The 57,671-nt window shown below is 60.0% G+C and carries 49 protein-coding genes, 4 pseudogenes and 1 other annotated feature (1 of these 54 only partly in view); of the genes and pseudogenes, 21 read left to right on the top strand and 32 right to left on the bottom strand.

Features of this window, described 5'->3' with window-relative positions:
• The 7 genes from HNW77_RS03620 to HNW77_RS03590 form a co-directional block, all read right to left on the bottom strand.
• Window positions 1-1,912, bottom strand: the 5' portion of a protein-coding gene (locus HNW77_RS03620; protein ID WP_172155472.1) for a DEAD/DEAH box helicase. It extends 1,349 nt beyond the left edge of the window; the window shows 1,912 of its 3,261 coding nt (coding positions 1-1,912); it begins with the start codon at window positions 1,910-1,912; its stop codon lies beyond the left edge, outside the window.
• Window positions 1,913-1,933: 21 nt separating this feature from the next.
• The gene (locus HNW77_RS03615) at window positions 1,934-2,413 is read right to left on the bottom strand and encodes a hypothetical protein (protein ID WP_172155470.1); all 480 of its coding nucleotides are present in this window, start codon (window positions 2,411-2,413) and stop codon (window positions 1,934-1,936) included.
• 2 nt (window positions 2,414-2,415) lie between these two features.
• A complete protein-coding gene (locus tag HNW77_RS03610) occupies window positions 2,416-2,634 on the bottom strand; it encodes a hypothetical protein (RefSeq protein WP_172155468.1) in 219 nt (72 codons plus the stop codon).
• Window positions 2,635-2,670: 36 nt separating this feature from the next.
• Window positions 2,671-2,925, bottom strand: a complete 255-nt coding sequence (locus HNW77_RS03605) for a hypothetical protein (RefSeq protein WP_172155466.1) — start codon at window positions 2,923-2,925, stop codon at window positions 2,671-2,673.
• Between the two features lie 5 nt (window positions 2,926-2,930).
• Window positions 2,931-4,025: a hypothetical protein gene (locus tag HNW77_RS03600; RefSeq protein WP_172155464.1), complete on the bottom strand. Its 1,095-nt coding sequence runs from the start codon at window positions 4,023-4,025 to the stop codon at window positions 2,931-2,933.
• A 655-nt stretch (window positions 4,026-4,680) separates the two neighbouring features.
• Window positions 4,681-6,762 (bottom strand): GmrSD restriction endonuclease domain-containing protein, encoded by a 2,082-nt coding sequence (locus HNW77_RS03595; protein ID WP_172155462.1) that lies wholly within the window; start codon window positions 6,760-6,762, stop codon window positions 4,681-4,683.
• On the bottom strand, window positions 6,755-7,522 hold the full coding sequence (locus HNW77_RS03590; protein WP_196781813.1) for a DUF7834 domain-containing protein: 768 nt from the start codon (window positions 7,520-7,522) through the stop codon (window positions 6,755-6,757). The genes HNW77_RS03595 and HNW77_RS03590 overlap by 8 nt, the downstream gene beginning before the upstream one ends.
• A gap of 51 nt (window positions 7,523-7,573) precedes the next feature.
• Between HNW77_RS03590 and HNW77_RS03585 the strand changes: the two genes are divergently transcribed.
• Window positions 7,574-8,760 (top strand): IS3-like element ISGxy1 family transposase gene (locus HNW77_RS03585; protein WP_139064263.1). Its coding sequence is split into 2 segments (ribosomal slippage): window positions 7,574-7,832 and window positions 7,832-8,760, totalling 1,188 coding nucleotides; the frame shifts between segments, so codons are not numbered across the junction.
• Between the two features lie 21 nt (window positions 8,761-8,781).
• Here HNW77_RS03585 and HNW77_RS03580 read toward each other — a convergent pair.
• Complete coding sequence (locus HNW77_RS03580) at window positions 8,782-9,150, bottom strand: restriction endonuclease (RefSeq protein ID WP_241694267.1); 369 nt, start codon at window positions 9,148-9,150, stop codon at window positions 8,782-8,784.
• A gap of 264 nt (window positions 9,151-9,414) precedes the next feature.
• On the opposite strand from HNW77_RS03580, the pseudogene HNW77_RS03575 reads away from it, so the two are divergent.
• A pseudogene (locus HNW77_RS03575) lies at window positions 9,415-9,598 on the top strand (IS5/IS1182 family transposase); the annotation flags it as partial.
• Between the two features lie 5 nt (window positions 9,599-9,603).
• Here the strand turns inward: HNW77_RS03575 and HNW77_RS03570 are convergent.
• On the bottom strand, window positions 9,604-10,899 hold the full coding sequence (locus tag HNW77_RS03570; protein ID WP_172155460.1) for an ImmA/IrrE family metallo-endopeptidase: 1,296 nt from the start codon (window positions 10,897-10,899) through the stop codon (window positions 9,604-9,606).
• Between the two features lie 147 nt (window positions 10,900-11,046).
• Here HNW77_RS03570 and HNW77_RS03565 point away from each other — a divergent pair.
• A pseudogene (locus tag HNW77_RS03565) lies at window positions 11,047-11,148 on the top strand (IS5/IS1182 family transposase); the annotation flags it as partial.
• Between the two features lie 30 nt (window positions 11,149-11,178).
• Here the strand turns inward: HNW77_RS03565 and HNW77_RS03560 are convergent.
• A pseudogene (locus HNW77_RS03560) lies at window positions 11,179-12,400 on the bottom strand (IS3 family transposase).
• Window positions 12,008-12,124, bottom strand: a sequence feature (AL1L pseudoknot). (Overlaps the previous pseudogene by 117 nt.)
• 51 nt (window positions 12,401-12,451) lie before the next feature.
• Between HNW77_RS03560 and HNW77_RS03555 the strand changes: the two are divergent.
• Window positions 12,452-13,151 (top strand): annotated as a pseudogene (locus HNW77_RS03555) (IS5 family transposase); the annotation flags it as partial.
• Between the two features lie 340 nt (window positions 13,152-13,491).
• Window positions 13,492-14,721 (top strand): pyridoxal-phosphate-dependent aminotransferase family protein, encoded by a 1,230-nt coding sequence (locus HNW77_RS03550; RefSeq protein ID WP_172155448.1) that lies wholly within the window; start codon window positions 13,492-13,494, stop codon window positions 14,719-14,721.
• 84 nt (window positions 14,722-14,805) lie between these two features.
• Here the strand turns inward: HNW77_RS03550 and HNW77_RS03545 are convergent, their stop codons facing one another.
• From HNW77_RS03545 to HNW77_RS03505, 9 genes are all read right to left on the bottom strand, one after another.
• The gene (locus tag HNW77_RS03545) at window positions 14,806-15,528 is read right to left on the bottom strand and encodes an amino acid ABC transporter ATP-binding protein (protein WP_172155446.1); all 723 of its coding nucleotides are present in this window, start codon (window positions 15,526-15,528) and stop codon (window positions 14,806-14,808) included.
• Complete coding sequence (locus HNW77_RS03540) at window positions 15,525-18,398, bottom strand: FAD-dependent oxidoreductase (RefSeq protein WP_172155444.1); 2,874 nt, start codon at window positions 18,396-18,398, stop codon at window positions 15,525-15,527. Before HNW77_RS03540 ends, HNW77_RS03545 begins: the two co-directional genes overlap by 4 nt.
• A complete protein-coding gene (locus HNW77_RS03535; protein WP_172155443.1) occupies window positions 18,395-19,117 on the bottom strand; it encodes an amino acid ABC transporter permease in 723 nt (240 codons plus the stop codon). Before HNW77_RS03535 ends, HNW77_RS03540 begins: the two co-directional genes overlap by 4 nt.
• A gap of 81 nt (window positions 19,118-19,198) precedes the next feature.
• The gene (locus tag HNW77_RS03530; protein WP_172155442.1) at window positions 19,199-20,050 is read right to left on the bottom strand and encodes a transporter substrate-binding domain-containing protein; all 852 of its coding nucleotides are present in this window, start codon (window positions 20,048-20,050) and stop codon (window positions 19,199-19,201) included.
• Window positions 20,047-20,934 (bottom strand): 4-hydroxy-tetrahydrodipicolinate synthase, encoded by an 888-nt coding sequence (gene dapA / locus HNW77_RS03525; RefSeq protein WP_196781812.1) that lies wholly within the window; start codon window positions 20,932-20,934, stop codon window positions 20,047-20,049. The genes HNW77_RS03530 and dapA overlap by 4 nt, the downstream gene beginning before the upstream one ends.
• 124 nt (window positions 20,935-21,058) lie before the next feature.
• On the bottom strand, window positions 21,059-21,793 hold the full coding sequence (locus tag HNW77_RS03520) for an amino acid ABC transporter ATP-binding protein (protein ID WP_187353158.1): 735 nt from the start codon (window positions 21,791-21,793) through the stop codon (window positions 21,059-21,061).
• Window positions 21,780-22,436: an amino acid ABC transporter permease gene (locus HNW77_RS03515; protein WP_172155441.1), complete on the bottom strand. Its 657-nt coding sequence runs from the start codon at window positions 22,434-22,436 to the stop codon at window positions 21,780-21,782. The genes HNW77_RS03520 and HNW77_RS03515 overlap by 14 nt, the downstream gene beginning before the upstream one ends.
• A gap of 3 nt (window positions 22,437-22,439) precedes the next feature.
• On the bottom strand, window positions 22,440-23,090 hold the full coding sequence (locus tag HNW77_RS03510) for an amino acid ABC transporter permease (RefSeq protein ID WP_172155440.1): 651 nt from the start codon (window positions 23,088-23,090) through the stop codon (window positions 22,440-22,442).
• Between the two features lie 3 nt (window positions 23,091-23,093).
• On the bottom strand, window positions 23,094-23,927 hold the full coding sequence (locus tag HNW77_RS03505; protein WP_172155439.1) for a transporter substrate-binding domain-containing protein: 834 nt from the start codon (window positions 23,925-23,927) through the stop codon (window positions 23,094-23,096).
• Between the two features lie 118 nt (window positions 23,928-24,045).
• Here HNW77_RS03505 and HNW77_RS03500 point away from each other — a divergent pair, with 118 nt between their 5' ends.
• The 9 genes from HNW77_RS03500 to HNW77_RS03460 all read left to right on the top strand — a co-directional run bounded on the left by HNW77_RS03500 (window position 24,046) and on the right by HNW77_RS03460 (window position 35,688).
• On the top strand, window positions 24,046-24,327 hold the full coding sequence (locus HNW77_RS03500) for a (2Fe-2S)-binding protein (RefSeq protein WP_196781811.1): 282 nt from the start codon (window positions 24,046-24,048) through the stop codon (window positions 24,325-24,327).
• Window positions 24,324-25,739 (top strand): FAD/NAD(P)-dependent oxidoreductase, encoded by a 1,416-nt coding sequence (locus HNW77_RS03495; protein WP_187353157.1) that lies wholly within the window; start codon window positions 24,324-24,326, stop codon window positions 25,737-25,739. Before HNW77_RS03500 ends, HNW77_RS03495 begins: the two co-directional genes overlap by 4 nt.
• Window positions 25,736-26,893 carry an NAD(P)/FAD-dependent oxidoreductase gene (locus HNW77_RS03490; protein WP_172155438.1) on the top strand — a complete coding sequence of 386 codons (1,158 nt, stop codon included), beginning with the start codon at window positions 25,736-25,738 and terminating at the stop codon, window positions 26,891-26,893. The genes HNW77_RS03495 and HNW77_RS03490 overlap by 4 nt, the downstream gene beginning before the upstream one ends.
• On the top strand, window positions 26,893-27,831 hold the full coding sequence (locus tag HNW77_RS03485) for a dihydrodipicolinate synthase family protein (RefSeq protein ID WP_172155437.1): 939 nt from the start codon (window positions 26,893-26,895) through the stop codon (window positions 27,829-27,831). Before HNW77_RS03490 ends, HNW77_RS03485 begins: the two co-directional genes overlap by 1 nt.
• Window positions 27,832-27,848: 17 nt before the next feature.
• Complete coding sequence (locus tag HNW77_RS03480) at window positions 27,849-28,487, top strand: GntR family transcriptional regulator (protein ID WP_167517989.1); 639 nt, start codon at window positions 27,849-27,851, stop codon at window positions 28,485-28,487.
• A gap of 133 nt (window positions 28,488-28,620) precedes the next feature.
• Window positions 28,621-30,012, top strand: coding sequence for a dihydropyrimidinase (hydA, locus tag HNW77_RS03475; protein ID WP_172155436.1), 1,392 nt, complete (start codon window positions 28,621-28,623; stop codon window positions 30,010-30,012).
• Between the two features lie 435 nt (window positions 30,013-30,447).
• Window positions 30,448-31,701 (top strand): M20/M25/M40 family metallo-hydrolase, encoded by a 1,254-nt coding sequence (locus HNW77_RS03470; protein ID WP_172155434.1) that lies wholly within the window; start codon window positions 30,448-30,450, stop codon window positions 31,699-31,701.
• A gap of 74 nt (window positions 31,702-31,775) precedes the next feature.
• Window positions 31,776-34,337, top strand: a complete 2,562-nt coding sequence (locus tag HNW77_RS03465; RefSeq protein WP_172155432.1) for a TonB-dependent receptor plug domain-containing protein — start codon at window positions 31,776-31,778, stop codon at window positions 34,335-34,337.
• 343 nt (window positions 34,338-34,680) lie between these two features.
• Window positions 34,681-35,688, top strand: coding sequence for a zinc-dependent alcohol dehydrogenase family protein (locus HNW77_RS03460; RefSeq protein WP_172155430.1), 1,008 nt, complete (start codon window positions 34,681-34,683; stop codon window positions 35,686-35,688).
• A 191-nt stretch (window positions 35,689-35,879) separates the two neighbouring features.
• Here HNW77_RS03460 and HNW77_RS03455 read toward each other — a convergent pair whose 3' ends face one another.
• Entirely contained in the window at window positions 35,880-37,625 is a 1,746-nt protein-coding gene (locus HNW77_RS03455) for an oleate hydratase (RefSeq protein WP_172155428.1), read from the bottom strand.
• A 438-nt stretch (window positions 37,626-38,063) separates the two neighbouring features.
• On the opposite strand from HNW77_RS03455, the gene HNW77_RS03450 reads away from it, so the two are divergent.
• On the top strand, window positions 38,064-38,567 hold the full coding sequence (locus HNW77_RS03450; RefSeq protein WP_172155426.1) for a phospholipase D family nuclease: 504 nt from the start codon (window positions 38,064-38,066) through the stop codon (window positions 38,565-38,567).
• Window positions 38,568-38,682: 115 nt separating this feature from the next.
• On the opposite strand, the gene HNW77_RS03445 is transcribed toward HNW77_RS03450, so the two are convergent.
• Window positions 38,683-39,561 (bottom strand): LysR family transcriptional regulator, encoded by an 879-nt coding sequence (locus HNW77_RS03445; protein WP_172155424.1) that lies wholly within the window; start codon window positions 39,559-39,561, stop codon window positions 38,683-38,685.
• 120 nt (window positions 39,562-39,681) lie between these two features.
• On the opposite strand from HNW77_RS03445, the gene HNW77_RS03440 reads away from it, so the two are divergent.
• The gene (locus HNW77_RS03440; protein ID WP_172155490.1) at window positions 39,682-40,734 is read left to right on the top strand and encodes a YeiH family protein; all 1,053 of its coding nucleotides are present in this window, start codon (window positions 39,682-39,684) and stop codon (window positions 40,732-40,734) included.
• Between the two features lie 39 nt (window positions 40,735-40,773).
• Here the strand turns inward: HNW77_RS03440 and HNW77_RS03435 are convergent, their stop codons facing one another.
• The 7 genes from HNW77_RS03435 to HNW77_RS03405 form a co-directional block, all read right to left on the bottom strand.
• Window positions 40,774-41,109, bottom strand: coding sequence for a DUF2934 domain-containing protein (locus HNW77_RS03435; RefSeq protein WP_172155489.1), 336 nt, complete (start codon window positions 41,107-41,109; stop codon window positions 40,774-40,776).
• A gap of 59 nt (window positions 41,110-41,168) precedes the next feature.
• Window positions 41,169-41,963: a family 1 encapsulin nanocompartment shell protein gene (locus HNW77_RS03430; RefSeq protein WP_172155422.1), complete on the bottom strand. Its 795-nt coding sequence runs from the start codon at window positions 41,961-41,963 to the stop codon at window positions 41,169-41,171.
• 12 nt (window positions 41,964-41,975) lie between these two features.
• Window positions 41,976-42,992 (bottom strand): Dyp-type peroxidase, encoded by a 1,017-nt coding sequence (locus HNW77_RS03425; protein ID WP_172155420.1) that lies wholly within the window; start codon window positions 42,990-42,992, stop codon window positions 41,976-41,978.
• 136 nt (window positions 42,993-43,128) lie between these two features.
• Window positions 43,129-43,728, bottom strand: coding sequence for a Crp/Fnr family transcriptional regulator (locus HNW77_RS03420; RefSeq protein ID WP_241694264.1), 600 nt, complete (start codon window positions 43,726-43,728; stop codon window positions 43,129-43,131).
• 401 nt (window positions 43,729-44,129) lie between these two features.
• Window positions 44,130-44,786 carry a TetR/AcrR family transcriptional regulator gene (locus HNW77_RS03415; protein WP_172155418.1) on the bottom strand — a complete coding sequence of 219 codons (657 nt, stop codon included), beginning with the start codon at window positions 44,784-44,786 and terminating at the stop codon, window positions 44,130-44,132.
• Window positions 44,787-44,960: 174 nt separating this feature from the next.
• Window positions 44,961-45,407 carry a hypothetical protein gene (locus HNW77_RS03410; RefSeq protein ID WP_172155416.1) on the bottom strand — a complete coding sequence of 149 codons (447 nt, stop codon included), beginning with the start codon at window positions 45,405-45,407 and terminating at the stop codon, window positions 44,961-44,963.
• Window positions 45,408-45,567: 160 nt separating this feature from the next.
• The gene (locus HNW77_RS03405) at window positions 45,568-46,491 is read right to left on the bottom strand and encodes a ketopantoate reductase family protein (protein WP_172155487.1); all 924 of its coding nucleotides are present in this window, start codon (window positions 46,489-46,491) and stop codon (window positions 45,568-45,570) included.
• Between the two features lie 242 nt (window positions 46,492-46,733).
• Between HNW77_RS03405 and HNW77_RS03400 the strand changes: the two genes are divergently transcribed.
• The 3 genes from HNW77_RS03400 (at window position 46,734) to HNW77_RS03390 (ending at window position 49,217) form a co-directional block, all read left to right on the top strand.
• Window positions 46,734-47,465, top strand: a complete 732-nt coding sequence (locus tag HNW77_RS03400; RefSeq protein ID WP_172155486.1) for an IclR family transcriptional regulator — start codon at window positions 46,734-46,736, stop codon at window positions 47,463-47,465.
• 87 nt (window positions 47,466-47,552) lie between these two features.
• A complete protein-coding gene (locus HNW77_RS03395; protein WP_172155414.1) occupies window positions 47,553-47,951 on the top strand; it encodes a GlcG/HbpS family heme-binding protein in 399 nt (132 codons plus the stop codon).
• 33 nt (window positions 47,952-47,984) lie between these two features.
• On the top strand, window positions 47,985-49,217 hold the full coding sequence (locus tag HNW77_RS03390) for an MFS transporter (RefSeq protein ID WP_172155412.1): 1,233 nt from the start codon (window positions 47,985-47,987) through the stop codon (window positions 49,215-49,217).
• A 10-nt stretch (window positions 49,218-49,227) separates the two neighbouring features.
• On the opposite strand, the gene HNW77_RS03385 is transcribed toward HNW77_RS03390, so the two are convergent.
• The 3 genes from HNW77_RS03385 to HNW77_RS03375 all read right to left on the bottom strand — a co-directional run bounded on the left by HNW77_RS03385 (window position 49,228) and on the right by HNW77_RS03375 (window position 53,747).
• Window positions 49,228-50,139, bottom strand: coding sequence for a helix-turn-helix domain-containing protein (locus tag HNW77_RS03385; protein WP_241694270.1), 912 nt, complete (start codon window positions 50,137-50,139; stop codon window positions 49,228-49,230).
• A 191-nt stretch (window positions 50,140-50,330) separates the two neighbouring features.
• The gene (locus HNW77_RS03380) at window positions 50,331-51,185 is read right to left on the bottom strand and encodes a transporter (RefSeq protein ID WP_408886760.1); all 855 of its coding nucleotides are present in this window, start codon (window positions 51,183-51,185) and stop codon (window positions 50,331-50,333) included.
• A gap of 102 nt (window positions 51,186-51,287) precedes the next feature.
• The gene (locus HNW77_RS03375) at window positions 51,288-53,747 is read right to left on the bottom strand and encodes a membrane-bound PQQ-dependent dehydrogenase, glucose/quinate/shikimate family (protein ID WP_172155406.1); all 2,460 of its coding nucleotides are present in this window, start codon (window positions 53,745-53,747) and stop codon (window positions 51,288-51,290) included.
• A 475-nt stretch (window positions 53,748-54,222) separates the two neighbouring features.
• On the opposite strand from HNW77_RS03375, the gene HNW77_RS03370 reads away from it, so the two are divergent.
• Window positions 54,223-55,419, top strand: coding sequence for an MFS transporter (locus HNW77_RS03370; protein ID WP_172155404.1), 1,197 nt, complete (start codon window positions 54,223-54,225; stop codon window positions 55,417-55,419).
• A gap of 11 nt (window positions 55,420-55,430) precedes the next feature.
• Window positions 55,431-56,054 carry a glutathione S-transferase gene (locus HNW77_RS03365; RefSeq protein WP_172155402.1) on the top strand — a complete coding sequence of 208 codons (624 nt, stop codon included), beginning with the start codon at window positions 55,431-55,433 and terminating at the stop codon, window positions 56,052-56,054.
• Window positions 56,055-56,104: 50 nt separating this feature from the next.
• Here the strand turns inward: HNW77_RS03365 and HNW77_RS03360 are convergent, their stop codons facing one another.
• Complete coding sequence (locus tag HNW77_RS03360) at window positions 56,105-57,580, bottom strand: aminotransferase class V-fold PLP-dependent enzyme (protein ID WP_408886756.1); 1,476 nt, start codon at window positions 57,578-57,580, stop codon at window positions 56,105-56,107.
• Window positions 57,581-57,671: the final 91 nt, after the last annotated feature.

Raw genomic sequence — 57,671 nt, 5'->3', positions numbered from 1 at the left:
TTCTCTCCTTGAGGGCAGCTTGCAAGAGTACCCTTGGCTGTCCCTCAGTGAACTCGGTCGATGGCGACAGCAGATCCCATCCGCAATCAGGATCAGGCTTGAGGAGTTCGGGCGCCATGACAGCATCCGGCACCACAGCATTTACAGATTCGCCCCTGCGCGCAAGATCAAGCGCCCTCATTTGCTGAACGTCTGTATACGGATAGGCCCGAGCGACGAAAAGCGCCTCAACAATTTCGTCGTCGGGCAGTGCCACATTTGCCTGTGCGGCCCACACGCTTATCCCCCCTGCAGAGGTTATTGTCGCCCGGAAACCGACGACTGAGTTTCCCACCATGAGCATGAACTCTGGGGCGCGTCGCCCGCAGCCGTCGGTCGCCGCCAGATGACGAGACACGTAGCGTTCAACCTGTTCCTGGGCGTCGATCACATATTCTGTTCTGCGACCGCGCAGCGAAGCGATCTCGAGGAGACGGATGGCGACCCCGTCGTCGGCCTTCGCCTTTATTTCCACCAAAGCTCTGGCGACGTCCAGCCATCGCCTGATGTAACTGCGACCGGCCGCCCCCTTGACGATCCGCTCCTGCCTAGAAAACTCGTCATGAACGAAAAGCGCAAACTCCTGGCACTGGGCTGTCGTTTCCTCCAGTTCAGATGGAGACGCCATCTCAAGCCAGCCCTCGTCAATCTGGAGCAATGATACTGGGAGGACACAGTAGATCTCGCGTTCAAGCATAGGCTGGTCATGGGGAACGAGGCCCTCAAGCCTGATGACATGGTTTCCACCGTAGACATCAATATGAGCACGGACAGCGATCGAACCGTTCCGGAGGACTAGCCTGCCGTCCAGAGGCTCCACCGGATCAGCTGGCTCGATGATCCAAGGATCTGAGGAATCCGCCACCGGCATGCAGTGTGTGGCAAAGTCTTCTGCCATCTCGTCAGCAACAAGCAGCGGAACACTGTCGAAGCAGCTTTCCCCCATCGCCGACTCACGGAATTCGGTGACGCGAACGACATGGGGCACAGGCTTCACGAAGGGGGGAGCGTCCGAGAGGTCAAACCTCCAGTCCAAGGGGTAGACCAGCAGCTCCGCACCGATCACAAGGGCGCTCCGCTGGCGTTCGCGCCGCGGAAGGAACAGGGGAACACCCGACACTTCAAGGAGCGCCTCGTTCTCTTCAACTTGGCGGATTGTAGCGAACACACCGGTGCCGGGGGCCGAAAGGATGTTCTCCTTCAACGATGCTTTTGCTGCTGAAACAATAAATGCCCTGCGCAGCTTGTCGTAAGGTCCAACAAAGACAGAGGCATTTTCTGGGAAATCCTCACCATCTTCGAAGAAAAGAGAGGGCGACCTTGGCCGGATTTGATTGCCTCCATCGCCTCCGCGTCCTGTCGAGATCACGCGGCCGGTCCACGGCCAATCCGATGGAAGGTCAAAGATAGTCTCATCCACATCCGGCAGCAGATCGACAAGGACGTCATTGTCCCAGTTCGAGATCGCCATCTCCAGCCTTTCGGCGAGGCGCCCGAGATATATGGCCTCTGCGTACGCCTGCTCTCGCTTTTCATCCATAGTCCGGGCAAGCAAGACCAATGCTCTGCGGCGGTTCGGCGTGAACTGCTCTTCACGGAGGCTCGCCCTCAATCTCTTAACATGTTCGAAGAGAGCGTTCTTGACTTCCCACCGCTCCTTCCGAAGCCGTTCCGCCTCAGCCGCTAGATTGCGGAAATAGGCTTTAATGCGAGCCCCTCTATCCATTTGCTGCGCACGGACGATCTCATCGTGTTTACGATTTAGGCTTTCGCGCCTCTCGATCTCTTCGTCGGACTTTTGGTCCAAAAGATATGCAAGCGCGCTTCCCCCGATCGAGACGAGTGCAAGGCCGGCCATAAGGAGAGGAACCATTGTCAGAAATCCGGTTGGAGGTCAGCGGCGGCACTGTTCCAACAGGTTACCTTGGAGCGTGGTGATCTTGTCGAGAAGCGCCATCAAGGTTTGAACTCGGTGGTGGTCAAGATTTGCCAGATCAGCTAAAAACGGACGAATACACTCGCGCAAATCGGTAAGTTGCGCGAGCACTGTTTCAACGACCTTGTCGTCCTGATCTAGGCGGCGCATGTTCCCTTGGTGTGTCATGCGCTCCTTTTCGAGATCGGCGCTGATACGTTCGAGTTCATGCTGACTCTGGATGACGGCCTGCCTGGTCTTTTCGCGCTCCGATAGGTATCCGGCCGCTTCACGCATGAATACAGTTGCTTCTCTGGCGATGACAATCATATCGTCAAAGGAAAGTCGCGGACTTGTTGATGGCGGCAGCTCCTCCCTTTCCTTGGGCGCAGAAACTGGAGGCTTTCCCTTTCCACTCGAAATCGCCTTAGCTCCCGCACGCCTATTAATCCCAACCATTGTTATCCCTCCACTTCAATTGTCGCCGCGAGCGACAACTGCTCTACGGTCCTCATATAACGGCTCATAAAAATCTCGTATTTACGGGTCAGACTCACCACCCGCGGGTCACCTTCCTGACCAGCTAACTTAGCCATTTCCTCGCCTAACGTCTTCGCTGCCAATTCCAAGAGGCGAAACGAGGACATCACTGCTTTGTCGACATCAGATCTCCCCGCCATCCTCCTTTGTGACACCGCGATAATATCCGCTTCATACTAGGTATCCGCAGCCAACCTAGCACGGACGGTCTTCAAATCGTTCTCTAGACGAAACGTCTTTTCACGCTCGGCGGAAAGCCTAAAGTATGCACGGCCGGCGTCCAGGACGGCCAACGCCGCATCGACTGCAAGGACTGCCGGGTTGACTGCAGCTGCAGCTTTCATGCCCTGCGAGTGCATGAGCTTGGCAACCCTGCCGGTGACGCGCAAAGCTCTATACACTCGCATCAGCCTTGCAGCATTCTGCTCCATTCCGCTCACTCACCCCTCGCGCTGTTTTCCGCGACCGTCGCGCTGGTCCAGAAGTGCCACCCGCCTTCATCCTTCGCTTGCCTGACCGCACATTCGGCTATCGCGATTTCGGTCGCGCCCCGTCTGAGTGTCACAGGTTCCTCGCTGATCGACCAACCGGCTTCCCTGCATCTCCTGCCTCGTTCCGGCAAGAAGTGTCCCAACAGCCCCGAAGCCAGTGCCTCGCAAAGCTCGACCCCGGTATACTTAGGTGGCAACACGAACACCGAGGCAGATTCTGGCCCTACGGGAGCATATTGCACATACTCCTCGATGTCCTTCTCCTTGTGGATCACACCTGTGACCTGATCAAAAAGGTAAATTACCGTATCTCTGCCCCGTTGGCCCTCGCGCCCCACCTTCACCTCAAATCGCAGAGCTGGCCCATCAATCGAGTACGCATGGTTTGGCTGTAGCGAGGTAAAGTCAGTCCTATCGCGCCAGACTTCTGGGTCAATCGCAGTATGAGGACGAGGAAGCATTACCATTTCAGCGGGAAGCGGCAGCGAGGAGGTGAGCGTGCCCGCTATCGGTCCGAGCGAAACGTCCACAGGCCAATCCTCTCGTTCTACGAAAATATTGGCTAACCTAGGGGAGACCTCCTCGATCAGGTCTGCCAGCACCTTGTCTGGGATCTTCGCCAATTCCACGCGATGCCGTTCTGGCAAGAGTTGAGCGGCTCCTTCATAAACCCGGATGATATCTGATGGGTTCAACCACCGCAGTGCACGAGCCACCGGGTCAAAGAGCATGTGGTGGCGACCTTTCCGGAACTCGCGCACGCAGGCGAAGTCATCCCAAAGCCGTCGCCCGCGACGTTCATTGAGGGCGAGACGTCCGGTCGCACCGCACAGATCGATCACGCCCATATTGGAAAGTCGCTCGGCTTCACACCGTATAATATTCTCGTCAATCATTGCCACGGTGCAGACATCATCGAGCGAACCACCACCATTGGCCGCGAAAAGCAACAGCCTAGTGAGCAGCGGAAGGTCATCCACTTCATGGGCCACAATAGACGTCTCAACGGAAATCAATTGCCTATGGCTTTCCACTAACAACTATTTACCTTCCATTTGAGAAATATATTGAAGCGTCGGGGGTTTTCCGGAGGCTATTTGGTATGAATCATGCAGCCATATCGCTGATCTAAAGAGCTGCATAGTAGTAGGCTTCAGCCTCGACGGGAGGAATAAGGTCTCGAATAAGGTCGGTCATCAATCCAGAAGCAAAAATTACATTCGCTTCTGAGCCTGATTGTAACAGCGGCTCACGTCAATGCGGATAATCGCAAGTGGTTGCGCGGTATGACACCCCCGCTTTGAACTTATTCCCTTTAAGTCTATGGAATTAAACAGTTCTCTAGAAGATGACCTCAATTTACGCATAGCAAAACCCCGCTAAGGCGTTGACTTAGCGGGGTTTCAGAAACTGCAAATGGTTGCGGGGGCAGGATTGGCTCTCAAATTGCAGCAATCGCAAGTTGAGAGCAAAGCGGGATTAATAAGCTGTTTTGATGCACTTTTTTCTGCCTGCGCTTAACTCCATCACTGGAGTCAATACCCCCTGCCCTCGTCAAACGAAGTGTTTATTTATTCAGAGCCATGTTCGCTTACACTTCACAACAGAAGTAAATATTCTTGCTCACGCCCCGAAGGATAGTCAGGTGGCTTTTCTGACATTCTGTCTCGCTCAAGGCACTGTTTTCTAATCGACTCAAAGCGACCCTGTCGTTTGGAATGATATCAAATGCCGGAGCGACTCAGCCAGTATGTCAATCATTTTGTCCTGATGTTCTGCAATTTCGACCTCTTGCCAGCGTCCTCTTGCTTTCATCAACTCGATCATCGAGAGCAGTTTCAGACTGTCGATCTGACCATTGCCAAGACTTGCCTCAAAATGCTCCAGCTTCTGTTGAGGCTGAAAATTACTCAGGCGCGAATTCTTGCTATGGCTAATCAAGCAAAGATTGCCAAAAGAATTAAGTGCAACACGCTCTACCGTTTTATAACCATCCATAGGATGCTGGGGTGAGAAGTGCTCCACCGAGCTTCGGAAAGTGAACTCAAAAAAATTAATCACTTGATCGGAATTTTTATCTTTGCCACGCTTTTTTACCCACAAAAGGTAGTCAAGGAAGTTAAAGACAAAATTGTTTTCAATATGACCATAACATAATTTGGATTGGACCATCTCCCGCCATTGCTCATCAACTACGATCTGAGGCAAAATAGAAAGATCGCCGTAAATCATTTGGTAATAGGAAGCTGATTCGCCTGGCACCAAAAAACGCTGGAAGACAAAGCGTTGCGCCTGACACTCCAGATAGCCAAGATAGGCATCTGCCCTTACTGTATTCTTCGGATTAAAGTTATCGAACAGATAGCGTAGGGCACCATTAAGCCAGTGCTTGTAAACCAAAGTAGGAGCCGATACATGAAATGCCGACAACAGCATCAATATACGTCTATTAATACCTATAAACTGACCATCTTTATCATCAAATGCATTGATATAGCTGACACTATCTTTTGAATACCAATGCAACCGTTTAAGGCTCCAAGCATCCTTACCATCCGCAAACTCGCGTTTGATAATGAACTGATCAAACAGGTATTTAGTTTTCAACAGGGCGTGGGTAAAACACTGGACAGCCGCTACCGGATCAGCCTGCTGCATTACGCGCAACTCAAACTGATCGATCAGTTGTTTATCATCAAGCGGCACCCCCTCCGTATTAGCGGGACGACGACTTACGATCCGTAATACATGAAGTAAAAAATTAGAAAAGTTAATAACGCTGTTAAATCGCTCTGAGCCAGCACTTTCCTGTTCTACATTTTTCACCACGTCGAGCGTGTCGTCGTGCAAAATAGCCAACAAGGTTCGTCCATGTTTGCCAGTGGAGACACTATCCTCCGTTTTGAACTCTGAGTTCGCACTACAAGAGGACGGCAGCAGATTACATAGATGATCAAAATCCTGGGGTATAAACTGCCCCCAGTCATTTTCGCCAAACAGGCTATGACGTTCAGCAGGCGTAAAACCGTATTGAATATAGCGTTCCATATTGGCGCAGGCATCCCATACCCGACCGAGCACATAGATGTTCTGGCGACGCGTTTCCACTTCAGGAATCTGGTTCAACACCGCCATCAGCTTCGCCTTAACCACCTCGTGCTTTTCCAACTGCTCACCGCGGTTGTTCATCGCTTCGAAAAAGTGATTGAGGTCAGTATCCTTGGGCACTTCGATACGAGATATCTGCACGTGCTTGAATAAATATTCACAAAAGGTCATCAATTTTGTGCCGATCAGCCCAAGCTCAGATAAAGCCTTACCAATCAGTTCAAAACCGTTCACCAACCCTTCATTGAAGGTGTTCCCACGCAAGCAGTAGGGCTCGGCACCCTGCCATAAACGCTCGAAAGTTTGCCTCGAGACCAAGCGACTTTCGAAGCCGAGGTTGATATCTCGATACCAACTCATATCTACCGCCCCATTCTTCTGGTTTTTGAGCCAAATCGCCAGAAGGGAAAGGGTCGTGAAGCGCTGCTGGCCGTCAATTACCTCAAAGGTGCCGTCGGCCCGAGCGAAAACTACCAAGGTGCCGATATAGTAAGTCTGATGTTTACCTTCGCTATTTTTCTTGCTCTGGTAATCGATCACATCCTGCAACAGTTGGGTAATTTCCCCCTCACCCCAGGCATAATTGCGCTGGTACATGGGGACCACATAACGGGCACTATCTTCCAACAATGCTTGGATGGAGAGCGGACGAACAATCGCTTCAGACATAGTAATTCATTTCCCGAAACAACTCGACCAACTCATCTTTAGAGCCGGTGCGATTATTCTTGTTTTCTTTGCTGCTCATGTTTGGCAAATAGAACGCGTGCAAATCAGCAGGCTGGTGAGCATCACGAATGGCACGGATCAAATTGTGCTCCAGCACATAATTATCCATGGTTGCCAGTTGGACCACTTGCTGACGAATACGACAGCGATAGGCCCAGATAAAGCACTTCTCAATAGCCAGCGACAGTTCTTGGCTGCCAAACTTGTCGATATAGAAGATTAGAGCACAGTCAAACATGGCACGCACGTAGCGATCACCTGTGCGATGACGATTTTTGTAAATGTTCAAGGTAGAAAGTATCTTGACCGCCCTCGTCGTCAGGGCCTTATCGTGCAGCATAGCCAGTTTAGAGGCAGATTCCTCAACTGCGATCGCAGCCACAAGCTTCTGGTAGTGCTCGGCCATCTCAAAGAAGCGCCGGCCATTAATAATCATCTGGTCGAGATGAAACGGGAAAACCATGCGCTGGCCATCTATCTTGCGCTGATATTGGTTATTGTAATCATCAACAAAATGGTGGGCGATACGAAGTGATTTTACATAAGGAAATTGACCCACGCGTTCGAGATTGACTCCTTTGAAAATATCCACATCCTCTTTCCCAAAGTAGCGCGCAGACTTACCCTCGGCCCACTGACGCACTCGATAAAGATAGAAGGCAAATAAATGGGCCAGTTCGTTGCTAGAGGTGGTCCCCATTTTTCGGACAGGGCAATAAGCTATAATCCGACCTGAGAGAGAACGGGTTTTATGGGCAAGGTTACGCGCAAGAGGTATGCGGCGGAGTTCAAATCACGGGTTGCCCTGGAAGCGATCCGTGGGGAACTGACGCTGGCGGAACTGGCTTCGAAACATGGGGTGCATCAGACGATGATCGCCCAGTGGAAACGGCAGGCGATCGAGGGGATGGCGGCCACCTTTTCCGGGAAAGCGACGTCTGAGCCCCCGGTCAGCCCTGCTGATGTGGAGAAACTGCACGCGAAGATAGGCGAGCTTCTCGTGGAACGGGATTTTTTACGCGATGCCTCTGCTCGGTTGGGCGTGATCAGAGGCGGCAGATGATTGACCCGAAGCGAGCGCGTCTGCCGATAATCCGGCAATGCACACTGCTGCGACTCAACCGGTCGGGCGTCTACTATCGGTCTGTGCCACAGAGTGAGGCCAATCTGGAGTTGATGCGGCTGATCGACGCCCAGTTCCTGGAAAGGCCGTATTATGGCTCGCGGCAGATGACATGGCATCTGCGCCGCCTGGGACATGAAGTGGGGCGCAAACGCGTCCGCCGGCTCATGGCGATCATGGGCCTGCGGGCGATCTACCAGAAGCCACGCACGAGTGTGCCCCATCCGGAGCATCGGAAATATCCATATCTGCTGCGGGATCTGGTCATTGATCGACCTAACCAGGTCTGGTGTTCCGATATCACATATATTCCCATGAAACGGGGATTTCTCTATCTCGTGGCGATCATGGACTGGTTCACGCGCAAGGTGCTGTCCTGGCGTCTGTCGAACACGATGGACGCGGAGTTCTGTATTGAGGCACTTCGGGATGCGCTGATGCGTTACGGCACCCCGGAGATTTTCAACACGGACCAGGGCTCACAATTCACGACGCCCCGTTTTACCGGTATCCTGGAAGAACGTCAGATCCGCATTAGCATGGACGGGCGTGGGCGCTGGCTGGACAACGTGTTCATCGAGCGTCTGTGGCGGTCGTTGAAATACGAATGTGTCTACCTGCACGCATTTGAGACCGGATCAGAACTTCGAGTGGGGCTCACGAAATGGATCACCCATTATAACGGGCAACGTCCCCATACGGCCCTGGCTGGACGAACGCCTGATGAGGCGTATCATGGCGCGCCGACGCCATCTGGTCCGGCGTTAACCCCGGACCAGATGGCCAACAGCAACGCCGTCAGAATGGCGGCATAACAACAACCGGGTATAGCTTATTCAAACCCAAAAACTGTCCGAACAGACGGGTCCACCTCTAAGAGACGTCACCTGTACGTTGGTTAAGCTTGCAGCCTCTACAGCACCGCTTTGAAACCCACTTTCGCATAGAATAATACCGCGATCGACACCGATATCTGCCGCTATCTCTCGTAAGCCCATGACGTGAAGCTTGTTAACGGCGCTTTTCCAATATTTGCATTCGACAATCCACCGGACTTTAAAGCCTGCTACATCGATCTGCACATAGACATCAACGTCATGGGTAGTCCTTACGCCCTGAAGAGTAACGTCGGTTTCCGCCTTGAGTCCGATCGACCGGAAGAACTCTGCCGCCTCTTCCTGATATTCTTTCCAGTCGTTCGCCATCGTTACTCTTCTCGCCATTTTGGGCATACGTAGTAATTCAATATTAGATCAGCAGTTAGGATTTTCAGGGCTGCGCTATTACACCTGCATATCAAGGTGGCATGATTGAAGGGGTGCGTCCAGCACTCGTGAACGGCAACTAAAAGTATGTCCGCTTCACAGCCATATCATATCTATAGAGGATATTCCGCTCTCCCCCCGTTGCCCGCAGGCGGTCATATACCGTGATCAAAAACCGGTCATTTAGCGTGGACATTCACACCCTGCATCCCAGGCCGAAAATCCCGGAACAAGGTTGTCAAATATTGCAAGCGCCGCTAAACGCCGCGATTGCATAGAGATCATGTTCGGACACCTCAAGGACTGGCGCCGCGTTGCGACCCGATACGGCAGGCGCTCCACAGCCTTCTTCTCCACCATCGCACTCGCCGTCACCGTCATCCTCTAACTTGATCAGCGAGTTCTGACGCTAGATGATATCAAGCCTTCCAACACTCCGGCAACGAGCGAAGGCTGGCTCCGCTTGCGTTGGTCGTTAAGCATGCCTAGGTGCTTGAACTTTATCTGGATCGCCTGCTTCGATACCTCGAAATGGCTTGATAGGTTTGCAAGCAATTGCTCGTATATCGTATAATTGCAAGGTTGGTCGTCGACGAATATATAGCCGTGCCCTCTATCCCTGATATCGAGAAAATTGCGGAATTGCGCGGTCTTAAACTTGAAGAAATCGTCGGGCAGGATGAGGTTGGATGAGAACGAGTTCGCCTGATATTCAAGCCGCTCCAAGTTAAAGTTCGCATCCATTTCCTTGTTTATCAAAAGATCGCGTTCGATGATATTTTCGGAACTGAGGTATTGCTGATGTTTCAAGGAAAAATGACCCAATTCATGACCGATCGTAAAGCGTTCACGGCTCCTGTTCCCGTGGGAGTTGATAGAAATCACTTTCCGATGGAAGTGAGCGGAGCCCAGAATTGGCGTTCCATCCGTGTCGTGGAACTCCTGATTTGAATATTGAAGATCTATAGAGAGCACGGAGCAGATATGTTCCAAATCTACCGGCCCACCCTGGTAATCGACGAGCTTCAGGACTTCTTGGACAGAACTCTTTATGGCCTCTGGAGGCATGAAGGGAATGGTCGTCGAGCTTTCATCAACGTCTCCTGCGAGTTTCGGGTGGAGGCTACCCAGGAACCGGCTGATGCTGCTGAAAAACTTTCCATCATTATAGGCAGAGAACTTCAGGGATTTTGTCGCCGACTCTCTCTGAAAAAGCTGGAATTCCACAAAACGGTTTTCGATGTACGGCTGCGCCTTCCGATCCGCGATGATGTCGAGGCCCTCTCCGTCGTATTTTATGATGCCAAGCCCTCTGTTCCGCGCGACCTGTTCGGCTCCGGATTGAAGTTGCGAAGACACAACCATCACCCCTTTTGCCGTATGGGGAAACATTCGCCCGAGTTTCGCTGAGAAGTCGTTTACGTACACCTCAGGAACACTGCCACTGTAATTTTTGCATTCGAAAATGACATAGAGATGAGGCGAAGGGCGTCCGTTGGCGTAGATTTCCAATACAACATCGAACTCGACACCCGCCTCGCGCTCTTTACAGTAGTATTCCTTCTTTTTAAAAATCCTGCAGCTGTCCGGAGAATAAACTCCATATACCAGGTCTCCCCGCTCCTTTTGGTCGAGGAGATACTGATGGAATGCATCTTCGAGCTTATCGCCTTTATCCGAGGAATTCATGACTTTGCCCTGAAAGGAGAAACAACCGCAGGATGGTGGTAATAGTTCTATAGCGGAATTTAGCCCGGTTAAAGCGACCATTCGGTATGTAGCCAAATCACTTAGAGCCTGATCGAAAATTCGGTGAGGGTGTGATTCAAGCTCTGGATGTGGACGCCAGAACGGAGAGGCCGGATGGCCAGTATCACCAGCAAGACGAAGCGCTATGCGTCTGAGATGACAGATGAGGAATGGGGACTGAACTGCCCCGGGTTTACCGGAGAGCGATTTGTTCAGTAATCAGGCAGCGATATCAAGCCTGCTCTGATCTGCATGGAAGGCGCGTTCGGTTTCGGCGGGCGGCCTGTAGCCGATTGGCGCCAGCAGGCGTCGGTTATTATACCAGTCCACCCATTTGAGGGTTTCCCATTCGACCTGCGCCATGGATTTCCATGGCCCCAGATGATGGATGACCTCGGCCTTGTATAAACCGTTGATGGTCTCTGCCAGTGCATTGTCGTAGCTGTCCCCAACCGTGCCGACCGAGGCGTCTATGTCAGCCAGCGCCAGCCGTTCGGTATACCGGATCGACAGGTATTGTGATCCACGGTCCGAATGATGGATCAGCGCCTTGTTTCCCGCGGGCTTTCGTTGCCAGATGGCCTATTCAAGGGCATCGAGCACGAACTGGGTGGTCATGGAAGTCGAGACCTTCCAGCCCACGATCCTGCGGACGAACACATCGACGACGAACGCCACATAAACCATGCCATTCCAGGTCTGGACATAGGTAAAGTCCGAGACCCAGAGTTGGTTGGGGCCTCAGCCCGGAACTGCCGGTTGACCCTGTCATCGGACAGGGGCGCGCCGTATCCGGACGGGTCGTGATGACCTTCCGGCCCCGGATCACACCCTTCAGACCCATCTTGCGCATCAGACGCTCAACAGTGCAGCGCGCAACCTGTCGTCCTTCACGCTGCAGGCTGTGCCAGACCTTGCGCGCACCATAAACAGCACGATTATCCTGCCAGATCCGGCGGATATGTTCCATCAACTCCCTATCGCGCCGTGCACGCGGGCTGGCCCTGACCGGATCTCTTGCCATGGCCGCCTGCTGGTAAAACGTGGACGGGGCAATCGGCAGAACGCGACAGATTGGCTCGACCCCGTAATCGGCACGGTAGGCTTCAATAAACGCGATCATTTGCGAAACGGGCGGTCGAACTCCGCCTGAGCAAAATAAGCCGAGGCCTTCTTGAGGATCTCATTGGCCTGACGCAGTTCACGGACCTCACGCTCCAACGCCTTGATCCGTGCCGTCTCGGCCGTGGTCGGTCCCGGTTGCGCCCCAGCGTCCTGTCGGGCCTGCTTCCACCAGTCGTGCAGGCTGTCGCCCGAGCAGCCCAGCTTGCCACCAATCTCGCGACAGGCTCGGGTAATCCGAGCGATGCTCATCCAGAAGGCGCACGGCGCGCTCACGGAACTCAGGCGAATAACGCGATGTCTTCTTCTTCTCTACCATAGGGCTCATCCTCCGAGAGTTTTACTCTCCGGTAAACCCAGGGCAGTTCACCCGGGTCGTGAAGGTCATGTCGGTGGAACGGCCGCCGATAACCGTCTGTTTGTGGAAGCCGTGCTGTATCGTTACCGCGCCGGTATTCCCTGGCATGACCTGCCAGTGCGGTTCGGGGATTGGAAGAATGTTCACAGACGACTGCGCCGCTGGTGCAAAAGCGGCGTCATCGAACAGATTTTCCGGCATCTGGCAGCCGATCGAGCCAATGAATACATGATGATCGACAGCACGATTGTCCGGGCTCACCAGCATAGTGCGGGGGCGCGTAAAAAAGGGCGCGGATCAGGCCATCGGGCAGTCCCGTGGCGGACTGACTTCGAAAATCCATGCCATTGTCGATGCGGCAGGAAAGGCGGTCGCCCTGTCCCTGACGCCCGGGCAGAAAGCGGACATCACGGAAGCGGAGTCCCTGCTGGATGAGGTCAATCCCAAAGCCTTTATCGCTGACAAGGCTTATGATGCTGATCCGCTTATCGAAAAGATCGAAGAACGGCAGATCACACCGGTTATCCCTTCAAGGAAAAACCGACGCAATCCACGGAAAATCAGCTTCCAGCTCTACAAAAACAGAAACATCATTGAACGCTTCTTCGCCAGGTTGAAGCAGTTCAGGGGCATTGCAACACGCTACGACAAACTGAAGTCAACATTCCTCGCAGCAGCACAACTCGTCTCCGCAATCATCGGAATTAACTGACGACACGCCCTAAATGCTCAAGGCGTCTGGAAAATCAGGGGCCATTTGGTAGTGTAGGCTTCGAACGGCTTGGAGTTCGTGTGCTTTCAGTATCATAACGCAAAAATTGCACGTTTTTTGCTCATATGATTGCAATCATCCCGTAAACGGTATCTGACTTCTCAAATTAGCATGTTCTGTATACGGAACATACGTTTTATGATGATTCATGCCTGATTCAAGATAAAAATTCGTCATTTTTTAAATAAATAAACAAATATATATCATTGATTGTTTTTATATCAGATTATATTTAACAAACTATACTTTCTTTCAGAGTAATTTGTGAGGTGTGTTTCAGATGACCCAGACCTTTTTCGGCCAGATCAACCCTCCCGCCCGGCTGCTGATGGGGCCGGGGCCGGTCAACGCGCACCCGCGCGTGCTGCGCGCCATGGCGGCCGACATGCTGGGCCAGTTCGACCCCGAGATGACCGACTACATGAACCAGACGATGGATCTCTACCGTCAGGTGTTCATGACCAACAACCGCTGGACCCTGCTGGTCGATGGCACGGCGCGCGCGGGTATCGAGGCGGCCCTCGTCTCGCTGGTCGAGCCGGGCATGAAGCTTTTGATCGTGCGCGCGGGGCGCTTTGGCCTGCTGCTCTCCGAGATCGCGCAGCGCATCGGCGCCGAGATCGTGACGCTGGACCTGCCCTGGGGCGAGGTGGCCAGCCTTGAGCAGATCGAGGACGCCATCATTACCCACCGCCCGCATGTGCTGGCGTGCATTCATGGCGATACCTCCACCACCATGGCCCAGCCGCTCGATGGCGTGGGCGCATTGTGCCGCAAATACGATGTGCTCTCCTATGTCGACACCACGGCAACCCTGGGCGGCATGGAAGTGGCGACCGACCGCTGGGGCGTGGATGTGGTGAGTTCGGGCCTGCAGAAATGCATGGGCGGCCCGCCGGGCTCGGCGCCCATCACCCTCTCCGACCGCGCGGCCGAGCACATCTTCGCCCGCCGCCATGTCGAGGCGGGCATTCGCGGCAGCGACACCACGGACGGCACACGCGCGCGCATTCCGTCGAACTATTTCGACCTGGCCATGGTCATGGATTACTGGTCCGAAAAGCGCCTGAACCACCACACCGAGGCCACCACCATGCTGTATGGCGCGCGTGAAGCCGCCCGCGTGGTGCTGGAGGAAGGGCTTCAGGCCCGCTTCGCCCGCCATGCTGCCGCCTCGCGCGCGGTCTGCGCCGGGCTGCGCGCCATGGGGCTGGAGCTGTTTGGCGGCGACGCACACCGCATGACCAACGTGACCGGCGTGTACATCCCCAAGGGCATTGACGGGGAGAAGGTGCGCAGGCGCATGCGCGAGGATTTCGAGATCGAGATCGGCTCCGCCTTCGGCCCGCTGCAGGGCAAAATCTGGCGCATCGGCGCCATGGGCTACAACGCTGAAAAGCACAAGGTGCTGCTGACCATGGGCGCGCTTGAAACCGTGCTGCGCCATGAGGGCCACGGCTTTGCCGCGGGCGCAGGCGTCGATGCCGCCCTTGCCGCCTATAACGACTGATACTCTTGTCCGTAAGGGTGCATCCACTGCTGGTTGCCGGGCAGGAATGCTGGCAACCAGCCTTTTTTGATGGAACGGGGCTGCCTACAGAATGCGTTCGAGAAAGTTGCGTGCCCGATCGCTGCATTGACCCGAGAAGAAATCGGCCGACGGCATATCGTCTATGATCTCTCCCTGATCCACGAACAGGATGCGCGTAGCCACCTGGCGGGCAAATGCCATTTCATGGGTCACGCACATCATGGTCATGCCCGCCTGTGCCAGTTCTGTCATGACTGCCAGCACTTCCGCCACCATTTCCGGGTCGAGGGCAGAGGTTGGCTCATCGAACAGCATGACAACCGGGTCCATGGACAGGGCGCGGGCAATCGCCACACGCTGCTGTTGGCCGCCTGAAAGGTTGACCGGGTATTTCATGGCATGATGTGCAAGGCCCACGCGTTTGAGCAGCTTCAGGCTCCGTGCGCGCGCATCTTCCGCGCTGCGATCAAGCACGACACGCTGCGCAAGCATGATGTTTTCCAGCACGGTCATGTGGTGGAACAACTCAAAACCCTGAAACACCATGCCCGCCCGCGCCCGCAGGCGCGGCAGGGACGTGGCAGGATCGCGCACGGGCGTGCCATCAACAAAGATCTGCCCGCTATCGAAGCCTTCCAGCGCATTGACGCATTTGATAAGCGTGGATTTGCCGGAACCGGAAGGGCCGCAGACGACCACAACCTCGCCACGACCTATATCGGCGCTGCAGTTCTTGAGCACCTGAAAGGAGCCGTAGGACTTGCATACGTTTTCAAATCTGATCATGGCGTCCTGTCCGCAAAGCGTGCGATCGTGAAGGGCGAAATATCGGTGGGCGTGGAACGGTTTACGATCAGGTCGGCCGTGATCCGTCCCATCATGGGGGCGAGGGTATAGCCGTTGGATGTAACGGCATTATAGAAATTGGGGCAGTCGGGATGTTCCCCCAATATGGGTGCGCCGTCGATATCAATATTCATCGCAGCCCATGACCTGATGATATGAAGCCGGTCAAGACCCGGCAGCAGGGAGCGCGCCACCCACAGGTTGCCTTCCAGGCTATCGCGTTGCGGGCGGGGATGGGCGTGGACCGGGTCCAGACCCGCCGTCCATCCGCCCCCGATCAGGATGGAACCATTCACGGCCTGTTTGACTGTCAGGTGACGGCTGGCATGGGCAATCAGGTTATGGAGCATGGGCGCAACCGGCTCGGTTACGATCATCTGCAGGGGCGCGCCGTGAACGGGCACATCGAGCCCCAGCAACTGCCCTATGCGTGCGGCAAAGGAGCCAGCGGCGTTGACGACCGTGCCCGCCGACCATGTTCCGGCCGTCGTTCCAACAGTATACCCATCGCCCGTGCGGGTGATGGCACGGACATCGGCCATCGGCACGATCTGCACGCCGTGCCGGCGTGCGGCTGACAGAACGGCCAGGGTGGCTGCAAGCGGGTTGATCTTGCCTTCATCGGGGCACCATGCGCCACCAAGACATTGCGGCGTCAGGGCTGGTTCCAGCCTGCGCAGTTCATCGGCACCGACAAGCGAGCAGTTGACGCCAATGGACTGCTCAACCGTGACCTTCTGTCGCATCCGCTCCAGGTCAGCCTCGCTCTGCGCGATCATGAGGCCGCCGGTACGTTTCATTTCTATGTCGCGGTCGAAGGTATCACGCAGGCTTTCCCATAGCGCGATCGAAGCCTTCTGTAGCGGCATGGTGCGTGCCGCGGGCGATAGCCCCTGCGTCGGTGCGCCATAGTCAAAGGAAAGCAGCTGGGCATGCAGGCTGCCTGCATTGCCGCCCGATGCCATGGCGCCAGGGGGCCCCCGGTCCAGCAGGGTGACGCGCAGGCCGGACTGCGCCAGGAACAGGGCCGTAAAGGCACCGACAACGCCTGCACCAACCACAACCGCATCTGCTGTCTGTGCGGGGGTGGCGCGTATGGCTGCGGGCCTGTCGGTTGGCAGGACGGTGCGGCGATGGCCTTTCCATTCCGGCTTTTCGCGCGCCAGGGCGGCCAGTGGCACCGGGCGCACGGGCATCTGGGGGGCAACGCACTCTTTTTCCGTTGTGATATGGCCGGTCAGGCTGGCAACGCTTGCGCCGCAGAACCGCCCCTGGCACCGGCCCATGCCACAGCGCGTGGCGCGTTTGAGGGTCGCGGGGTCGGTAATGCCATCCTGTTCGATACGGGCACGGAGCGTGCCCAGTGTAATGTTTTCGCACCGGCAGATGATCTGGTCATCAGGCAGGGTTGCGGGCGAGGGAGGCGGAGGGGCTGCGTAAAGTTGCCACAGGGCCTTCTGGAAGGCGCGCGCGCGGGTGGTTTTACGCGCCCACGGCGTGGCGGATGCGACCGGGCGCCCCATCAGATGCAATATGGCCTGCGCTGAAAGATGACCCTGGCCCCATGCAATATCCGCCCCGCCAAAGCCACCAGCTTCACCGATGACGAATGTATCGGCCTGTGATGTCGCACCATTACCGTCACGGCGCACCGTCAGGTGCGGCATGGGGGTGGCACGGAAATCATGTACGCAGCCAAGCAGGCGCGGCAGTTCGTTGGCGGGCACGAAGCCATCGCCAATGCACACCGTATCTGTTGCGATACGGGTTTCGTGGCCCCTGGCATCGACCACAATGGCGGCCTCGACCCGGTCCTGGCCTTCAATGCGGACAAGCCGGTTTGACCATAGAACCGGCACCCTGTTGCGCCGCAGGGTGGTAATCTGGCTTAGGCCGGTCAGGGCAAGACGTGGGTTGAGTGTTGCCAGGCGGGCTGCCTCGGCCGGACGGCGGAAAGGAGCCGCTGCCGCCTCGACCAGTGCGGCAACATGGCCGCCGCGCCGCAGGATTTCACGCGCGACCTGCAGGTTGAGGGGGCCATTGCCGGTAATCAGGATATTCTGGCCGGGCAGGGCGTCATTGGCGCGCATAAGGGTCTGGCAGGCACCGGTGGTGATGACGCCAGGCAGGGTCCAGCCTGGGATGGGGGCAGGGCGTTCCTGTGCACCCGTCGCGATAACCACGAATCGGGGGCGGATATACAGCGCCTCCCCATTACGCAGGGCACCAATGGTCAGTCCGTCCTTTTCACGAAAGGCGCCCCAGATGAGTGTGTCTGTCCAGCATTGCGCGCCTGCCTCCTGCATGGCGGCCAGGGCCTGCTGGCCGCGGCGCTGCTGTTCATCACAGGGTGCGCTGCCAAGCCCATCCTGCTTGAAGAACTGGCCTCCTGCCATATGGCGCTCATCCGTTACGATAACCCGGACATCACCCTGTGCCAGTGCGGTGGCTGCGGCGATGCCCGCAGGGCCGCCGCCGATCACCAGTACATCGCATGTCGTGGTGGGTATGGGCTCGTCAGGGCAGGCGGCCAGCGGGGCGGCCTGGGTCAGGTCCGGCCGGGCAGGCAGGCGGCGTACGTCCATGCCCTGCGTTACGGTGGTCATGCAACCGCGCTGCGCAATGCGCCCGTCAATCTGCAGCAGGCATTCATTGCAGGCGCCAATGCCGCACAGGGGGCCGCGCGGGGTGCCATCCGTCGTGATGCGATGGGCCATTTCGCCATGCTGCAGGAGGGCCGCGGTTACACTCTGCCCTGTCCGGGCCGTAACGGTCTGGCCTTCAAACAGGAAACGGATCTGCTTGCTCATGATGTCACTGCTATATTGGCTTCGGGTTCCAGCAGGACTGGCGTGGCCGTGCGCTGGTAGGGACGATTGACGTAGTTCTCAAGGCGGCGCTGGATCATGTCCCACGCGCTTGTCATGGCCAGGTAGTATATGGCGGTGACCGTAAACAGTTCCAGCACCATGAAATGTTCCTGCACCAGCAACTGGGCACGCCGCAGCAGTTCCTCCATGGAAATGACGGATGTGATGGAGGTTGTCTTGAGCAGTCCGTTGACCGAGTTGCCCAGGGGCGGCACGATAATGCGCAATGCCTGCGGGAAGGTTATGTACCGGGCAATCTGGCCTTCTTCCAGCCCCAGCGCGCGGGCTGCTGCAATCTGCCCCGGTGAGACGGCATCCAGCCCCGCACGGATGATTTCGGCCAGATAGGCGGCTTCGTTCAGGCTCAGTCCGATCAGGGCGGCCGTGGTGACATCGAGCCGGATGCCGAATTTTGGCAGGCCGGTATAGATGATGATCAACTGCACCAGAAGCGGCGTGCCCCGGAACAGCCAGATATAAAAGCGCGCGGGGAGCGACAAGCCTTTATGCCGTGACCGTTTCATGACCGCCACCACGGTGCCCAGCACGAAACCGGCACAGGTGGCGAAGACTGTCAGCATCAATGTAACGAGTGCACCACGGAATATGAAACCGCTGCCCAGATACATGAAAAAGCCGTGCCAGTTCCATATCTGCATTAAAATGTTCCCTATAGGTAAGGCGCCTGTAACAGGACAAAACGGAACGGCCATGCGCCCCGGTTCACCTGTATGATCCGGTTAGGGGTTGGTTGCATCCGTCTGTGGGCCATACAGCCTGATTTCACCAGGTGGGGGGTGAATTCCATAAGGCTGCATGATGCGTTCAAGCGTGCCGTCGATGCGCATGTCATTGAGAACGGTTGCAATGGCCGTGGCCAGCGCGTGGTCATGCACGGCCAGGACAACCGGGGTGGGGAACAGGCCGGACAGCACGGGATGCAGGCCGCCTTCCTGTGCCATGCGGGTGGCGACCGCATCGATTGACGTGACAGCCGCCACCTGGCCTGCGCGCAGCGCCATGAAGGCAACCGAGAAATCATCGAAGGTGTGGATCTCGAGCCCCTTGCGTCCGGCGGCCCGCAGCTGGCGGTCGATGTCGCGTGTGCGCTGTTCTTCAAAACCACCAAGTTCCACGCCCACGGCCATGCCCGCCATATCCATGATGTTGCTGACAGGGCGTGGATCGGTATCGGCCATGCTGATGCTTATGGACTGGATCTCGTAGGGGATCAGTTCGAGCATGCGGGCGCGCTCATGCTTGTAGAACATGCCGGTATCAACCACATCCCACCGGCGCTCGAGCAGGCCGAGGATCATGGTGGAAAAGGCCGTGGAAATGTAGGTGGGCCTGAGGCAGAGCCGCCGGGCGATTTCTGTACCCAGTTCGATACGCATGCCATGCAGGCGCCCGTCGATGCGCATGTACTGCAGCGGCGGCAGGGAGGGATTGGTGGCCATGACCAGTTGCCCCGGTGATGCCATGGCATGGGTGTCCAGCCCCGTCGGGCAGGCCGCAAGGGCCTGCCCGGCAGGTGCTGCCACAACAAGTGACAGCATGCCGAAAAAGGACAGAAAGCGCCGTGGCATCATGCTGGCGTGTAAGCCAGCTTGTACTGGCGCACCAGTTCAGCGGCCTGCTTGTCCAGTGCCGCAGGCAGGGGCAGGCGGGGCGCGCGCGGCTGGCCTACTTCAAGACCCATGTGGTGCAGCAGCGCCTTTGAACCCGCAACATAGGCCTGTCCGCCCACAAAGCGGATGAGCGGGGTGTATTCATAATACAGGTCACGTGCCGCGGCGATGGTCTCGGCCTTCTGGCACAGGTTGAAGATCTGGCTCATCTGTGTCGGTGCCGCATTGGAGGCCACGGCCACCCAGCCCACGGCGCCTTCAATAAAGCTTTCAAAGCCCATGATGCCGCCAAACACGTCCAGCCTGTCGCCACACAGGCGGATGATGTCACGCACGCGCGTCACATCCATGGTGGATTCCTTGATCATGGTGCAGTTGTCGATTTCCGACAGGCGGCTGACCAGTTCGGGCACCAGGTCCACATTGGCCGTGGCCGGGTTGTTGTACAGCATGATGGGAATGTTGATGGCGCGTGCAATGCGGTCGTAATGCACGAACAGTTCGTCATCGGTGGGCGTGGAATAGAAGGGCGGGATGATCATGACGCCATCAGCACCCATCTGTTCAGCGCTTTTGCTGTAGCGGATGACATCAAGCGTATTTTCCGCACCCGTGCCAATCAGCACCGGCACCCGGCCCGCGGCCTGGTCGATGACGGTCTGGGCCACCAGGGCGCGTTCATCATCGGTCAGTGACAGGAATTCCCCCGTGGAGCCAAGTGGCACGAGGCCGTGGATGCCATTTTCAATCTGCCAGTCAACAAAACGGCGCAGGGCCGGAATATCAACGGCTCCCTGTTCATCGAACGGGGTGATCATGACTGTGTAAGTGCCACGGAATTTCATTGTTTTCATATCCATATTTCATCATTTCGGGGCATCGGTTCTGCCAGGCCCCATCGCGCGCAGCCTGCGCGCATGTTTCAGATCGTATGCTTTAACCTGTCTTACATGGGCGGTTGCCTTCCTGTTACGCTTGATGGGCTTCGGCTGCCATGAAGCGGGCAATCGCAGCATTGTCGTCCTGGTCCCGTTTCGGGCTGGCAGTAGCGGCAATGCGACCGTCGTGCATCAGCACGATACGGTCGGAAAGGGAGCGGACTACATCCATGTTGTGCGAGACCTGTATGATCGTCACACCCTGGGCCGCAAGTTTCCCGAACAGGTCAGACATGGCGGCGATACGGATGGGGTCCAGCGCGGAAGTCGGTTCATCCATCAGCAGGATTTCCGGGTGAAGCATAAGGGCGCGGGCAATGGCAATGCGCTGTTTCTGGCCGCCTGAAAGCTGGGGCGGCCGCTTGCCGTCATGGCCCTGCATGTCGGTCAGGCGCAGGACTTCGTGCATTTCCTCCAGCAGGGGGGCGCGCTTCTTTTTACCCACCACCGTGGGGGCGAGCAGCAGGTTCTGTTCTACGGTCAGGTGGTCGAACAGGCCAAAGCTCTGGAACACCATGGCCATGCGACTGCGCACCGCGCGCAGGCCAGCCTTCGTGGCATAATCGATCGGCTTGCCCTCAAGCCGTATTTCCCCGCCCGAAAGCGGCGTCAGGCCGATCAGGACGCGCAGCATGGTGCTCTTGCCCGAGCCGGAGGGGCCGATCAGGCTGACGATTTCACCCTTTTCGATATCCAGGTCTACCCCGAGCAGGATGGGGTTGGTGCCGTAACTGGCCTGCACGTTCCTGAACTCAAGATATGACAAGTTTCTTCTCCATTTTCTGGATCATGACCGTCAACGGAAATGAAATCACGAAATACAGGATCAGGATGGTGAAAAAGACATGGAAGGTTGGCAGGCCCCGGTTGGTCAGGATGATGCCGGCCTGGTTCAGTTCAATGACCCCGATCTGCGATGCAAGTGCCGTGTCCTTGATGAACAGTACAAGGTAGCCCAGCACGGGCGGCACGATGAGCGGCAGGCTCTGTGGCAAAATGACATGCCGGAGGATGGCCGCGCTGCCCATGTTCATGGTCCGGGCGACTTCGATCTTGTCAGACCCCACGGCACGCAGGCCGCCCTGCACGATCTCGGTAATATACGTGCTGCCGATCAGGCCGATGGCCAGTATCGAGACCGTGACAGCGGAAATATCCAGCCCGCTCATGCCCGATACGTAAAACACCAGATACAGCACGATAATGAACGGGATGCGACGGACAACCGTGCACCCGCCGCCCACCACAAGCCGCAGCGGCGCGAACAGGCGCGCGCGTGAGAAGCAGATCAGTCCCATGCCCGTCCCCCCCGCAATAGCCAGCGCGCCACCACACAGCGAGAGGTAGAATGTTGTCAGGAAGGCATGCCACAGCAGCAGCACATCATAGGACGTGAAGGGCTGGGTCATGATCTAGACCAGCCGCCGCAGGGACATGAGCAAGCGCGAGGCCAGGAACGACATGGCCACGTACAGCACCGCCGTGATGGACAGGACCTCGAATGAGCGGAACGTGACGGAGGCCAGGTAATACGCCCGCCCGGTCAGTTCCTCCACACCAAAGATGGAGGCCATGGACGTGCCCAGCAGCATGATGACGAAATGGTTGTTAAGCGCCGGATACATGATGCGCAGCACATGGGGCACGATGATGCGCATGTATTTCTGGCGCAGGTTCAGTCCCAGCGTGTCGGCGGCTTCATGATAGATGCGCGGCGTCTGCCCGATGCCGGCCACAAGGATGTTGGACAGGTAAGCCGAGGCATTGAGGGTCATGCCCAGCAGCACGGACACGAAAGGCGACAGATTGATGCCCGCCATGGGGAGGCAGTAGAACATTGCAAAGATCTGTGAAAGTTGCGGCGTGTTGGTAAAGAAGATGACAAAGCCCGATGCCGCCGGGCGCAGGCCGCTGCTGGATTCCATGCGTGCAATGGCCAGCCCCAGCCCGAGCACCAGCGCCATGAGGAAGGCCATGAGCGCAAGCATGACACTCTCCCCCGCGCCACCGAGCAGGTAGGGGAGTGCCTGCAGCACGCGTTGATAATGCAGTCCATGCCCCATGGATCAGAAAGCCGGCGACATGCGGATCGGGTGTGGATCGTCCAGGCCAAACCATTTCCTGTAGGTGCCCTCGATCACGTGCGTGTCGTGCAGTGTGAAGATGGCCAGGTTCAGCCAGCGCCGCAGGCTGTCGTTGCCCCGTGCCAGACCGATGCAGTCATAGCCCAGCGCCACATCGGCGGGATTGGCGGTCTGCCATGCGACCGCGGGGTGCGTACGTGTATAGGGGGCCATGTATTCCATCACGTCAACCAGCGCATCGGCCCGGTTCTGGGCCAGGACCATGATGGCATCGGCATAGCTGTCAAGCAGCAGCAGCTGCGCCTTGGGCATGTTGGCCTGCACGAACGGCAGCGCGGATGAGCCGCGCACGCCAACAAGGCGCACGCTCTCGCTGTTGAGGTCCGCGAAGTCCTTATAGTCATGTCCCTTTACGCTCAGTATGCCAAAACCCTCGGCATAGAGCGGCGCAGTGAAATCGATGACAAGTGCCCGGTCAACCGTGCGGGTCATGCCGCCGAGCACGATATCGATCTTGTTGGCCAGCAGGTAGGGAATGCGGTTGCCTGATGTAATGGGAATGAAGTTCGCCTTCACGCCCATCAGGTGCGCAATCCGGTCCGCCATATCGATGTCGAAACCTTCAGGCGTGTTTGTGGGGCCATAAGCCCCGAGTGGGGGCAGGGCAAGGTTGACCCCCACGTTCAGAACGCCATCCGAAATGATTCGGTCAAGATCGCGCGCATGGAGCGTGGTTGGGGCAAAGAGAGGCCCCGCAAGGCAGAATGCGGCGATATACAGCATTTTTTTCAGCTTTTTCTGCACTTTTGGTGTCATGCCCGCCGTCTTTTATATTTTGGTTGCCATCATACTGCGTTCAGGTTAGGCATGATATGCGAGTTGTATACAAAGGCAACTTTTTTATGTCGCTATCGCATCTTTCCGGGATACTGAATTGAAAAAAACCTCTGGAAAATCAGGTGATCTGCCTATTTCGTTCTGGTTTGACGGGCAGGAAATCCGTGCGGCGGAAGGCGAATCGGTCGCTGTATCATTGCGGCGGAATAATATTCTCAATCTTGGTCGTTCCCCGGTTGATGATGCGGCGCGCGGTGTGTTCTGCATGATGGGCGTGTGTCAGGAATGTGTGGTTCGCATTGATGGAAAAACCGCGAATGCCTGCCGCCAGATCGTGCGGCAGGGCATGCGTGTCGAGACAGGCCTGAACGAACAATGAAACACGACTGCGACTGTATTATCGTAGGGGCCGGTGTTGCGGGCGCCATGACGGCGCTCGTTGCGCAGCGCCACGGGCTGCATGTCATCGTGGTGGATGACAATGCCACGCCGGGCGGGCAGGTCTACCGCCAGCCTTCACCTTATGCCCGTGCCCATGTTCCTGCCGATGCCGAAAGGCGCGAAGGCGACCACCTGCGTGACAAGCTGCGTACGTCAGGCATCGAAATCCGCAGCGGCCATAGCGTATGGTCGGTCACGGCGGGTTTCCGGGTGGAACTGTGCCATGACGAGGCGATGGCCTCACTGTCGGCACCCGTGCTTGTGGGGGCGACAGGGGCTACCGAGCGCTTCCATCCGTTTGAAGGCTGGACAGACCCGGCGGTCACGGGGCTGGCCGCTGCCAGCATCCTGCTGCGCGCGGGCGGCATCCTGCCCGGACAGCGCACGGTTGTGGCGGGCAGCGGGCCGCTGCTGTTTTCTGTCGCGCACCAGATCATGGAGCTTGGCGGCGAGGTTGCGGCCATTGTCGATACGGCAAGCACCGCGCAATGGGCCCGCATGGGCGCGACCCTTGTGCTTGATGCCGCGCGCATGGGGCAGGGTCTTGCGTGGATGCGCGAGATCCGGCGGCGTAAGATTCCCATCCATCATCGTGCCTGCGTGCGCTCTGTCACGCGGCGGGGCAGTGTGGTGGATGTCACCATCCGCTCGCTTGCGGGCAATGGCCGCGATGTAACCATCGCGGCGGATGCCGTGGCATGCGGGTATGGCCTGCGTCCTTCCACCGACCTGTCGCGCCTTTTGCATGCACGTCATGATTATGACGGGGCGGCCGGGTACTGGCAGTGCGCGGCAGACCCGTACGGGCGGTCGAGCATTGACGGGTTTTATGTCTCGGGTGATGGCGCGGGTATTCGTGGCGCATCGGTTGCCCGGCTGCGCGGCATCCTGAGCGGACATGCCATTGCCCATGACATGGGGCGGATCGACAGCACTACATTCGCCGATCTGTGCCGTCCTGTCCTGAGCCGCCTGCGCAGGCTGGATGTCGTGTCGCGGCAGATGGTGCGCCTGATGAATCCCGGCGGTATCGTTCTGGCCAATACGGAGGCGGATACGCCGGTCTGCCGGTGCGAGCGTGTCAGTCGCGCCACGATCGAGCAGGCCATTGATGATGGCGCGCACGAGATCAACCAGGTCAAGTCATGGACCCGCTGCGGCATGGGGCCGTGCCAGGGCAGGATGTGCGAGGATAGCGTGCGCCAGCTGCTCGCGCATCGCACGCACCAGGGCCCTGATGTCGTCGGGCACTACACGACCCGCATGCCCCTGCGGCCCCTGCCCGTGCAGGCCGTGACCGGGACCTACACCTACGCGGACATTCCGCTGCCCAAGGCTGCACCGCTATGAGCGTACGGACTTCTTCCACCCATCGTTATGATGCCGTGATCATCGGGTCCGGCGTGATGGGGGCCACCACGGCGCTCATGCTTGGCCGCGCCGGGCTGAAAACCGCGCTGGTGGACCGGCGCTCCATTTTTCGCGAGGCATCGGGTGTCAATGCCGGCACCCTGACCCTGCACATGATCCGTGCGGGGCTGATCCCTCATGCCATGCGCGGGCGTGAAATGTGGCTCAACGCGCGTGAGTGGCTGGGGCGTGACGTGGGGGCCACGGCAACGCCGGGCCTGTCGCTGGCCTTTACCCCGGCTGAATGCGAACTCGTGGAACAGCGCGCGACGGTCCGCCGGGAAATGGGCGCGCCGATCGAGGTGATATCGGGCGCGCGGGCGCGCGAAATCGAACCCGGTGCCAATCCTGACGTGCTCGCGGCGGCCTATTGCCCGCTGGATGGCTTCATCCCGACCTATGTGGTGGGGCAGGCCTATGCGCGTGCGCTCGCGCAGGCGGGTGTTGACGTGCTTGAAGACTGTCCCGTGAGCGATGTTACGCCCTGTGATGGGGGTGGTTATGATATCGTAACGGGTGGCCGCGCGGGCATGGTGCATGGCACGCGTGTCGTCTTTGCTGGCGGTGTGTGGCTGCAGCGCATGCTGGCATGGCTGGGCCTGAATGTAAGGATACGCTGCCTGATCAACCAGCTGGTGGTGACCGAGCGCATGCCACCGGTCATGAATAACGTGATCAGCATTGCCAATGGCCTGCTTTCCCTCAAGCAGTTCCAGAATGGTACCGTGCTGATTGGCGGCGGCTGGCAGGGGGAGGGCAACATCGACGAGGGCGGCACCCGCGTCATTCCCGAAAACCTGCAGGGCAACGTCCGTCTGGCGCGCCACACCATTCCCCGCCTGGATCAAAGCCGCATCGTGCGCGTGTGGCTTGGCCTTGAATCGGAAACCGATGACGCAATGCCGATCATTGGTTCCATTCCCACTTATGACAACGCGTTTGTCATTGGCTGTGTCCATTCCGGCTTTACCAGTGGTCCGTATATGGGCGCGCTCCTTGCGCGGCACATACTGGGCGAGGATGTGGACCTTGCTGCCTTTGATATCGGCCGCTTTACCGCAATGGCCAGTCCCGTTTCCCAAGAGGAAAAATAATGCTTCCCAGTAAGGCGTTTCCCTTTCGCGGTATTTATGCCGCCACGCTGCTGCCCTTTGATGTTTCTGGTGCCATTGAACCGGACCGGCTGGCGGAACACCTGCGCACCTGTACCGCGCCTGACGGGATTGTTGGCGTGTTGTGCAACGGCCATGCGGGCGAGGTGCATCTCCTGACCCGTGCCGAGCGTCGGCAGGTGGTGGAGATTGCATCAGCCACGATCGGGGCCAGCCGCATCATCGTTTCTGGCGTGCTGTCGGAATCGCTCGATGAAGCCGTGGTCCATGCCCGCGACGCACAGGATGCCGGCGCGGATGCCATTCTGGTGTTCCCGCCGTTTTCATGGAGTGTGGCGCAGGATGCGGCCGTGATCATCGCCCATCATGAGGCGCTGGCGCGTGCGGTTGATATTCCGGTCGTGCTGTACCAGTCTTCTGTCGGGAGCGGGGGCATGGCTTATAGCGCTGCCATTCTTGAGCGCCTGGTGCGCATTCCCGGTGTTGTTGCGGTCAAGGAAGGCAGTTGGGAAAGTGCGACCTACGACCGCAACCTGCGCCTTGTCCAGCGCGTGGCCCCGCAGGTCGAGGTCATGGCATCGGGTGATGAGCACCTGCTGCCCTGCTTTGCCATTGGCACTACGGGCAGCATGGTCAGCCTTGCCGCAGTCATTCCGCAGGCCATTGTCAGGCTCAAGGCAAGCATTGACAGCGGGGATATCGAACAGGCCCGCGTGATCAACGAGCACATTCAGCCCCTCGCCAACCTTATCTATGGCTGCGCACCCGGTAGTCGGGCTAGTCTCCGGCTCAAGGCATGTCTGGTTCATCTCGGGCTGTGGCCATCGGCGCGGACGCGACGGGAAGCCGAAGTTCTTTCGCCCGAAGAAAATCGCGTGCTGGGGGCGGCTCTGGAAAAAGCCGTTCGCTGGGAAGGTTGATAAGGGACAGGAAAACGGTGACAGAGCGCGAATTGAGCCTGGCTGAGCAGGCATACGACCAGATACGGCGTATGATCCTGGAACGCGAATTGCCTGGGGGGATGTCGGTGGTGGAAAACCGGATGGTTGACCATCTGGAGATTTCCCGCACGCCCATCCGTGAGGCACTGATGCGTCTTGCGGCAGAAGGATTGCTGGTCAAGCGGGGGTCGCGCTCTTTTGCCGTGCGGGGGGTATCGGCCGCCGAATTCTTCCAGAGCATCCGTATCCGTGAAATTCTGGAATGTGAGGCGATCACGCTTGCTCATAACAAGATTGACAAGGACCGGATACTGGCGTTGCGCCGTTCGGTTGTGGAACTGGGCAAATACCCAGAGCAGACCGCGGCACACTGGAAGCTGGATGATCAGTTGCACCAGATGTTTGCCAATGCATCGGGTAACATCGTGCTGTCACGCACCATAACCGACCTGCGTACATCGACGCGTTTATGTGAGGTAACGAATCCCCTGGGCCGGGTGCCTGCGTCGACCGCGGAACATCTGGCCCTGCTGGATGCCTTTCTGGATGAGGATGTGGAAAGCGCCAAGACCGCCATGCTCAACCACCTGCGCAATGTCGCATCGGATTGTGTCGCCACGCTGCGCGGCATGTAGCGCCAGCGTATGGCATTGCCGTCCTGCACGCCTGCGCCAGGTTGTTGATACAATTTTGTCGGGACCGGATTTTCCCTGCCGGGCGCAGGCAGGGCAGTCCATTCCGACTCCTTCCGTCTGACAGGATCATGACATGACATATGATATTGTAATCCGTAACGGCACCATCGTTACGGCAGATGCGACCTTTCGTGGCGATGTAGGCATCAATGGCGCGCAGATCGCAGCCGTGGGGCAGCATCTTGAAGGGCGTGAGACGATCGATGCGCAGGGATTGCTGGTCATGCCTGGTGGTGTGGATGGCCATTGCCATATCGAGCAGGACGAAGCCGATGGCAGCGTGCATGAGGATAGCTTCAGCACCGCCAGTGCGTCGGCGCTTGCTGGCGGCACGACAACGGTTGTCTGTTTCTCCGCCCATCTGCCCAACGGCCGGTCGCTTGTCGACCAGTTCGAAACATATGTGGAAAAGGGACGGCGCTCACGGATCGATTACGCCATCCACCAGATCATTACGAACGTGGACGAACAGACCATTGCCGAAGGTATCCCCGAAGTGGTGCGCCGGGGTGTCGCGGGCCTGAAGGTTTTCATGACCTATGATGATTTCCATCTCGGCGATGGCGATTTTCTGAAGGTGCTCGAGGCCGCGCGCAATGCTGGTACGATCGTGTCGGTGCATTGCGAGAATTATGAAGCGATCAGCTTCATGATCAGGGAATGCCTTGCCCGTAACGAGACATCTCCCCGTTATCATGCCCTGTCCCGTCCGCCATGCCTGGAGCGCGAGGCCACGTATCGCGCCATGGTCCTTGCCGGGCTGATCGAGCAGAAGATCCAGATCTTCCATGTATCCTGCCCCGAAGTGGTGGAAGAGATTGACCGTGCCCGCAAGCGCGGCGTGCCCGTGGTGGCTGAAACCTGCCCCCAGTATTTTGTCCTGACAGGCGCGGATATGGACCGCCCCGGCTTTGAGGGCGCACGTTACATGTGCAGCCCGCCGCCGCGCACCAAGGCGGATTCCGCTGGCCTGTGGTCCTATGTGCGGCGTGGGGTGATTGATGTGATTTCATCCGATCACTGCGGTTACAGCTATGATGGCCCGCTCGGTAAATCACGCTTCGGCCGTGATGCGCCTTTCTCCCTCGTGCCGAATGGCATACCGGGGCTGGCAACGCGCCTGCCGCTCATTTTTGATGAGGGCGTGAACAGGGGCAACATTACGCTCAACCAGTTTGTGGCCCTTGTTTCCACCAATCCGGCCCGCCGGTATGGGCTGCACCCGCGCAAGGGCACGATCGCGCCTGGCGCCGATGCGGATATCGTGCTGTGGGATCCCGAAAAGACGGTGACAATCACCAACAGCCTTCTGCACCATGCCATTGACTACACGCCGTATGAGGGGCGTCAGGTCAAGGGCTGGCCGGTCATGACCCTTTCTGGCGGCAGGATCGGCATGCGTGACAATGCCATCCTCGCTGCCGAAGGCGATGGCAGCTTTGTTGCCCCGCTCAAGGGGAACTGACGGCTGTTTGCAGGAGCGGGCGTCGAGCCTGCTCCTGCTGCCCGTATCTACGTATAATTTGTAGGATTACTGTACAAATATCCCTCTCCTGTGGCGTTTAGGTCACTCTTGGGGAGGGACTTTTTTGTACATTCCATGATGTAGCAGGCCACAATAGCCGTTTCCGGCCGAATCTCGCTTCAGATGCTCAGATTCGTTCCGACCTGTACATTGATTATAAATAAAAAGGCTATTTTAGGACGATATGACCTTTTCATTTCGCTTTACACGTTCAGATATGAAAGGTATACAATTCGCATACCCACCCTGTCGGCTGCATGTGTGTCACGGGCACCGGAGGGAGGTAGGGTCCGGGTTGGTGCAGACTGGATTTGTACCGTGAACGTAACAATTGACCGAATTCCTTAATTCTACTGAAGAATTGGGAGAGATTGCATGAGCCGCATGAATTATGTTCGCGACCTTGAACTCGAGATCGACCGGGAACACCGCGCGCGGCAGATACCGTTCCTGCAGGAACTGGTAAGGGTTCCGTCTGACAATCCGCCGGGTGACTGCGCACCCCATGCACTTGTGGCCGCCAGTCTGATCGAGGCGCTGGGGTTTGAGGTCGAACGTCATCCCGTTCCGCAGGAACGGGTTGCGCGTTATGGCATGAAAACTGTGACCAACCTGATTGTCCGCCAGCGTTTTGGCACGGGCGAGGGGCCTGTGATCGCCCTGAACGCCCATGGCGATGTCGTGCCGCCAGGAGAGGGGTGGCACCATGACCCGTATGGCGGTGAAATTGTGGATGGCGCGCTTTATGGGCGCGGCGCTGCCGTCTCCAAGGCGGATTTTGCCACCTATGTCTTTGCGCTGCGTGCCCTGGTCAAATGCTGTCCTGACCTGAATGGCACGGTTGAGCTGCACTTTACTTATGATGAGGAAACCGGTGGCCTGCTCGGTCCGGGCTGGCTGCTGGAGCAGGGGCTGACAAAGCCGGATTACGTAATCAGCGCCGGTTTTACCTACGCGGTCATGATCGCGCATAATGGCAGCCTGCAGCTTGATGTGCATCTGGCGGGCAAGGCTGCGCATTCCGCATGGCCTGAAACCGGTCATGACGCCCTTGAAGCCGCCAATGCCGTGCTGTCGGTGCTTTATGCATGGCGCAAGGAAATCGCTTCGCATGTCTCCGCCATCGACGGGATTGACGGGCCTACGCTGGTCATCGGCACGATTCAGGGCGGCGTTGCGGCCAATGTCGTGCCCGAGCAGGCCTCTTTCCGTCTTGAGCGGCGTATTCTGCCAGATGAAAGCCCTGAAAACGTTGAGCGGGAACTGCGCGATGTGATAGCGCATGCCCTGGCTCCGTATCCCCACATCCGCTTTCAGATCGACCGTTGCCTGCTGGCCCGCCCGCTGGTGCCGGTTGCCGGGCAGAAAGTTCTGACGGATGCAATCCGCCAGGCGGGGCAGGAAGTGCTGGGCGAGGAAATTCCGATAAAGGGAATGCCGCTTTTTACTGATGCGCGACTATATAGCGCAGCAGGATGCCCGACCGTGCTGTATGGCGCAGGGCCGCGGAAACTACAGGATGCCAATGGTCACCGTGCTGATGAACACGTCATGCTGGATGATCTGAAGCGGGCGACTTTAATAGTTGCAGAATCGTTACGAATTATATTGTCAAATAATTCAAAGTAACCACAAATCAAGATACGTAGTAACAAAGTAAAGGCGGGTCGATATATCCGTTAGTGCCGAAGGACAGAATTGACATGGTATTCCGACGACAGCTACTCGCAGCCACCATATGTGTGACCGGATGTTTCGATGCGGTGCACGCATTTGCCCAGACTGCTGCTGAACCTGCAGCCAAGCCCAAGCCTGTGCGGCATGCTGCCACCAAGGCCGTCACGCCCAGCCGTGCCCAGCATACACTCGCTTCGGGTGGCCGCGCCGCCAATGACGCGCCTGAAGTCATGATCGTGACGGGAACCCACTCCAGTAACAAGCGGGCGCGTAACAGCACCAGCCCTGTTACTGTCGTATCGGCTGCAACGCTGCGCCGTTCGGGCCAGATGAACCTCGCGGATGCGCTGACGCGTACCTACGCCTCGATCAATGTCAGCACCATGGGCACGGATGCGGGCGCACTGACATCGGCCATCCGCATGCGCGGCCTGACGCCCAACCAGGTGCTGGTGCTCGTTGATGGCAAGCGCCGCCACACGACCGGTAACATCAACGCTGACGCAGGCCCCGATTTCGGTTCAACCCCGGTTGACCTGAACATGATTCCCGCCAACTCGATTGACCATATCGAGGTGCTGGAAGATGGTGCTGCCGCCATGTATGGCTCTGACGCCATTGCAGGCGTGGTGAACATCATCACCAAGAAGCAGGACCATGGCTTTGATGCCAGCTACCAGACCGGCGCCAACGCCTATAACGGCGATGGCTGGCAGTATCAGGTCAATGCCGATGGCGGCATGAAGCTTGGCGAGAACGGCTTCCTGCACATCAGCGGGCAGGTTTACCATACGGATCACTTCGTCACGAAGGCGATGGACAACCGGCTGAATGGCTACACGCCCCCGGGTGCCGCCAACGAGCAGTATACCGGTAGCGTCAAGGTCTCGCCCTATTCCAACCAGATCATGAGCACGCCGGAAGAAACGCGCGAGAACCTGGGTATTGAATGGGGCAAGCAGTTTACGCCCGGCATCAACTTCTATGGCCTGATCACCTATGCCCACCGCCATGCGGAAGGGTATGAAAACTATCGTCTGCCTTCGGGGGCGTCCAACAGCGTGCCGGCATATTATCCGGAAGGGTATTCGCCGCTGGAAACCAACGAGGAAAACGATTACGCCGCAACCCTTGGCCTCAAGGGCGACAACTTCATGGGGTTCAACTGGGACCTGAGCACCACCTATGGTGCGGATGAAGACAAGATCGGCGTCAAGGATACCGTCAACCCCAACCTGTACGCCGATACCGGCTATTCACCCCAGAAGGTGCGTGCCGCGTCCTATCGCATGTCGCAGTGGACGAATAACGCCGATTTCCGCCGTCATTTCAATATCGGCCATGCCGTGCCGATGACGCTGGCCTTCGGCGCCGAGCACCGGCTGGAAGAATACCAGATCAAGGCAGGTGATCCCGCATCCTACATTGATGGTGGCAGCCAGGCACTTGCCGGCCTGACCCCGCAGGATGCCGGCAAGTGGGACCGTGACGTCTGGGCCGGTTACATTGATGGTGACTTCAAGCTGACCCGTAAGTGGGATCTTGATTTTGCCGGTCGCTTTGAACATTACACCGACGTTGGCAACACCGAGAACGGCAAGGTCTCGACCCGTTACGATTTCAACCGTCGTGTCGGTATCCGTGGCACCATCAGCAATGGCTTCCGCGCGCCCACCATGGCGGAGCAGCACTACAGTGCCGTGAACGTGGGCCCGACCACGGCACTCGGCCTGCTGCCGGTCAATTCGCCCGAAGCAATCGGGACCGGGGCTTCCAAGCTCAAGCCCGAGCGGTCGACCAGCGTGAGTGGCGGTATCGTTCTGGAGCCGGTTGATGGTTTCCATATCGAGGCCGATGTCTACCAGATCAATATCCGTGACCGTATCGTGCAGGGTGGCGTGACAACGGGTGAGGCCGCCGTCAATGCACTGCAGCAGATGGGTGTGAGCCTGCCTGCGTTTGATGCCCAGTCCGCCAACTCCGTGCAGACCTATTACTTCACCAATGGTGCAAGCACGCGCACGCAGGGCCTGGACATCAAGGCCGATTACATGTTCCGTATGCACAAATACGGCAACCTGATGCTGTCCATGTCGCTTGACCTGAACAGGACGCGCCTGCACCATAACGGCACGTCAAGCACGGGTGATGCCCTGCTGAATGCGGAAAATACCGCGTGGCTGACCACGTCCTATCCGCGTAGCAAGATCATCCTCAATGCCTTCTATACTTACAAGAACTGGGACTTCAACATCCGTCAGACGCGTTATGGCGAAACGACTGACATGATGCAGTATCAGGACTGGACGCCGACCAATGCAACCTGCGGTTCGCAGTCACTTGAAAACTCCAACCAGTGCTTCTACCAGTTCAAGAATACGCCGCGCTGGCTGACCGATATCGAAATCGGTTATCAGGTTACGCCGCGCTGGCATGTTGCGGTTGGCGCGAATAACGTGTTCAACATCCGGCCGCGCAAGGTGCCCGGTATTGTCAACCAGCTTGGCGCCAACGTGTATGACTCCATGTCGTCTCAGGTGCCGATGACCGGTGGCTATTATTACGGCCGCGTCAACTTCAAGCTCTGATTCAGTATTGTTGCACATGCTCTTGATGGGCATGTGCATTTCTGTTTCTGCTGTTACCTGATTTCCTGCCCCAGGCATGACAGGGCAGGGTCAATGGTTGCCCTGCATGGCTCATGGCCCCGGCAACCGTATCGGCTTCGCCTGCCTGCGTTTTCCTGATGGAAGCAAAAAGCGTCAACCAATAATCCGTTAAGCGCCGCATGTGCCGGTAAACATGCTGCTTCTGGTGCCCAGGGTCCGTATATGGGCAGCCCTGCGCAGTGGCGCGCTATCGCGGGCCATATTGGAGTTTGCAGCCTGTATCTGGTATTTTTCCTTTCACTGTAGTGAGGAGAAACCCGCGATGCCCAGAACGGTTATTGTGCAGCCGCCCGGCGGCTTCGATCATGTCATCATGTCCGATCAGCCTGCCCGCGCGCCGGAACCGGGTGAAATCAGGGTCAGGCTGCATGCTTCCTCCCTGAACTATCATGATTATGCGGTTGTCAGTGGCATGTGGGCGCCCACGGTGCCGCGCATCCCCATGGCGGATGGCGCGGGTGACGTGCTGGAAGTCGGTACGGGCGTAAGCGACTTCGCGCCCGGTGACCGTGTTGTCAGTACCTTCTTCCCCACATGGCTCGGTGGCGCGCCCGAGGTGATCGGCTTTGCCAGCGTGCCGGGCGATGGGGTGGATGGCTATGCGCGTGAGGACGTGACCGCGCCCGCCACCTCCTTCACCCATGCGCCGCGTGGCTGGTCGCATGCCGAGGCGGCGACGCTGACCACGGCGGGGCTGACGGCGTGGCGCGCGCTGTTTGTCGATGATGCCGTCAAGCCCGGTGATACGGTGCTGGTGCAGGGCACGGGCGGCGTGTCGATCTTCGCGCTGCAATTTGCCAAGATGGCAGGGGCCACGGTCATCGCCACTTCATCAAGCGATGCGAAGCTCGAACGCCTGCGCGCCCTTGGCGCGGACCATGTGATCAATTACCGCGAAAACCCGCACTGGGGGGCGCGTGCATGGGAACTGACCGGCGGGCGGGGCGTGGACCATATCATCGAGGTCGGTGGCCCCGCCACGCTGGCGCAGTCGATGGCGGCCATCCGGGTGGCAGGCCATATTTCCGTCATTGGCATCCTGACGGGCGTGGCCGGGCAACTGGAGGTGGTGCCGATGCTGCTCAAGCAGTTCCGGCTGCAGGGTGTGCTCGTGGGTTGCCGGGCCGACCAGCAGGCCATGGTGCGGGCCCTGGAGGGCAATGGCATCCGCCCGGTCATTGACCGCAGCTTTGCGCTTGAAGAAATCGTGCCAGCCTTCCGCCATCAGGAAAGCAACCGGCATTTTGGCAAGATCTGCCTGGAGTTCTGAAAAGCGGATCAAAATAACAAAAGTAACCTGGCGCCGCCTTTATCGTAAAAGGCGGCGCTTTTTCTATCATGCCCGTGCAGGGCGCGTTCTAGAGCCATTCCACTGAACCCTGGCTCAGTGGAATGGCTCCAACTCATTGTTTATCGGGCATCTTCACCAGTTCGAATGGGTCCATTCAAACTGGATCTGCTCTAGATCAGGCCGTAACGGGCCAGCAGGTCGCCAATTTCCGTGCCATCGGCCAGGTGGTGCACCACGCCCGATGCCGGGATCTTGCGGGCATCGCGCAGTTCGGCGGCTGCCTGCAACAGCATGCGCACGTCATAAACGCTGCCAAATACTTCCGGCACGGCACGGTCGATGTCGAGCAGCGTATAGACTGCCTCCATTGCGGTGCGCACCGAATATTCGGTCGTGAACACCGTATCACGCGGCGTTTCGGCAAACTGGCCAAGAAAGGCGAGGTTGACGCTGCCCTCGGGCACCACCTTGGGCCGGTCGCCTGTCGCGCGTGGCATGAACTGCGCGGTGATGAAGGGCATCATGCACGGATGGGTGGTGGCACCCGTGGCGGCCATGTCGTCAATCTGGTCTTCCGGCACGCCCATGTGGAACAGCCATTCGCGCGTGATTTCCTCACCCGTGCAGTCCTGCATGGGTTTCTTGACGTAATTGCCAGGCACGTCGCTGAACAGGCCGTACAGCCACGCCACCATCTGCCCTTCGGGCTGCCCCTTGAAATGCGGCTGCCTGCTGACCACCCAACTCATCAGCCACGCGGAATCACGGATGGTAATCGGCCCGCCCGTAACCGTACGGCCAGAGAAGGGATCGCGCCCCGTCACCCTGTGCACGATATCAGGAATACGTGCATCGCGCGTGGTGAGGGTAGCGGACTCCCAGCGTGATTTCGTTGTGTCGCCACAGAACACGTCAGGCCGGCCGAAGGCAGGGTCCTGTGCGGCGATGTTGCGCCATAACTGCCAGATATTGCCCTCGGCAATGCCGGTTTCGATCGGGGCGGGGGTGTGGTGGTCGCCCCAGCGGGAATTTTCCACCATGGAGCCATTGGTCACGAACACCAGGTCATCCGCCTTGATGTCGATGCCATCGGGCTGGCCGTTTTCAAGCAGGTCGATGCGGGTCGCAACCTTCCTGCCGCCAGCGGTATCAATGCGCACATTGGTCGCCCGCACGCCATGGCGGAACACCACGCCCTGCCCGGCAAGCCATGTGGCGAGCGGTTTGCTGAGCGATTCCTGCTGGTTGAAGCGGGTGAATTTGAGCGTGTGCAGATCCTTCAGCCCCAGGATCTGGTGCACGAAGCGGGCGAGGTAGCGCTTCATCTCGATGGCGCTGTGCCATGTCTCGAACGCGAACATGGAGCGCCAGAACAGCCAGAAATTCGATTTCATGAAATCGGCCGACAGCACATCGCTGATCGTCTTGCCATCAAGCCTGTCTTCATCCGTCAGGATCAGGGTCAGGATCTCGCGCCGGGCCTTGCCGGTCAGGGTCAGGCTGTTGCGGTCGGGTAAGGGCTGGCCGCGTTCCTGCATCGCGCGGATGGGGCTGCTGCTGGGGTCGGCGCGGTTGAGGCGGTAGAACTCATCAAGCACGGAGGCGCCGGGCACTTCAAGCGACGGGATCGAGCGGTACAGGTCCCACAGGCACTGGAACTGTTCTTCCATTTCCCGGCCACCGCGAATGAGCCAGCCGGTCTCGGCGTTACCCGTGCCATCGAGCGCGCCGCCATTGTCGCCTGAGGCTTCAAGAATGGTGATGCGTGCCGGGGGCATGCCCGCATCACGGACCAGGAAGGCGGCGGCGGCCATGCCGCCAAGGCCGCCGCCAATGATCCAGGCCGCGCGGGCATCAATCCCGGCGGGTTTTTCAGGGCGTACGAACGCTTCAAAGTTACTATGGGCATATCTCATGGAACTGGCGCCTTGCTGGGGCCATGCATCATGGCCCGGCCATCTTCCCCCGATGGGAAAGTCTGCTGAATATAGCGTTATTTTTTTGGCATTCATGTCGTTGATATTTATCAATTGGCAAGGCAGGGATGCACTGGCCGCGCGGCATCTGCTGGCACGCTGTCCATGCCATCTGGCCCCGGTGCCGCGCGGGCGGGGCGCAGGGGCAGGGCGGTCTATGACACTTTCATGAAAACATATTTCATAAGATGTGGCAGGCCTTGCCTTCAGGTGTCGTGACTGTATGGCAGGGATGGGCCTGCCCGGAAAACAGGATCGGCCTGAAGGGTGTTCCCCCGAAGCATGGCGCTGGCCGTTCATCGGCGTCCTGTCCCGTGCGCCATAACGGCTTTGGCGCAGGAATTATTGATACAGACCCCTGTAGATAAAGAAGATGAAATGAAAAGCATCATTATAGCCCTTCTCTGTATTGGCCTGACAACGCCGGTTTATGCCCAGTCGCATATCGATTACGGTTTCTCGCCCGAGGGATCGGCAACCGAACTGGTGCTGAACGTGATCAGGAGCGCCAGGAGCCAGATCCGCATGATGGCGTTCTTCTTCAGCGCCGATAATGTGGTCGAGGCCCTGATCAAGGCCAGAAAGCGCGGGGTGGACGTGGCCATCGTGCTTGATGAGGAGGGCAATCAGGGCAAGGGCAACCAGATGGCCATCGCGCGGGTCAGGGATGCCGGTATTCAGGTCAGGATGGATGATGTCTATGCCGTGCAGCATGACAAGGTCATCATTACCGATGGCCAGAACGTGGAGACCGGCTCATTCAATTTTACCAAGGGTGCCCAGCGCAAGAATAGTGAAAATGCCATCGTGATATGGAATGACCCGGCCCTGGCGCAGGCTTATCTGGCGCACTGGCAGAACCGGTGGGACCACGCCCGCTAGAGCAGATCCAGTTTGAATGGACCCATTCAAACTGGTGAAGATGCTCGATAAACAATGCGTTAGAGCAATTCCACTAAGCCAGGGTTCAGTGGAATTGCTCCAGGCACGGCGTTTTTCAGCCTGCCTCGCGGCCAATCAGCGCCAGCAGGGCTTCTGCCGCCGGGCTGCGGTAGCGTTCCTTGTGGCGCAACCCGTAAAAGGCGCGCGGGCCGAGTGCGCGCGGCACGGCATGGAGCGTGCCCGCCTGCAATGCGGGGGCAATGACCAGCGAAGACAGCGCGCCAATGCCTGCCCCGGCCTCGATTGCCGTGCGCACGCCCTCGTTGGAGGGCAGGACAAGCCCGATTTTCAGCTCTTCGGGCGCAATGCCCAGTTCGCGCAACTGCTGCTCCAGCGTGGCGCGCGTGCCCGAACCCGGCTCGCGCATGACCCATGTGGCCGTGCGCAGCCAGCGCGTGCTGGCATGGGCGGGCAGGCAGGGGGCAGCCTGTATCAGGGTCAGGCGGTCGCTGCCCAGCGGCCACTGCGCCAGGGCAGGGTCATCGACAAGAGCCTCGACAATACCGAGGTCAACTACGCCATCGCGCACCCGGTTTGCCGCTTCCTCCGTGTTGCTGATGGCGACATCGACGACAATGTGCGGATAAAGCCTGCGGAATGACACCACAAAGCGCGGCAGCCAGTAGGCGGCGATGGTCTGGCTGGCCACCACGCGGAGCGTGCCGCGCTTGAGGCTGCTGAATTCCTCCAGCATGTTTTCAGCCGCGGCGGCCTGCGCCAGCACGGCGCGGGCTTCCGGCAGGAACAGGCGGCCTGCTTCCGTCAGCCTGATGCCACGGCCAACACGGTGGAACAGCTTGATGCCGTGGCGTTCCTCAAGGGCCGCGATGGCGGATGACACGGCGGATTGCGTCACGTTCAGGGCACGGCTGGCGGCAGTGACGTGTTCGCGCTCGGCTACGGCAATGAAAAGGCGGAGCTGTTCAAGGGTCATGGCGCACTCTCTATCACAATCAATCATGAAAAGAGATTAAAACAAGAAAAACTATGCATTGGATTGATTGAATGGCTGCCCCCTAACCTGCGTGGCGAAAGGGAGGACACCGTGACAACCATGCCATGCAGGCCGCCGTTCCTGTTGCGGAACATTGATTTTTCAGCGCGTGTCGCACCGGGGATCGGGCTTTGCGTGGCCATGACCGGGCTCGCCATCGGGCTTGAACGGGCGCAGGCGGCCCTGCTGGGCAAGGCATGGCTGGAAGCCCTCAATCTCGCCCTCGTGCTCGGTGTGGGCCTGCGCGCGCTCTGGCGGCCCACGCCCGCCTGCCTGCCCGGCATCAGTTTCTGCGCCCGGACCGTGCTCAATATCGCCATCGTGCTGCTCGGGGCCTCGTTCAGCGTGGGGGCGGTGCGGGCGATCGGGCCGGGGCTGGTGGCGGGGGCCATGGGCATCGTGGTGTTCAGCCTGGTCTTTACCTGCTGCGTGGGGCGGCTTGCGGGGTTGCCCGCGCGGCAGACGCTGCTGGTGGCCTGCGGCAATTCCATATGCGGCAATTCGGCCATCATGGCGGCGGCCCCGGTGATCGGGGCCGATGAGGACGCGGTGGGGGCCTGCCTTGCCTTTACGGCGGCGGGTGGCCTTGTGGTGGTGCTGGGGCTGCCGTTTGTGGCGCCCCTGCTGGGCCTGACGGATGGCGCGGGGGGCGTGCTTGCCGGGCTGTGCGTTTATGCCGTGCCGCAGGTCGTGGCCGCGGCGGCGCCATTTGGCATGGCGGCGGTGCATGTCGGCACGCTGGTCAAGCTGGTGCGGGTGCTGATGCTCGGGCCGGTATGCGTGGTGCTGGCCCTGATTGCCAGCGCAGGGCGCGCACGTAAGGCGCAGGGGTCACGCCTGCCGCCCCTGACCCGGCTGGTGCCATGGTATATCATCGGGTTTGTGGTGATGATGGCAATGCGTTCGGCGGGAGGGATTGCAGCGGGTCTGGTCGTGCCGCTCAACCACGTGGCCACGTTCCTGACCATTCTCGCCATGGCAGCGCTCGGGCTGGGCGTTGAACTCCGCGCCATCGTGCATGCGGGCAGGGCGTTGATGGTCACGGTCACCATTTCCCTGCTCGGGCTGCTAGGCGCAAGTGTTGCGCTGGTGCGGGTCATGGTCGGTGGGTAGGAGGGGGCAGGATGGCATTCTTCATCCTGCCCGGTGGGGTCAGTCCTGGTCCTTCAGGGCCTTCGCCTCTTCCGCGCGCGTGGCGAAGGGCACTTCCTGCCTGTCATCAAGTTCATCCATGCTGCCGCCGGAATTGCCGAGGTTTTCCTCCAGCCAGGCTTCCTCGATGGGCTGCCCGTTCGCATCGAGCGGCACGGGTGAGTCAACCGGGATCTGGCCTGCATCGGGGTTGCTTTCCATCCCGATCAGTTCCGATGCGGCTTCGCGGTAGGCGGCGGCGCCACAGCCGGGCTTGCCGTCGGCTTCCCACAGTTCCTGGGCTTTGGCGGTGATGCGGGCTTCGGTTTCGGGCGTGGTGGCCAGGGGGTTCTGCATGTTGGTGTCCTTGTAGCGTGTCGGGGGTAGCGTGCTGGTGGCCAGGGGCCAGCGTGGCATCAGGCGAGGGCGACGGTGGCCTCGGTGGTCAGTACCCGGAAGATAAAGCTCTCCTGGAGGTAAAGTTCGACCGTCTCGGCCGTATGGGCCAGATAGCCGATGGAGAAATCCTGCCCGATATCAAGCTGCAGGTCGCCGCCGCGCAGGGAGATGACAAAGGCGCCCTCGATGGCGGGCGCCCAGACCAGCTTGCCTTCAATCAGGCTCTCGATGTGCTTGCGCACCGGGTAGCCTTCATCATCGCCCCCGCTTACGGCCTCATATGCCCTGGCGCCGAGCACGATGGCATAGGGGCCGTTGACGCCTGCAAGGCGCAGCGTGTTCAGGGCATCGGCAATGGCATGCGGGTAATCCTTGACCGATGCGGGCAGCTTGACAGGCGCGTTGGATGTCGCCTGCGCGATACCGGCCATGCCTGCTGCGGTGTAGCCGGTGAAAATGGCGCGGTCCTCGGCAAAGGCGATTTTCTTTGCCGCATCCTTCACCGGCTGCCAGTCGGCATCACGCGCGCCGCGTTCCACCGCATCGATTTCCGCGCGTGACAGGGTAAAGGGCACGCGCAGTTCCACCACCGGCAGCACGTCGCGCATCACGGCCTGCACGCCATCGCCCGGGGCCTCGATGCGCCTGTCGCGCCCGGTGCCCACGGCGGCAAACGCCGTGCCCTTGGGTTCGGAAACATCAACCACGCGGCGCCCGGCAAGGTGGCGGCGCAGGGTGCGTGTGGCTTCTTCCTCGATTTCGCTCCACGCGGCGGATGAAACGGGGGCAAGGTGCCTGTGCAGGTTGTTCATGTCTGGTGTCCTTTACTTCAATGATCCGATGCCCAGCGAACCGGCTGCCACCGCCACGGGTTGCGGTGCCGCAGGCTCAGGCGCAACGGCCGCCTGGGGCGCGGGCAGGTCGGGTGCGGTATCAAGAAAATCAGAGGTGGGAATGAAGAACAGGTTGCCGGTCACCGCCGTGCTGACATCGAGCAGGCGGTCGTAATTGCCCGGTGGCAAGCCCACGAACATGTTGTCGAGCATGCGCTCGATGCGCGTGGGCGAACGCGCATAGCCAATGAAATAGGTGCCGAACTCGCCCTTTCCCACCGTGCCAAAGGGCATGTTGTCGCGCACGATCTGGAGTTGCTGGCCGTTTTCTTCAATATTGGTCAGCACATTATGGGCATAGCTGGGCTTGGCGGCCTCGGGCAGTTCAATATCGGATACTTTCCTGCGGCCAATGATGTGCTCCTGCACCTCGGTGGGTATGGCATCCCATTTCTTCAGGTCATGCAGGTATTTCTGGATGATGACATAACTGCCGCCCGTAAAGGCCGGGTCTTCATCGCCAATCAGCGTGGCATCACGGGCGGGCTGGTCCACGGGGTTTTCCGTGCCATCGACAAAACCCAGCAGGTCGCGGGCATCGAAATACTTGAACCCGTGCACTTCATCCACCACCGTGGCGGCACCTTCGAGCCGCGAGACGATGGCGGTGGCGAGTTCAAAGCACAGGTCCATCCGGGTGGCGCGGATATGGAACACAAGGTCGCCCGGCGTGGAGGGGGCGTGGTGCACGCCATTGATCTCGGCAAACGGGTGCAGTTCCATCGGGCGTGGCGCGCCGAACAGGCGGTCCCACGCATGCGACCCGATGCCGGTTATGCAACTGAGCCTGCCATCATCAATACGGAATCCCACCCCGCGCACGAGCGAGGACAGGTCTCCCATCAGGTCGCGCACCTGCGGGCCGATTTCGGTATCGGCGCTGAGGGTCATGACAAGAAAAACCGCAGCCTGGGTCAGCTTTGTGTCAATGGGTTGGGGTGTGGCCAATGCTCTTGAACTCCTGCAGACAAAGCGCGCAACGCTTATGGCAGCCTAGCATAGGGAGGTGGCGGGGCGTGGCAAGATGGAGCGGCAGGGGGCAGATAGGCGGATTGAGCACGCGGCCACCCCGCCCGGCGGGGCCTTAGAACATATCCATGATTTTACGCCGGTCCAGCATGATGCGCTGCGATGAGAGGCGTTTGATCAGCCGCATGTCTTCCAGTTCCTTGAGCATGCGGCTTGTTGTTTCAACGGCAAAGCCCAGGTAATCGGCAATATCCCTGCGGTCCATGGCCAGGGTCAGGATATTGGTGTGCCGATCATAGAAATCGGCCTGCTTGCTGCATTCAAGCAGGAAGCCCGCCAGCCGCTTGACCACAAGCGGGTAGGTGGCCAGCAGCAGGTGCCGTCGCGCCGCCTGTGTGTAATTGAGCACCTGCTGCAAGAACAGGGTCTGGATGCGCGGATGGACCTCGATCAGGTTGAGCAGCGCGGCATAGGGAATCTGGAACAGGTAGGTATCCACCAGCGCAATGGCGGAGGCAGGATAGACCCCGTCTTCAATGGTGCCGAACATGTCGCCGGACCACATGAAGGCAAAGATCTGGTTGCGGCCATCATGCAGGTGATGTTCCAGCCGTACGGCGCCTGAACGGATGCGATAGACATATTTTCCCGCTTCGCCCTGGGTGTAGATGCGGCGCTTCGCGGGCTTGTGTATTTTCGTGGAGATCGCGTTCAACGCCTCCCGTTCCTTGTCAGTAAGCGTGAAATCTCTGAACATCATGAATATCTATTTGCAGGGACGCGTTGTTTTTTGTGTATCAGGCAAGGTTTTGCCCCGCCCTGACGGGGAAGGGACAGGCTTCTGCGGGCCGGAGTGGCGCCTGTCGCCCGATGCGACCGGTCATCGGCCGGTGCGCGGCTTTTCTGGCCATCAGGGTCGCATTGGTCGGCACCGTCCTCATTCCATCCATCGCTTCCCGTCAAGGGGAACGTGTCCCGACATCCATTATACGAGACCGTATCGTATCGCAATATGACAGATGTAAAACAACCCTGGAAAAGCCCCTGTCTGCCGTGGTGCCTGGAAAGCCCCGGAAAAAACGCCGCCTTTCTTTTTGAAAACGGCACCCCGGAACCTTATTTCCCCTTGATGCAGATCCCTGACATGAAAATCTGCCATGAGCGGTCAAAAAAGCGCGCGCGCGTCTGCGGGTCATGCAGTTGGTTCAGGCCGAGCATGGTGTTCTGCAATGGCCAGCCCAGGAACAGGCTCATCAGGATGCGGGCCGTCTCATCATGGTCGGGGGAGTGGATGCGCCCGGCATCGGCGGCGGCCTTGATCTGGCGGCTCAGCGTGGCCACGAAGGGCTCCACGATGGTCTGCATCATGTCCTCCACGAAAAAGGCGATGCGATGCCCGTCCGCAATGACAATGCGGTAGGCCTCCAGCGTTTCGGGCCGCAGCATGAAGTCAAGGAAGAACTGGCTGATTTCACGCGTGGCCACCAGCGGGTCGGTGGAGGAGGCCTCGACCGCGCCTGCCGCCTCAAGCAGTTGCTTGCCCCGCGCCGCCACCACCGCGCGGAACAGTTCTTCCTTTGAGGCGTAGCGCCTGTACAGGCTGGCCTTGCTGCACGCGGCCTCGCGCGCGATGCGTTCCAGCGATGTGGCGGCGTAACCCTGCTGGATGAACAATGCCGTTGCAACTTCAAGAACATGCCGGTCGAGTTGCGCCGAGCCTTCCGGCGTCGGGCGTCCGCCCGTATGTGGCGGTCTTGATGATACGTCAGACATTCCCAGCCCCTTAACTCCAGCCATCAGTCAGTCACATTATGTCATGAAACATAACATGGTATCCGGAACTGGTGCCCTTCAGCCGTGCAATCCAGCCTGTCGCCACGGAGATGCCAGAACGGGGACGTGTGTTCAAATGGTCATTGCGAATGGGTGCCGCGCCCGTGTTCGGGGCTACAGGCCGCCTTTCAGGCGGAAGGAAAGCCGCGCGACCTGTCCGGACAGCAGCGCGCCGCGGGTGCGGGCCGCGAGGTTGATGTCCACCCCCCGGCCATTTTCCATGACAAGGCCCGCGGTGCCATGATGGATGGTGGCCGTGCCGCCCACGCTCCAGTACGTGCCGTTGAAGTCCTGCAGGCGGCCAAGGTTGCGCACGCAGCCCTGCCCTGACAGCGCCATGCCGCCCACGCTCGGTATGCCGCCACCCTTTATGGTGAAGGGATAGGCATGCGTGCCGTCATACAGCGTGCCCTGGCCCCAGACATAACCGACCCCGACCGCAACATGGTGCGCCGAGAGTTCGATCCGGGCATCGGTGGCCGCGCACGTGGCCTGCGCCGTGCCATGAAGGGCCAGAGAACTGGCGAGGGCCACAAGGCCGGTATGCCACAAGCGGTTCATCGCATGATCCAGTGAAAGAAGGGCAGGGGCCGTTCGATCCCTTGAACGGAACGGTTCGGTTTCGTTTAATTGACGGCAAAAGGCCCGTCAATGACAAAACAGCCCCGCTGCGCGGCGTCGTGCAGCGGGTGCGGTTGTTCCATGGCGTCCGGCTTTTGTTTTATGCGCTGTTGCGGCGCTGCTCATAGACGCGCAGGTTCAGGTCCGTCAGGTCGAGTATGGGGGTGGCGACGCCATGCGCGCGGGCACGGGCGACCAGATCGCCGATAATCTGCTGTGCTTCCACAGGGGCGCCCTGCGAGAGGTCGCGGAACATGGAGGATGTCAGCGTGGAGTCCGGCTGCGTCAGTCTTTTGACAATGCCGCTGATGGTGTCCCCTGCCAGCGGGTAGCCGGCGGCTGCGGCAATCGCGGTGCATTCGTTTATCGTGGCACGCACGAAATCGGTGCCGCCGGGCAGACGGGCCACCTCGCCCACGCTCGCGCGCATGAGGCAGCACAGCGTGCCCAGCGAGGCCAGGAGCGACCATTTGTTCCACATATCCTGCACGATGTGCGGCGAGGGCACCGTATCGAACCCCGGCGCGCGCAGGGCATCCGCCATGGTGGTGGCATCCTGTCCCGCCACCAGCGCGCCGAATACCAGCCGGGGCGTGATGCCAACCTGGTGGATGCGGCCTTCGGCATCGAGGCTGCTGACAATGAAGCATGTGCCGCCCATGACCGTGTCGCGGCCAAAGCGACTGGCCAGCACCTCAAGGTGCTGCATGCCGTTGAGCAACGGTATGATGCGGGTCTGCGGGCCGATGGCGGGCGCCATGTCCGCTATCGCTGCGGCAAGGGAATAGGCTTTTACGCTCAGGATGACGATGTCGTAGGGGTGTGCGATCTGGTCCGCCGTGATCATGCGCGGGGCAAGCGTCGCATCGCCAAGCGGGCTGACCAGGCACAGCCCTGTTGCGCCAAGCTGCGCCTGTCGCCGCGCGCGCACGAGAAAGGTCACGTCATGGCCTGAGGCGGCCAGGCGCGCGCCGAAATAGCCCCCCACCGCGCCCGCGCCGACAACAAGGATCTTTGGAGTCATCATGGTGTTTCCCGCCTGTATCCGGTCCTGGTGTTTGAGCGTGAATCTGATCCTGTCCTGCCGGGGCGGTCAAGCTGGCATGGGCATCGGGGCGCCCCCAAAAGACAAAGGTTCGGCAGCAGCCCATGCTGCACGGGCAGGCCGCGTTTTCGCTCCCCCTTGTGGCCCTGTGTTTTTCAGGTAAGGGCATGTTCCGGGCCTGCCCGGTCATGCCGCGTGGGCAGCGCATGCAGGAGAATGACATGGCCCGCGCGCCAAAACGGATCCAGTCCATCGTGCGTTCCGCCGCCATTCTGGAAGTCATGGCGCAGGCGGGGGGCTGCGCGCGGCTGGGCGAAATCGCGGCAAGGGCAGGCATGGAAAAGACCACCGCCCACAACATTCTCCAGACCCTCGACCACCTTGGCTACGTGCAGCGCCGCCCCGGCGACATGCGCTACCATCTGGGCGGGCGCATCCTCAACCTGTCGCGCATGGTGGGCGATGACCATGCCTTGCGCGCGCGCATGCGCCCCACGCTTGAAGCCATCGCGCGCCAGAGCGGGGCGACCGTGCATCTCGGCGTGCCCAGCGGGGATGAAGCCGCCTATCTGGACCGGGTCGACCCGCAGGCACCGGACATGGCCGCCGCGGCCGTGCAGCGGCGTGAAACCATCGAAGGTTCGGCGGTGGGGCTGGTGTTCCTGGCCTTCGTGCCCGGCATGGGCCAGCGCGTGCTCAGCACGCGCGCCCATGCGCTTGACGGGGGCGTGCGCGACCAGATCGAGGCCGTGCGCCTCAGGGGGTACGCGCTTGACCTTGAAAGCTACCGCCCCGGCCAGAACGCGGTGGCCGTGCCATGGCGTGAACATGGCGAGGTCCGGGCCGCCATTGCCCTGACCGGCCCCTGCGCCGACCTGCCGCGCCCGCGCCTGGTACGGCTGGCATGGATGATGATGCAGCACGTGGCGCGCGCCACGGTTCAGCCATGTTGAACAAATCGGGATTTTGCTAATTCGTACGTTACGTCCGCGCGGGCGTGCGGTTACGCTGTGCTTTTTATGCAAGCCGTGGAAGCCGACATGAAACTGACCGATGCGATGACCATGATGGAGGCGGCCCTGGCCGAGGCGCAGAAGCGCGGGTTTGGCGTGTGCATTTCCATTGTGGATGCCGGAGCCTGGCCCGTGGCCTTTACCCGCATGGATGGCGTGCCGCTCGGCCTGATCGATGTCGCCACCAAGAAGGCGCGCACGGCGGCCCTGTTTCATATGGACAGCGCCGACCTGGCCACGATCGCCCGCCCGCAGGGCGAGGCCTACACGCTGGAAAACACCAATGGCGGCCTGACCAGCTTTGGCGGTGGCCTCGTGCTCAGGGGCGCGCATGGCAGCGTGCTCGGCGCGATTGGCGTTTCTGGCGCGCCGACGGAGGATGATATCGCCATTGCCCGCATCGCAGCCAACATGCTCGGGGCCTGAGCGCTCCCTTTACCTGACCTGGACCTTCCCCCCATGACCAAGACCGCACCCCCTGCCAGCGGGGTGGCGCCCATCACGGCGCCCCATGGCGCGAAAGCCGCTTTCTTCATCCTCACCTTCGGCACGTTCGTGGTCGGCACGGGTGAGTTCGCCATCATGGGCATGCTGCCCGAATTCGCGTCCTCGCTCGGGCTGTCCGCCTCTGATGCGGGGCATGCCATCACGGCCTATGCGCTGGGTGTCGTGGTGGGCGCGCCGCTTATCACCATTCTTGGCGCGCGCCTGTCGCGGCGCGAACTGCTGCTGATCCTGTTTGCCCTGTTCTGCTGCGCCAACCTGCTCAGCGTGGCCATGCCCACGCCGGGGCTGGTGGAGGTGGCCCGCTTCATCACCGGCCTGCCGCATGGCGCGCTGATCGGCATCTCGGCGCTGGTGGGCGCCTCGATGGTGGAGCGCGCGCGGCGCGGCTGGGCGGTAGGGCGCATCCTGTCGGGCATTGCCATTTCCACCCTGGTGGGCGCGCCGTTCTCCACCTTTGCGGCCGATCATTTTGGCTGGCGCATCGCCTATCTCATCATCGCGGCGCTGGGGCTGCTGACAGTGGGCGGGATCTGGCGCTATATCCCCGCTGATCCGCCCAACCGCAAGAACTCGCCGCTCAAGGAAATCCGCGCCCTGGCCAATACGCAGGTGCTGCTGACGCTGGTCACGGCGTCGATCGGGTTTGGTGGCATGTTCGCCATCTACACCTACCTGACCAGCGTGCTGCTCAACGTGACGCATGTGCCCGAATGGCGCATCATGATCTACATGATCGTGTGCGGCGCGGGCATGCTGATCGGCGCGAATGTGGGCGCATGGATCGTGGACCGCAACCTCGACCTAGCCGCCCTGCTGGCGCTGGCCGGCAGTGCCGTGGTCATGCTGGCCTTTCCGTTCGTGCTGCATGACGAGCCGGCCCTCATGCTCGACGTGCTGCTCGTGCCCGCCTTCGTCAACGCGCTTGGCCCGGCATTGCAGACGCGGCTGATGGATTTTGCTGGCGATGCGCAGACGCTTGCGGCCTCGCTCAACCATTCGGCCTTCAACATCGCTAATGCGCTCGGCGCATCACTGGGCAGTGCGCTGCTGGCGCGGCAGTTCGGCTATGGCGCGCTGGGCATGGGTGGGGCAGTGCTGTCAGCGGGTGGGCTGGTGGTTTACCTGCTGGCCATGGCGCTGCTCCGGCGCAGCGGGCAGGTGGAGGTGCGGGGCGATATTGAATGAACCGCCGGGCCTAGCGCATGCCCAGCGCCTTCATCTTGCGGTAGAGTGTGGCCCGGCCGATGCCAAGGTGGCGGGCCGTGGCCGTAACATTGCCCTGCGCCAGGGCCAGCGCGGAGCGGATGACATTTTCCTCCGCCCTGCGAAAGCTCACCCGGTCCTCCGCCTCCAGCCGGTGCAGCAGGTTGGGGTGGGCGCGGATCATGTCATCCGTCCAGCCGGTCAGGGCGCGGGCGGCATGGGTGGCCCCCGTTACTTCGCCCTCGGCATTGATGGCCACGAGCGGGGCCGAGCACCCTTCGGCCACGCCAAGCGTCAGCACCCGCGCGCCTTCATGGTATTCACGAAAGAGCTGTTCCTCGATCCGGCGGCCGGATTGCAGGAGGGTGTCGAGCACGAGCGGGGCGAGCCTGCGTGATGTATCGCCATTGAAGGCGGCAAGGTTGATCGCGCCTGCCACCTGGCCATGCGCGTTGAAAACCGGCACGGCATAGCTGGCCAGCAGCGAGAAGCAGAAACGCCAGTGCTCGCCTTCCCCCAGAAAGATGGGGCAGCCATCCTGCACCGCCGTGCCAATGCCGTTGGTGCCCGCCATGCGCTCGCTCCACACGGCGCCTTCGCGCAGGGCGAGCCTGCGGCACAGGCTCATATGGGTGTCATCTATGTTGCGCGCGAGGATGGTGGCATCGGGGTCGGCAAGCAGCACCATGAAGTCGAGCCCCTGCACCAGGCTGAACAGGCGCTGCATCTCCGGCATGGCAATGCGGAGCAGGCTGGCTGAGCGGGTGCTGACATGCCGCAGTTCCGCGCCTGACAGCACATCCGCCTGCCACCCCTGCGCGGGGTCGAGATTATAGGATGAAACGCAGCGCTGCCACGACTTGGCCACTTCGGTTGCGCCAGCAGGGCGCTGGGGCTGGCCCATGAGGGGCGGCCGGGCGGGGTTATGGCAATGCGGTTTCATGTCTCCCTGCCCCTGAATATCGGTCTGCGTGCGGCATGGCTGCCGTAATGGCCCGTCTGGTTATGATTGTATATATTTATTGCCAGTCATTTCACGTGACATAAAATGAAAGCATGCTGCCCTTCAGCCTGCGTGGCACCAACTGGTGCGCGCTACCACAGATAAACGACTTTTACATAATAGGCATTACTTTCGGGTATGTTCCGCCCATCAACAGAATGCGAGTAGCGTGTCGTAAAGGAAAAATGCTTGGAAATATTGAACATCGCACCCGCGCCCAGTGTTATTTCACGGCTGTTTGAATCATCCATGTACTGGCTTGCGGTGCGGTCGTAGGTGCCTTTCACGTTCTGCCAGTCCAGCGCGAAGAAGGGCTCGAACAGTTTGGTCGCCTTCCAGCTAAAGCGCAGGTTGGTATAGAACACCACGCCGGGTGAGACGGTATGCGCGCCCTTGACGTGCTTGGCCGCCCCGGCCACCGTGCCGGCATCGCCATCGAAGCTGAAATGCTTCCACTCATAATCGAAAATGAAGCTCGAGATGTTCGACCAGTAATTGGGCGAGGTCGCATCACGCGTGCCCACGGCGGTCTGCATGAAGGTCTGGATGCCGAACGTGCTGTGTTTGTTGGGCTTGAACCATGCGGCAGGCCCGACGATGGTGGGGCCAAGGCCGCCGTAATTCGTGCCATCCGCCAGGCTGTAGCTTTCGGTCTGGATCAGCTCGAAGGCGAAGCCCACGTGGGGGATGGCGTCAAAACTGCGGAAATGGACATATTTGGTCATGCCCGACCAGGTGTGGCTGCCGCCTTCCGGCTTGCGCTGGCCCAGGCTGTTGTAGGAGTGGCCCGCCGCATTGCCATCGCCATACTGCACCAGCACGTTGAAGGGCTTGAAATCGACGGGCAGGTCATATTCGTGGGGGCCGATGATCCCGAGGGTGACGTCTGCGCCGTGGGCCTTGGGCGTAAGGAACAGTATGGCCGAAGGAAGGGCAAGGCGCAGCATGGCATGGAGCCATGCCGATCTTTGGGTCAGACGCATGGGAGGACTTCCCTGATCAGGAGTCAGGTATCCGGCATGGCCGGATACCTGCACGGTTATTGTTTTTTATTGGGCTGTAGTGCCAGCCTGCGCACCATCGAGCGTGTAGGCGATGATGTAATCGCCGCTCCGTGTGCCCAGGCCACCATGGCCGCCAGCCGCAATCAGGACATACTGTTTGCCGCCAACCTCATACGACATGGGCGTGGCCTGCCCGCCCGCAGGCAGGCGGTCGGTCCAGAGCACGTTGCCGGTCGCGAGATCGAAGGCACGCAGGTAATCATCCGCCGTGGCCCCCATGAAGACAACGCCACCCTTGGTCACAATATTGCCACCGACGTTATACATGCCGGTCGGCAGGGGGATGTTGTTATGGGTGCGGAACGGACCCGTATCGCGCGTGGTGCCCACGGGGTGCTGCCACACGATCTTCTTGGTCACGAGGTCGATCGCGCTCAGCGTGCCCCAGACCGGGCCCTTGCACGGAATCTGCAGCGGGTTCAGCCACGGGTTGGTCAGCGCGATGTAAGGCGTGCCGTAATCAGGCGAGACGGAAAGCGCATCGCCCTTGGCGGCAGGCTCCTCGCCCTTGCCATCCCATTTGGGCAGCGTGCCGTTGCCTTCGAGCTTCTGGCGGTGATCAAGCTTGATGCGGAAGGGCAGGTAGCTCGCATTGGCCAGCATGATCTTGCGCTGCGGGTCGATGGTGATGCCCTGCCAGTCAACCACGCCATAGAAGGCGGGATAGACCACGGTGGTCTGGCCCACATGCGGCGGCGTGAACTGCCCCTCATAGGCGGACTGGCGGTACTCGATGCGGCACAGCATCTGGTCGAGCAGGGTGGCACCCCACATGTCGCTTTCCTTCAGGTTCGGCGGCGTCAGCGTAGGCATGGCCGCCGGGAAGGGCTGCGTGGGGGAGGCATGGTCGTCAGGGGCAACACCCGCGGTCGGCACGGGGCGTTCCTCCACCGGGTAGCCGGGCACGGTCTCGCCGGTGCGGCGGTCGAGCACGAAGAACTCGCCGCGCTTGGTGCTCTGCACCAGGGCGGGGATCATCTCGCCATTGGGGCCGGGCAGGTCGACCATCGACGGGCCGGAGGGGATGTCCATGTCCCACAGGTCGTGGTGTACGGTCTGGTAGGTCCAGCGGCGCTCGCCGGTCACGATGTCGAGCGCGATGGTGGCCGAGGAAGTCGCATCATCAAACGGGCGGCGCGTGCCACCCCAGTTATCGGGTGGCGAGTTGCCGGTGGGGATGTAGACCAGGCCAAGGTTGAGGTCGGCGGTGTACACGCCCCAGGCATTGGGGGTGTCGCGGGTCAGGACGTCATCGGGGTTGGGCTTCCAGGTTTCGGGGTTGTGGCCTGCATCCCATGCCCAGGCCAGCGCGCCGGTGGTCGCGTCAAAGCCGCGGATGGCGCCAGACGGCTCGAAATTGGCCTGGTTGTCAAACACCCAGCCACCCGTGATCAGGCGGTTCTTGGCCACCAGCGGCGGCGAGGTGACGAAGTGGAAGCCATGCGGCACGTGGCCGAGATATTCACGCAGGGAAATGAAGCCGTGATCGCCAAAATCATCGCACGGCTTGCCGGTCTCGGCATCGAGCGCCACCATGCGCACATCCGCCACGGGGGAGTAGATGCGGGTGCGGCAGCTGGTCTGGATCTCGTCGGGGATGCGGTAATACGACACGCCACGACACGCGAGGTAAACGTTCTTGGCAAGGTCGGCAGTGTCGGGGTGGGGGTCGAATTTCCACTTCACCTTGCCGGTGGCGGCATCCATCGCAATCACCCAGCTATGGGGCGTGCACATGTACAGCGTGTTGTCGACCTTGATGGGGGTGACTTCAAGGTTGAACTCATGGCCCTGGTCGGGGCCGGCCACGGTGCCTTCGCCTGCCTGCTGCACGTCACCCGTGCGGGTGAGCCAGGCACGCTTGAGCTTGCCCACATTGGCGGGGGTGATCTGGCCCAGCGGGGAATAGCGGTCGCCGCCCGCGGTGCGGCCATAGGCCTGCCAGTCGCCATCGGGCATGTTCTCGGCAGCCGATTCAGGCTGGCCCTGGGCTGCCATGCGATCCGCCGGAACCGTGCCATCGATGGAATAGGACGAGAAGCAGCTGATGATGAGCACAAGGCACGACACGCCAACCGCGCCGAGCAGGGCCTTCTTGTCGGCCAGCCAGCTTTCGCTCGCGCGCCAGACCTGTGGCAGCAGCAGCCATGCGCCAATGCCCACCAGCGTCAGCAGCCGGACCTCGAGGCCCCAGATGTTGAAGCCGGTCTCGACCAGCGCCCAGATGGTGGCGAGCACCAGCAGGGCGGCATACAGGCTGCTTGCCAGCCTGGGCTGCTTGAACCCCAGCACGGCGGCGGCAAGCAGGACGCCGCCGGTCAGCGCATAGAACCAGGAGCCGCCCAGAAAGAGCAGCTGGGCGCCGCCAAAGAACAGAAAAAGCCCGATGAGGGCCAGCAAGACGGAGGTTATGATGGATAATAACCTCTTGGTGGTTTCTCGCATGCCGCGTTTCTTTCCATAGTTTTCCAAAGCTGTGCCACGTATGCAGGTATCGGGTTGCCTATTGCGCCCAGCCAGAACCTGTTGTTCAGCATGAGGGGCGCGGAAAATGCCATGCCCTACCGCGCGGGCTTCACGCAGCTGTGTCCGGGCAGGGCGCAACTGTCTCAAAAGCGAGACGGGTTTCTTGCCGTATTGTCATGATAAAGCCCGAAAGCCGTGCGGAGTGCTGCGCTCCGTCAGGTCAGGCCAGCCGTGGCAGGCAGGGGATTGCGGGTCGCGCCGGGCGGCATCCCGGCCCTGGCGCAGGGCCGGTTGCCACGCCGGTCTGTTCAATAGACGTTATGCACGGTTTGCCATGAACCGGGGCTCTGTACTGGCTTGGCATAATAGATGCTTCCACTACAGTGCCGGAAGTGCCAGAAGGCCCACAAGTGAAGCGACATGATGTTGTGTCGTTCTATTTCTGCAGGCAATCATGCTTTTCAAAACCCTCCCGGCTGAAGCCGTCATTGGTCTTTGCGCCCTGTTTGCATGTACGTTCACGGCCCTCACAACCGAGGTGGCGCCGGTCGGCATCCTGATCGACATGGCCCGCGCCTTTCACATCCCCGAAGGCGAAGCCGGGCTTGCCGTCAGCGCCTTTGCCCTGATGGTGGCCGTGTGCGCCGTGCCGCTGACCATCATGACCGCGCATATCGACCGCAAGCGACTCGTGCTGGTGTCACTGCTGGGCTATGTGGTGTCGAACCTGGTGGTGGCGGCGGCGCCGAGCTTTGTCATCCTGTGCGCAGGCCGCCTGATCGGGGGCGTTGCGCATGCGCTGCTCATGTCCATCGCTTCGGCCTATGCCGCGCGGCTGGTGCCTGCCAAGATGACCGGGCGGGCCATTTCATTCGTTTATGGCGGCACGTCGCTTGGCGCGGTTCTGGGCGTGCCGGGGGCGGCGGCCATCGGGCATATGGCAGGCTGGCGCATGGCGATGTACGTGATGACGGCCCTGTCCGTTGTGCTGACACTGTGCATCGCCTTCTTCCTGCCGCCGGTCACAACCCCGGTGCAGGTCAGGAACGGGCTGCCCTCGGCCGGGCCAAGCCGGGCCATGCGCATCTTTCTGGTGGTGATTGCGGTCAATGCCATCCTCTTCTTTGCCCATAACCTGCTTTATACCTATGTCACGCCCCTGCTGCTTGACCACGGGCTGGCCACGGGCAACCTGAGCATCGCCCTGCTGCTGACCGGCAGCGTGAGCATCCTGGGCCTGTGGGGGGCGGGGCAGTTTGTCGATACCCGCCCCGCAACGGGCCTGCTGGGCGGCGGTGGCGCCATGCTGATCGGCATGGGGCTGATGTACGGGCACATCCTGTCGGGCTGGGCGGCGGTGGCGCCGGTCGGGCTGTGGTGCATGGGGTATTCGGCGGTCATTCCCTGTGTCATGTCCGGTGCGATCCGTGCGCGCGCCACGCGGCCTGACGTGGCAGGTGCCGGGATCAACGCCGCGAGCAATGTGGGTATTCTCATGGGCTCCGCCGTGGGCGGGCAGGTTCTCAATGCCGCGGGCTTTGGCGTGCTTACGCCCATGGCCATCATTACGGTGGTGGTGGGTCTGGTCGTGGCCATGACCAACCCGCGCGCCTTTCCCCACAGGCTTGTCGAAACGGACCATGAGGAATAGGGGCAGGCGGCATGACATGGCCCGTGCTGTACAGTTTCCGCCGCTGCCCGTATGCCATGCGGGCACGGCTGGCGCTGCTGGCGAGTGAAACGCCCTGCGCACTGCGCGAGGTCAGGCTGGCGGCCAAGCCTGCCGCCATGCTGCGGGCCTCGCCCAAGGGCACGGTGCCGGTGCTGGTCCTGCCTGATGGCCATGTCATTGCCGAAAGCCTCGAGATCATGGACCGGGCGCTGGTCCGTCACGACCCGCTGCACTGGCGGCCCGGCACGCGGCGCGACCTGATCGCGCGCAATGATGGGCCGTTCAAACATCATCTCGACCGCTACAAATACGCGACCCGCTACCAGTCGGATGCGCTGCACCACCGGGCGGAAGCATTGCACATCCTGCACGGGCTTGAAGCGGCGCTGCATTCCGCCCCGTTTTTGCACGGTGTGCAGGCTGGCATGACGGATGCCGCCATTGCGCCCTTCGTGCGCCAGTTCGCGGCGACTGACCCTGACTGGTTTGCCACCTGCCCCCTGCCGCGCGTGCAGGCGTGGCTGGGGGCCTTTCTGGCCATGCCGCTGTTTACGCGGGGTATGGAGCGTGTGGCCCCGTGGCGCGAGGGCGATGCGCCGGTTTTACTGGGTTGAAGAGTGCCGCCTTTTTGAAAAAAGGCGGTACCCAGGAACTTTTATTCTTTTCAGGCCATGGTTTCGGCCTGTGGCACCGGCTCCGCGCGGAAGCGGGCGGTTTTGGGGTCGCATACATAGGCCTGCGCCATGGATGCGGGGTTGCGGGCGAGTTCATCGACCGAGCGGATGATGAAATCCGCCTTGGCATCATCCATCAGCGCGCAGAAGTTCAGCCGCGTCCAGCCCGGCTTGCGGATCTCATCACCGTTGAGAATGGCCTGGCGCAGGGTGTTCGACAGGGGTTCGTCAATATCCAGCAGGCTGTGCGCGTAAGGGCCTGCGCAGGCGCAGCCGCCCCGGGCCTGGATGCCATATCCGTCGGAGAGCATGCGCGTGAAAAGCTGCTGGTGCACCATCTCGCCCGCCGCTGCTCCATGCACGCGGAAGGAGAAGATGGGCAGGGCATGGCGCGCCTGCGCGTTGCCCACGATCTCGATATGCGGGTTGCGCCGCCAGACCTGCTCGGCGCGGCTGCGCAGGGCCTGGTGGCGCCCGTCGAGCCAGTCCTGCCCCATGGCGTCCTTGACCATGAAGGCGAGGGCTGCGCGGATATCGCCAATGACATTGGGGGTGCCTGCTTCCTCGCGGCTTTCGAGGCTGGTCGAATAATCATGCCCCCACGGCGAGACGAACCGCACCGTGCCGCCGCCGGTAAAGACCGGGCGCGTGCGTGACACGGCGGCATCACGCACGATCATGATGCCCGATGCCGCAGGCCCGCCCACGAATTTATGCGCCGAGAGCACCACGGCATCCTTCTCATACGGCGTGCCCGCCCGCATGCTGATGGGCAGGTACGGCCCGCCCCCGGCGTAATCCCACACCGCCAGCGCGCCGTGGCGTTTGAGCACTTTTGTCACGGCATCCACATCGGTGATGATGCCTGTTACGTTCGAGGCGGCCGAAAAGGCCCCGATGCGCAGCCGCGCGGGGTCGGTTGCGGCCAGGGCGCGGTCAAGCTGTTCAAGGTCCGGGCCGCCTTCAGGGGCTTCGCCAATGGTGATGACCTCCGCCCCGCTTTCACGCCAGGGCAGGATGTTGGAGTGATGCTCGTACGGCCCGATGAACAGCACGGGGCGCGCGCCTGCCTGTGCCGCCTCGGGCACGCCAAGCAGGTGCACCAGCCGGTTGAGCCCCGCGGTCGCGCCCGCGCCGCAGAACACGGTGGAGAACCCTTCGCCCGCGCCGCACAGCCGGGCGATCCGTGCCCGCGCGGCGCGGCGCATGCGGGTCATGTACCCCCCGCAGAACGAGGCCTCGGTATGGGAGTTGGCGTAATAGGGCAGCACGCGCGTGAGCACGAATTCCTCGACCTGCTTCAGCGCCCGGCCCGAGGCGACATAATCGGCATAGACCAGTGGCCTGACGCCAAACGGGCCGGGAACGGGCGCGCCTTCCCCGATCAGGCCCGCGCGCAGGCCCGCATGGCCAGCAGCGTGCAGGCTGGCGGCAAACTCTGAAAAAGACGTGTCATCCATCTGCATGGCGTGTTCCCCACAAAAGCGCGTTACACGGTGATGTTAATCGGCTTTTGGGCAATATTTTTCCCTATTTCATGCTGTGCATGCGGGTTGA

Origin of the sequence: Komagataeibacter melomenusus (assembly GCF_013155395.1) — a bacterium.
GTDB lineage: Bacteria > Pseudomonadota > Alphaproteobacteria > Acetobacterales > Acetobacteraceae > Komagataeibacter > Komagataeibacter melomenusus.
Note: the sequence above shows the minus strand (reverse complement) of the source record. Positions and strands in the feature narration are given on the sequence as shown.

Excerpts from the sequence above, each read along its gene's own strand:
- HNW77_RS03615 (WP_172155470.1), bottom strand. The coding sequence starts at position 2,413 with ATGGTTGGGATTAATAGGCGTGCGGGAGCTAAGGCGATTTCGAGTGGA.
- HNW77_RS03610 (WP_172155468.1), bottom strand. The coding sequence starts at position 2,634 with ATGGCGGGGAGATCTGATGTCGACAAAGCAGTGATGTCCTCGTTTCGC.
- HNW77_RS03605 (WP_172155466.1), bottom strand. The coding sequence starts at position 2,925 with ATGGAGCAGAATGCTGCAAGGCTGATGCGAGTGTATAGAGCTTTGCGC.
- HNW77_RS03595 (WP_172155462.1), bottom strand. The coding sequence starts at position 6,762 with ATGTCTGAAGCGATTGTTCGTCCGCTCTCCATCCAAGCATTGTTGGAA.
- HNW77_RS03590 (WP_196781813.1), bottom strand. The coding sequence starts at position 7,522 with ATGGGGACCACCTCTAGCAACGAACTGGCCCATTTATTTGCCTTCTAT.
- HNW77_RS03580 (WP_241694267.1), bottom strand. The coding sequence starts at position 9,150 with ATGGCGAACGACTGGAAAGAATATCAGGAAGAGGCGGCAGAGTTCTTC.
- HNW77_RS03570 (WP_172155460.1), bottom strand. The coding sequence starts at position 10,899 with ATGAATTCCTCGGATAAAGGCGATAAGCTCGAAGATGCATTCCATCAG.
- HNW77_RS03550 (WP_172155448.1), top strand. The coding sequence starts at position 13,492 with ATGACCCAGACCTTTTTCGGCCAGATCAACCCTCCCGCCCGGCTGCTG.
- HNW77_RS03545 (WP_172155446.1), bottom strand. The coding sequence starts at position 15,528 with ATGATCAGATTTGAAAACGTATGCAAGTCCTACGGCTCCTTTCAGGTG.
- HNW77_RS03540 (WP_172155444.1), bottom strand. The coding sequence starts at position 18,398 with ATGAGCAAGCAGATCCGTTTCCTGTTTGAAGGCCAGACCGTTACGGCC.
- HNW77_RS03535 (WP_172155443.1), bottom strand. The coding sequence starts at position 19,117 with ATGCAGATATGGAACTGGCACGGCTTTTTCATGTATCTGGGCAGCGGT.
- HNW77_RS03530 (WP_172155442.1), bottom strand. The coding sequence starts at position 20,050 with ATGATGCCACGGCGCTTTCTGTCCTTTTTCGGCATGCTGTCACTTGTT.
- dapA (WP_196781812.1), bottom strand. The coding sequence starts at position 20,934 with ATGAAATTCCGTGGCACTTACACAGTCATGATCACCCCGTTCGATGAA.
- HNW77_RS03515 (WP_172155441.1), bottom strand. The coding sequence starts at position 22,436 with ATGACCCAGCCCTTCACGTCCTATGATGTGCTGCTGCTGTGGCATGCC.
- HNW77_RS03510 (WP_172155440.1), bottom strand. The coding sequence starts at position 23,090 with ATGGGGCATGGACTGCATTATCAACGCGTGCTGCAGGCACTCCCCTAC.
- HNW77_RS03505 (WP_172155439.1), bottom strand. The coding sequence starts at position 23,927 with ATGACACCAAAAGTGCAGAAAAAGCTGAAAAAAATGCTGTATATCGCC.
- HNW77_RS03495 (WP_187353157.1), top strand. The coding sequence starts at position 24,324 with ATGAAACACGACTGCGACTGTATTATCGTAGGGGCCGGTGTTGCGGGC.
- HNW77_RS03490 (WP_172155438.1), top strand. The coding sequence starts at position 25,736 with ATGAGCGTACGGACTTCTTCCACCCATCGTTATGATGCCGTGATCATC.
- HNW77_RS03485 (WP_172155437.1), top strand. The coding sequence starts at position 26,893 with ATGCTTCCCAGTAAGGCGTTTCCCTTTCGCGGTATTTATGCCGCCACG.
- hydA (WP_172155436.1), top strand. The coding sequence starts at position 28,621 with ATGACATATGATATTGTAATCCGTAACGGCACCATCGTTACGGCAGAT.
- HNW77_RS03470 (WP_172155434.1), top strand. The coding sequence starts at position 30,448 with ATGAGCCGCATGAATTATGTTCGCGACCTTGAACTCGAGATCGACCGG.
- HNW77_RS03465 (WP_172155432.1), top strand. The coding sequence starts at position 31,776 with ATGGTATTCCGACGACAGCTACTCGCAGCCACCATATGTGTGACCGGA.
- HNW77_RS03460 (WP_172155430.1), top strand. The coding sequence starts at position 34,681 with ATGCCCAGAACGGTTATTGTGCAGCCGCCCGGCGGCTTCGATCATGTC.
- HNW77_RS03455 (WP_172155428.1), bottom strand. The coding sequence starts at position 37,625 with ATGAGATATGCCCATAGTAACTTTGAAGCGTTCGTACGCCCTGAAAAA.
- HNW77_RS03450 (WP_172155426.1), top strand. The coding sequence starts at position 38,064 with ATGAAAAGCATCATTATAGCCCTTCTCTGTATTGGCCTGACAACGCCG.
- HNW77_RS03445 (WP_172155424.1), bottom strand. The coding sequence starts at position 39,561 with ATGACCCTTGAACAGCTCCGCCTTTTCATTGCCGTAGCCGAGCGCGAA.
- HNW77_RS03440 (WP_172155490.1), top strand. The coding sequence starts at position 39,682 with ATGCCATGCAGGCCGCCGTTCCTGTTGCGGAACATTGATTTTTCAGCG.
- HNW77_RS03435 (WP_172155489.1), bottom strand. The coding sequence starts at position 41,109 with ATGCAGAACCCCCTGGCCACCACGCCCGAAACCGAAGCCCGCATCACC.
- HNW77_RS03430 (WP_172155422.1), bottom strand. The coding sequence starts at position 41,963 with ATGAACAACCTGCACAGGCACCTTGCCCCCGTTTCATCCGCCGCGTGG.
- HNW77_RS03415 (WP_172155418.1), bottom strand. The coding sequence starts at position 44,786 with ATGTCTGACGTATCATCAAGACCGCCACATACGGGCGGACGCCCGACG.
- HNW77_RS03410 (WP_172155416.1), bottom strand. The coding sequence starts at position 45,407 with ATGAACCGCTTGTGGCATACCGGCCTTGTGGCCCTCGCCAGTTCTCTG.
- HNW77_RS03405 (WP_172155487.1), bottom strand. The coding sequence starts at position 46,491 with ATGACTCCAAAGATCCTTGTTGTCGGCGCGGGCGCGGTGGGGGGCTAT.
- HNW77_RS03400 (WP_172155486.1), top strand. The coding sequence starts at position 46,734 with ATGGCCCGCGCGCCAAAACGGATCCAGTCCATCGTGCGTTCCGCCGCC.
- HNW77_RS03395 (WP_172155414.1), top strand. The coding sequence starts at position 47,553 with ATGAAACTGACCGATGCGATGACCATGATGGAGGCGGCCCTGGCCGAG.
- HNW77_RS03390 (WP_172155412.1), top strand. The coding sequence starts at position 47,985 with ATGACCAAGACCGCACCCCCTGCCAGCGGGGTGGCGCCCATCACGGCG.
- HNW77_RS03385 (WP_241694270.1), bottom strand. The coding sequence starts at position 50,139 with ATGGGCCAGCCCCAGCGCCCTGCTGGCGCAACCGAAGTGGCCAAGTCG.
- HNW77_RS03380 (WP_408886760.1), bottom strand. The coding sequence starts at position 51,185 with ATGCTGCGCCTTGCCCTTCCTTCGGCCATACTGTTCCTTACGCCCAAG.
- HNW77_RS03375 (WP_172155406.1), bottom strand. The coding sequence starts at position 53,747 with ATGCGAGAAACCACCAAGAGGTTATTATCCATCATAACCTCCGTCTTG.
- HNW77_RS03370 (WP_172155404.1), top strand. The coding sequence starts at position 54,223 with ATGCTTTTCAAAACCCTCCCGGCTGAAGCCGTCATTGGTCTTTGCGCC.
- HNW77_RS03365 (WP_172155402.1), top strand. The coding sequence starts at position 55,431 with ATGACATGGCCCGTGCTGTACAGTTTCCGCCGCTGCCCGTATGCCATG.
- HNW77_RS03360 (WP_408886756.1), bottom strand. The coding sequence starts at position 57,580 with ATGCAGATGGATGACACGTCTTTTTCAGAGTTTGCCGCCAGCCTGCAC.